Raw genomic sequence first — 57,201 nt, forward strand, 5'->3', positions numbered from 1 at the left:
TCGGCCCGCATGGAAGCCGCGGCCAACGGCGTATCGCAGCAATGGGCAAGCGCCCTCTCCCGCCAGGAGGCCGCGAGCGCCAAGCTCGCCGGCGACAACCAGCAGGCCCTGGCGGCGGCCGCCGCCACCTTCGAACAGCATTCGGCCTCGCTGCTGCGCGCGCTGGACCAGTCCCACGCCGACCTCCAGGCCACGTTGGCCTCGCGCGACGAGGAACGCCTGGCCGCGTGGAGCGGCACGCTGGCCACTATGACCGCCGCGCTCGGCCAGCACTGGGAACAGGCCGGCGAGCACACCGTGGCCCGCCAGCAGGAAATCACCGAATCGCTGGCCCAGGCCGTGCGCGACGTCACCTCCCGGACGCAAGCCCAGGCGGCCCTGCTGGAAGGCATGGCCGCCCGCATGGAAGCTGCGGCGCGCGGCGTCTCCGACCAATGGAGCAGCGCCCTCGCCCGCCAGGAGCAGGTCAGCGATAAGCTGGCCACCGGCAACCAGGCGGCGCTGGAGACCGCCGCCGCCGCGTTCGAACAGCACTCCGCCTCGCTCCTGCGCACGCTGGACGAATCGCACGCGCAGCTACAGGACGCGCTGGCCTCGCGCGACCAGGAACGCCTGGCCGCCTGGACCGGCACGCTGTCCCAGACCGCCAGCGACATCACGGCCCAGACGCAAGCGCAGGCCAGCCTGCTGGAGCACGTATCCACGCGCCTGGAAACGGCGGCCGCCAGCGTCACGCAAGCCTGGACCGACGCCCAATCCCGCCAGGAGCAGGTCAGCGCGAAGCTGGCCGGCGCCAATCAGCAGGCGCTGGAAACCGCCGCCGCGGCCTTCGGGCAGCATGCGGCCGCGCTGCTGGGCACGCTCGACCAATCGCACGCGCAACTGCAGGAAGCGCTGGCCTCGCGCGATCAGGAACGCCTGGCCGCCTGGACCGGCACGCTGTCCACGATGGCCTCCCAGCTCGGGCAGGAATGGGAACAGGCCGGCACACAGGCCGCCATCCGCCAGCTGGAAATCAGCGACACGCTGTCCCAGACCGCGCGCGATCTCACCGCCCAGTCGCAGGCGCAGGCCAGCCTGCTCGAAAGCGTATCCGCCCGCCTGGAAACGGCGGCCGGCAGCGTCACGCAGGCCTGGACCGACGCCCAGTCCCGCCAGGAGCAGGTCGGCGAACAGCTGGCCAGCAGCAACCGGCAGGCGCTGGAAACCGCCGCGGCCGCTTTCGGCCAGCACTCGGCGGCGCTGCTGCAGACGCTGGAACAATCGCACGCGGACCTGCAGGCGGCCCTGGCCTGCGGCGACGAAACCCGCCTGGCCGCCTGGACCGGCAAGCTCGGCGACATGGCCGACACGCTGCGCGTCCAATGGGAGCAGGCAGGCGCCAGCACCGCCAGCCAGCAGCAGCAGATCTGCGACACGCTGACGCTGACCGCGCAGGACATCGCGTCCCAGACGCAGGCGCACGCCAGCGAAACCATCGCTGAGATCAGCCGCCTGGTGCAGGCCGCCTCCGAAGCGCCGCGCGCCGCCGCCGAAGTCATCGGCGAACTGCGCCAGAAGCTGTCCGACAGCATGGCGCGCGACAACGACATGCTGGAAGAACGCACCCGCCTGCTCGAAACGCTGGGCACCCTGCTGGACGCCGTCAACCACACCGCTGCCGAGCAGCGCTCGGCCGTAGACGCGCTGGTCTCGTCGTCGGCCGGCCTGCTGGACCGGGTAGGCGCCCAGTTCACCGGCCTGGTCGAAAGCGAAACCGGCAAGCTGGCCGACGTAGCCGCGCAGGTCACCAGCAGCGCCGTCGAAGTCGCCAGCCTGGGCGAATCCTTCGGCGCCGCCGTGCAGCTGTTCGGCGAGTCCAACGACAAGCTGGTGGCGCACCTGCAGCGCATCGAAGGCGCGCTGGACAAATCCATCGCGCGCGGCGACGAGCAATTGGCCTACTACGTCGCGCAGGCGCGCGAAGTCGTGGACCTGAGCATGATGTCGCAGAAGCAGATCGTCGAAAACCTGCAGCAGCTGGCCAGCCAGCGTGCAGAGCCCGCGGCGGAGACGGCATGAGCGAAGACATCGACGGCGGCGTGGAGCCGGCAGTCCCGGCCTGGGCCGTCTTCGGCGACCTGATGTCGGTGCTGCTGGGCGCCTTTGTCCTGATCCTGGTCAGCGTCGTCGCCGTGCAGCTGCAGCTGTCGAACCAATTGGAAGAAGAGGTCAAGCAGCGCCAGGCAGAAACGCAGCGCCGCGAGACGCTCGAGCAGGCGCTCGCCGGCCCGCTGGCGGCCGGCCGCGTGACGCTGATCAACGGCCGCATCGGTATCAGCGGCAGCGTGCTGTTCGCCTTGAATTCGGACCAGCTGCAGCCCGAGGGCCGCGATGTCCTGAAGACGCTGATCGAACCCCTGGCCGCGTACCTGAAGACACACGACGAAATCCTGATGGTCAGCGGCTACACCGATGACCAGCAGGTGCGGGAAGGCAACCGCCGCTTCGCGGACAACTGGGACCTGTCGGCCCAGCGCGCCTTGACCGTGACGCGCGCCCTGATCGACGAAGGCGTGCCCTCCGCGTCGGTGTTCGCGGCCGCCTTCGGGTCCGAGCAGCCGGTGGCCTCGAACGCCGACGAGGAAGGCCGCGCCAGGAACCGCCGGGTCGAGATCAGTCCCATCCCCAGGCCCTCCAGCAATGCGGGACAACCACGTGAGCAGTGACGGGACCCGCGGGGACATCCTCGACGCCCGGGCCCTGCTGGACGCCTGGCGCGAGCGCGGCGCCGACCGCCTGGCGCCGGCGCGCTTCCAGCTCATCGACGCGATGGAACGCCGGGCGGCCGCCCACGGCGGCGAGGCCCGGCGGCGGCTGGACGGCAGGCTGGCGGCGCTGGTCCAGGCCTACGAGGCCGATCTGGACCGCGCTGCCGCGCAATCCGCCGCTATCGCCGCTATCGCCGCCCTGCCGGCCGTTCCCGCGCCTGCCGCCGTCCCGCGCGGGCCGCTCGGCGAGTTGGCCGACGCCCTTACCGCCCCTGCGCCCGCGGACGGCGACGCCTCCCTCGCGGCGGAGTTGCGCGCCGCCTATCCCGAGCTCCCGGTGCTGGAATACTTCCGCGGCGTGTGGTCGCGTGTCAGCGCCGACCGCCAGGTCCGGCAGTCGCAGGAGCAGGTGCACAAGAACGCCGGTCCGCTCAATTCCAACCAGCTCGTGCACCGGACGCTCTCGCTGATGCGCGAACTGTCGCCCGGCTACCTGCAGCAGTTCCTGTCCTACACGGACGCGCTGATGTGGATGGAACAGATGGCCGCCGCGGCCGCCCCGCCGCCCAAGGACGCGCCGCGCGCCAGCGCTAGGAAAACCGCGCGCGGCAAGGCCCGCTAAGGCCCGTAGCGGGCGCTACCCCCGCCGGACATACCCTGCCGGCCTGCCGGATTTGCGCCGCTCCCCGCTCAGCAGTAAGATACGTTCCATATACGAATCATATATGGATCAACCATGGGTATCGTCAAGATTTCCGAGCAGATGCACGAAAACCTGCGCGTCGCCAGCGGCGCGCTCAGCCGCTCCATCAATTCCCAGGCCGAACACTGGATGCGCATCGGCATGCTGTCCGAGCTCTATCCCGAACTGCGCCACGCGGACATCTGCCAGATGCTGATCCGCATCGAGCAGGCCGAGGGCTTCGCCATCGCCTCGCTGTCTCAGGGCTTGCCGCAAGCCGCGCAGGAGGCCGCATAAATGGCGCGCAAAGTCTCCATCAAGTCCGCCGCCGACATCGAAATGGCCCGCAAGGCCGGCGCCATGGCGGCGGAAGTGCTGCACATGATCGCCGAACACGTCCGCCCCGGCGTCACCACCGACGAGCTGGACCGCATCTGCCACGACTACATCGTGAACGTGCAGAAGGCGATACCGGCGAACGTGGGATACCACGGCTTTCCCAAGACGATCTGCGCGTCCGCCAACCACGTGATCTGCCACGGCATTCCGTCGGCCAAAGTGCTCAAGAACGGCGACATCCTCAACATCGACGTGGCCGTCATCAAGGACGGCTGGTTCGGCGACACCAGCCGCATGTACTTCGTGGGCCAGCCCAGCCCGCTGGCGCGCCGCCTGGTCGAAACGACCTACGAAGCGATGCGCGCCGGCATCATGGCCGTGAAGCCGGGCGCGACGCTCGGCGACGTGGGGCATGCGATCCAGACGGTGGCGCACCGCGAGCATTTCAGCATCGTGCGCGAGTACTGCGGCCACGGCATCGGCCAGATCTACCATGACGAGCCGCAGGTGCTGCACTATGGCCGTCCGGGCGAAGGCCTGGTGCTGGAGCCGGGCATGATGTTCACGATCGAACCGATGATCAACGCGGGCAAGCCCCAGACCAAGCAACTGCCCGACGGCTGGACCGTGGTCACCAAAGACCGCTCGCTGTCGGCGCAATGGGAGCACATGGTCGTCGTGACCGAGACCGGCTACGAGGTCCTGACGCCCTGGCCGGACGGCTTCGGCAGCTATCCCCCCATCCCCTGACGGACAGCGCGCTAAGCCCACGGCAAGGAACGGAGTGCGGGCGGGCAAGGGCACGATCATGATCGTGCCCTTGCCGTTTCCGCGGCGCCCTGCCCGCGCCCTCCGCCTCCATGCCCGCCCTGCCCTCCGCTTTCCGCCGCCTGGCCGCCTCCAACCTGGCCGCCCAGTTCTCCGAACAGATGGCGCTGGCCGCCGCGCCCCTGGTTGCGGTGCTGGCCCTGGGCGCCAGCGCGGCGCAGACGGGCTATCTGCAGACCGCCCAGACGCTTCCCTTTCTGTTGCTCTCGCTGCCCGCTGGCGTGCTGGCCGACCGCGTGTCGCGCCGGAAGCTGATGGCCGCCGCCGAAGCCGTGCGCGCGGCCAGCCTGCTGGGCCTGCTCGCGCTGCTGTGGGCGGACGGGCTGGGGCTGGGATGGCTGGCCGTGCTGGGGTTCCTGGGCGCGGTGGGCACGGTCGCCTACAACGTTGCGGCGCCGGCGCTGGTGCCCAGGCTGGTCGCCCCCGGCGAACTGGCCAGCGCCAACCGCTGGCTGGAACTGGCGCGCAGCGCGGCCTTCTCGGCGGGCCCTGCCGCGGGCGGCGCCCTGGTCGGCTGGATGGGCGCGCCGGCGGCGTATGTGCTGGCCACCACGCTATCGCTGCTGGCGGCGGTGCTGCTTGCCGGCCTGCCGCGCGACCAGCCGGGGCCCAGACCGAAACGGCACCTGCTGAGCGAACTACGGGAAGGCGCCGCCTTCGTCGCCGCGCATCCGCTGCTGCGTCCCGTGCTGGTCACCGCCGTGTTCTTCAATACCGCCTGGTTCGTGCTCCAGGCGGTCTATGTCGCCTACGCCATCGAACGGCTGGGCCTGTCCGCCGCCGGCGTCGGCGCCACGCTGGGCGTGTACGGCGGCGGCATGGTGGCGGGCGCCCTGCTGGCGCCCTGGCTGGCCCGGCGGCTGTCCTTCGGCGCGATGATCGGCGCGGGCCCGCTGAGCGCCCTGGCGGCCAGCGTCATCCTGCTGTCGACCCTGGCCCACCCCTCGGGCGCATGGGCCGCCGCCGGATTCTTCCTGTTCGGCGCCGGGCCCATCCTCTGGACGATCACGACCACCACGCTGCGCCAGGCGGTTACGCCCAATGCCCTGCTCGGCAGGGTTTCCGCCGTGATTCTCACCGCGACGTTCGGCGCCCGCCCCATCGGCGCGCTGATCGGCGCCGCCCTGGCCGCCCGTGCCGGGATCGAGGCCTGCCTGTGGGTGTCCACGGCGGGCTTCGCCGTGCAGTTCGCGGTGCTGTTCAGCTCGCCCGCGCTGCGGCTGCGCAGCCAGCCGGAAGCCGTCGCCGCGGGATCTGTTGCGGGCTGAGCGGCGGATATCTGTATCTGGCGGCGCCAGCCGCGGCCCGCTAGACTGCACCAGTTATCCGACCAGGGCGCCCGGCGCGCGCGACATGCTGAAGATTCTGGGAAAGGCCTCATCCATCAATGTGCGCAAGGTGCTGTGGGCCTGCGCCGAACTGCGCCTGCCGTTCGAGCGCGAAGACTGGGGAACGGGTTTCCGGCTCACCACGGACCCTGCCTTCCTGGCCTTGAACCCCAACGCCATGGTGCCCGTCATCCAGGACGGCGATTTCGTGCTGTGGGAGTCCAACAGCATCATCCGCTACCTCGCATCCCAGTATGGCGGCCAGCATCTGTACCCGGCCGGCCCCAGGCTGCGCGCCGGCGTGGACCAGTGGATGGACTGGCAGGCGGCCGACCTGAACCGCTCGTGGTCGTATGCCTTCATGGCGCTGGCGCGGCAATCCGCCGCCCACCGGGACGCCACCGCCATCGACGCGTCCTGCCAGGCATGGGCGCACTGCATGGGCATCCTGGACCAGCGCCTGGCGCAGACCGGCGCCTATGTCTCGGGAGCGGCGTTCTCGCTGGCCGACATCCCCGTCGGGCTGTCGGTGAACCGGTGGTTTCTCACGCCCTTCGACAAACCCCGGCTGCCGGCCGTCGCGGCCTACTACGACCGGCTGTCCGAGCGCGAAGGCTACCGCCAGCACGGCCGCAACGGCACGGTCTGACGCCCAGCTACTTCACCACGCCGCAGACCAGGCGCCCGCCTCCGCCTCCCAGGGGCTTGGGCGTATCGCTGTAGTTGTCGCCGCCTACGTGCACCATCAGCGCGTGCCCCTTCACGTCGGCCAGCTTCAGGTGCGGCGCCACGACGGCGGTCTTGGCGGAGCCGTCGGCGCCCACCACGATGAAGGGCAGATCGCCCTGGTGGCCGTCGGCCGCCATCGGGCCCTTGTGGGCCTTGGTGCCCTTGGGATCCAGGTGCCCGCCCGCCGCCCCGCCGGGCGCCATCTGGTCGTTCACCATGCCGGGGCCGCAAGCCCCTTTTTCATGCACGTGGAAACCGTGTTCGCCGGGAGGCAGGCCCTTCAGGTTCGGCGTGAACTGAAGCCCTTCCTTGGTGTCCTTGACGGAGATGGAGCCGGCGCTCTTGCCCACGCCGTCCACGGACAGGAACGACATCGACACATTTTCCGCCGATGCGGCGCCGCACGCGCCCGCCAGCGCAAGCGCCGTGACCAGCAACGATATTTTCTTCATGGAGTGCCTCCAGGATTCGTGCCCGCGGGCCGCGGGCGGCCGGTAGGACACGGACGGCCTCATTGCCGCCCATGCCCTCGAAAACAATAGCATTCGCCTCGGACCGTCCGCCAGCAATCTTCATTCCTGATACAAACGGCGCGCCATGGCAGGCAGCCGCTCGCGTCAGCCGCGAACCAGCAGCACCAGCGCGTGCAGCGCCACGCCGATCAGGCCGCCGACCAGCGTGCCGTTGAAACGGATGTATTGCAGGTCGCGCCCCACGCTCAGTTCCAGTTCGTCGACCAGATGGCGTTCGTCCCAATTCTTGACCGTGCGGGAGATGTGCTCGGTCACGCCGCTGCGCAGGCGGCCGGTCAGGCGCCGCGCCCCGCCCAGCACGTGGTTGTTGATCGCGTCGCGCAGGCCGGGATCTTCGCCCAGCTTGCGGCCCAGCGCCAGCAAGGCGCCTTCCAGATGGCGCGCCAAGGCCGAGTTCTCGTCCGATAGATCGCGCCGCAGGGCCGCGTGGATGTCGTCCCACAGCCCCTGCACGTATTCCTGCACCTTGGGGTGGTCGATCGCGCGCTGCTTCAGCGCCTCGACCTGCTCCGACAGTGCGGGATCGTCCCGCAGGCGCCGGATGTAATTCAGCACCCAGGCCTCGTAGTCGCGCCGCACGGGGTGATCCGGTTCGGACAGCACGTCGCGCAGCTCCTCCACCAGGGCCCGGGCCAGCCGGTCCGCCAGGTTGTCGGCGATGCCGTCCACCGACTTCACCACGTCCACCGCGGCGATAATGCGCGGCCATTCCTTCTTGGCGAACTTCACCAGCAGGCCCGACGCGCGCGCCTTCACGTCTTCCTCGCCCAGATAGCCGCCCAGCCTTTCCAGCGCGGCGTCCAGCAGCTCCTGGTGCCGCCCGTCGCGGGTCAGCAGGCCCAGCACCTCGCCCGCGGTGTCCGCCGCATCCCAGCGGCGCAGCGTCTTCACCACGAACGCCTGGATCACGCCGCGCACCGCCCGGTCATCCAGCAGGTCCAGCGTCTGCAGCGCCACGTTGCGGGCGCCTTCGCTCAGGAGGTGGGCCTGGCGGGGACGCGCCAGCCAGCGGCTCAAGCGCGCGGCCGGATCGAACACGCGCAGCTTCTCCATCAGTGTGTCCGGGTCCAGGAAATGGTCGCGCACGAACACCGCCAGGTTATCGCCGATGCGGTCCTTGTTGCTGGGAATGATGGCGGTGTGCGGAATGGGCAGGCCCATCGGGCGGCGGAACAGGGCCACCACCGCGAACCAGTCCGCCAGCGCGCCCACCGTGGCCGCCTCGCAGAACGCCCACACCCAGGCCCAGGCGCCCTGCCCGCCCATGGCGTGGCTGGTGATGAAGCCGCCGATCATGGCGGCCAGCAAGGCCAGCGCGGCGATCTTCATGCGCCGCAGCTGCGCGCGGCGCGCATCGGACGCCAGGGCGGAACGCGTCGCGTAGGCGGCGGGACGGGGCGTGTCTGTCATGGGGTCTCCGGCTCGGGATGGACCCAGCATAACAATACCTGCCGGGCGCCGCCCGGGCCGCGCGGCCTCAGCCCAGCGGCGGCAGCATGTTGAACAGCAGGACCATCACCAGGCCGACCACGGACACGATGGACTGCACCACCGAGATCGTCTTGGTGGCTTCGCCCATGGTCATGCCGAAGGACTCCTTCACCATCCAGAAGCCCGCGTGGTTGGCGTAATTGAAGAACAGCGAACCGCAGCCGATCGACAGCGCGAGCAGCGGCAGGTTCAGGCCCGGGTCCGCGCCCGCCAGCGGCGCCAGCAGGCCCGCGGCGCCCACGATGCCGACGGTGGCCGAACCGGTGGAAACCGACAGCAGCATGGCGATCAGCCAGCCCAGGACCAGCGGCGGCAAGGCAAACTGGTGCGTCAGGTGCACGATGGCGTCGCCCACCTTGGCGCTCGTGAGCACCTGCTGGAAGGCGCCGCCGCCCGCGATGATGAGCATGATGCCGGCGATGGGCTTGAGGCTTTTGCCCAGTGCGTCGCGCAGTTTCTCGGCATCGCCCCCGCGCAGATACACCAAGGTGACGGCCGCGAACAGGACGCCCAGCAGCATGGCCACCAGCGGGTCGCCCAGGAAGGCGGCGGCGTGCATCGCGGCGGAATCCTTGGGCAGCAGCATCTCGGCCAGCGCATGCACGAGCATCAGCAGCGCGGGCAGCAAGGCCGCCAGCACGCCCAGGCCCACGCTGGGCGCGCCGCGGCCTTCGGCCTGCTGCCGGGTCGCGGTGAACTGATCGAGCAAGGCCTCGTCCGGACGGGTCGTCATGCGCGGCGAAATGAAGGCGCCATACAGCGGGCCGCCGAAGATCATGGCGGGCAGCGCGGCGATGAAGCCGTAGATCATGGTCGGGCCGACCGTGGTCTTGAGGGTGGCGATCGCCGTCAGGGGGCCAGGGTGCGGCGGCACCATGCCGTGCATCGCCGCCAGCGCGGAAATCACCGGCACGCCCACATACACATAGGCCGACCCCTTGAAACGCTCCTGGCTTTCAAGCTTGCGCGCCACGCTGAAGATCAGCGGCAGCATCACCACCAGGCCCACCTCGAAAAACATCGGAATGCCGATGACGAACGCCACCAGCGTCATGGCCCACGGAATCAGGCGGGCCGAGGTATGGCGCAGGATGGCATTGGCCAGGCGCTCCGTGGTGCCGGAATCGGCCAGGATCTTGCCCAGCATGGCGCCGAGCGCGATCACCACGCCCACCGCGCCCAGAGTCTTGCCGGCGCCGTTGGTCAGGTTCTTGACGATGGCCGACGGTTCCATGCCGGTGGCGAAACCGACGCCGATGGACACGATCAGCAGCGCCAGCAATGGATGCATGCGGATGCGCGAGACGATGAGCGCCACCAGCACGAGGACGCTCGCCAGGGCGGTGAGCAGCAGTTGGATGTCGAACGAAGACATAGTCGGGCCTGGAAAAAGCGGGCGGGGCGTCGCCAGCCTGCGGCTGGCCGCCATGATGAAAACGGATTTTATTCCCGTGAAGCTGAACGCCCAGTCAGGAAAGGCGCCTAGCCTGCCGCCTCCAGGAGCCCCGGCCTGCCTTCGTGGCGGGCCTGGGCGCGCTCCAGGATGAATTCGATGATCATCGAAATCGCCCGCGGATGATGCCGGTTCGGCATGTACAGCATGTACATGCCGCGCCCGAAGATGCTGAGCCGCCATTGCGTCAGCGCGGCCTGCAAGTCGCCGCGGGCAAGATCCTCGTGGACGACGTAGTCCGGCACGATGCCCACGCCCAATCCGGCGCGGATCGCGTCACGCAGGAAGGCATAGTTGCGCGAAATCACGGTGGGTTCCAGCACCACGTGCTGCCGGGGCTGGCCGCCGTAATACGCGGACAGGCGCAGCGGACGGCCGATGACCGCGGCGCTGATGATCGGACGGCCCGCCAGGTCTTCCGGACGCTGGGGCAGGCCCCGGGCGGCGGCGTAGGCCTGGGACGCGCAAGCCACGTAGCGGACCTGGCCCAGCTCGCGCGCCACCAGGTTCTGCGGGGGCTCGGACATGATGCGCACCGCGATATCCACCTCGTCTCGCAGCAGGTCGTCGACGCTGTTCTCGAACAGCACGTCCAGCACGATGTCCGGATAGGCCTGCTTGAATTCCAGCAGCCAGGGCGTCATCACGAACTGGCCGTAGCCGCTGGGCACGCTCAGGCGGACCTTGCCCTGCGGCGTCTTTCCCAGCGTTTCGACCGACTCGCGGGCGGCGGCGAGTTCGTCCTGGATGCTGCGGCCATGGCGGTACAGCTTCAGTCCGATTTCAGTGGGTTCGACGCGCCGCGTCGTGCGCCGCACCAGCTGCATTCCAACGGAGCGTTCCAGCTGGCTCAGGTGGTAGCTGACGTTGGCGCGCGTCATTTTCAGGCGGCGCGCGGCCTCGCTCAGGTTGCCGGCATCCAGGATCTCCACCAGCAAGGTCAGCGATTTGGTGTCCATGCCGTGTCTCCCCCATCAGGCGCCGTTGCGAGCGATTGTCAAAATTTTTTATCCGTAGTGTCAATTATAGATGCCATTGTCAAGACATATTTACTGAGAAAGAATAAAGCCATAAGAAAAGGCGGGCCGCCCTGGCCCGCCAGGCGCCGCCGTTGCCGCCCCGGTCCCCGGGGCGCGCGCGCGGCGAACCCTGACGGAGACACTGTCCATGACAGACAGCGCAAGCACCGGCGCCGCCCTCGCGCGCCGCTATGAAGACGTACTTGTCATCACCATCGACCATCCGCCGGTCAATGCGCTGAGCGCCGCCGTGCGCGCCGACCTGGCTGCGGCCGTCCGCGACGCCCAGGCGGACCCGCAAGTGCGCGCCATCGTGCTGACCGGCGCCGGGAGGAACTTCATCGCCGGCGCCGACATCCGCGAATTCGGCAAACCGCCGCAACCGCCCATCCTGCCCAACCTCTGCAACCAAATCGAAGCCAGCGCCAAGCCCGTGGTGGCCGTGCTGCACGGCGCCGCGCTGGGCGGCGGGCTGGAAGTGGCGCTGGCCGCGCATTACCGCGTCGCGCTGCCGGGCGCCAGGCTGGGGCTGCCCGAGGTGACGCTGGGCCTGTTGCCGGGCGCGGGCGGCACGCAGCGCGCGCCGCGCCTCATGGGCGCGCAGGCCGCCCTGGACCTGATGCTGTCGGGCAAGCACCTGAGCGCCGAGGAAGCCCTCGACGCCGGGCTGGTAGACAGCCTGGCCAGCGAAAGCGATGCGCTCGATGCCGGCCTGGCCTACGCCCGCCAGTTGCTGGCCCTGCGCGGTGGTCCGCGCCGCACCCGCGACGCAACCGCCGCGCTGGCGGACAAGCCGGCCGCCCTGGCCGCGACGGATGCCGCCGCCGACCGCGTGGCGCGGACGAGCCGCGGCCTGTTTTCGCCCGCCAGGATTGTCGAGGCCGTGCGCGCCGCCATCGAACTGCCCTTCGACGAAGGCCTGGGTGTCGAACGCGCGCTGTTCCTCCAATGCCTGGACAGCCCGCAACGGGCGGGGCTGGTGCACGCCTTCTTCGCGGAGCGCGAAACCGCCAAGATCCCCGAACTGAAGCAGGCCCGGCCGCGCGGCGTGGAACGTGTCGGCATCGTCGGCGGCGGCACCATGGGCGCCGGCATCGCCGTGGCGGTGCTGGATGCCGGGCTGCCCGTGGTGATGGTGGAACAGGACGACGCCGCCCTGGAACGCGGCCGCGCCCGCGTTGCGCACGTGTATGACCTGCTCGTCGATAAAGGACGCATGCGCGCGGACGAGCGCGCCGCGCGCCTGGCGCGATTCACGGGCTCGACCCACTACGACGCGCTGGCCGACGCCGACCTGATCATCGAAGCCATCTTCGAAGACATGGACGCCAAGCTCGCCGTCTTCGCGCAGCTCGACCGCGTGGCCAAGCCGGGCGCGGTGCTGGCCACCAACACCTCGTACCTGGACGTGGACCGCATCGCGGCCGCCACGCGCGGCCCCGCCGACGTGCTGGGCCTGCACTTCTTCTCGCCCGCCAACGTCATGAAACTGCTGGAAGTCGTGGTGGGCCGGCAGACCGCGCCGGACACCGCCGCCACCGGCTTCGAATTCGCGCGCAAGCTGCGCAAGATCCCGGTGCGCGCAGGCGTGTGCGACGGCTTCATCGGCAACCGCATCCTGGCCGCGTACCGGCAGGCCGCGGACATGATGATGGAAGACGGCGCCTCGCCGTACGACATCGACGCCGCGGTGCGCGCCTTCGGCTACCCGATGGGCCCCTACCAGATGATGGACCTCGCGGGCGGCGACATCGGCTGGGCGACGCGCAAGCGCCGCGCTCCCACCCGCGACCCTGCGCTGCGCTACGTGCAGATCGCCGACCGCCTGTGCGAACGCGGCTGGTTCGGCCAGAAGACCGGCCGCGGCTATTACCTCTACCCCGACGGCGCGCGCCAGGGCCAGCAGGATCCCGACGTGCTCGCGATCATCGACGCCGAGCGCCTGCGCGCGGGGGTACGGCCGCGCCCTTACACGCAAGAGGAGATCCAGCGCCGCTATCTCGCCGCCATGATCAACGAAGCGGCCAACGTGCTGCGCCAGGGCATCGCGCTGCGCCCGTCCGACATCGACGTGGTGGCGCTGTCCGGCTATGGCTTTCCGCGCTACCGCGGCGGGCCGCTGCACTACGCGGACAGCGTGGGCCTGCCGGCCATTCTGGCCGATCTGCGCGAGTACGCGAAGGAAGACCCGGCGTTCTGGACGCCTTCGCCGCTGCTCGTCGAGCTGGCCGGCGCCGGCCGCGATTTCACCAGCCTGAACCGGGCTGCCTGATTCTCCCAACCTCCACAGGTCACTTCATGCGCGAAGCCGTTATCGTCTCTACCGCCCGCACGCCCATCACCAAGGCCGGGCGCGGCGAATTCAACCTGATCGCCGGCCCGACGCTGGCCGCGCACGCCGTGCGCGCCGCGGTCGAACGCGCCGGCGTGGATCCGGCGCTGATCGAGGACGCCATCATCGGCTGCGGCTACCCCGAGGGCGCCACCGGCCGCAATATCGGCCGCCAGGCCGTGGTCCGCGCCGGCCTGCCGCTGAGCGTGGGCGGCGCGACCGTCAACCGCTACTGCGCGTCGGGATTGCAGGCCATCGCCACCGCCGCCAGCCGCATCGTCATGGACGGCGCGCCCGCGATGATCGCGGGCGGCGTGGAATGCGTATCGCAGATCCGCACCCGCGACGACGGCGTCAGCGGCATGGATCCGTGGATCGTGGCCAATAAGCCCGAGCTGTATCTGCCCATGATCGAAACCGCCGACATCGTCGCCGCCCGCTACGGCATCAGCCGCGAGGCCCAGGACCGTTACGCGGCGCAAAGCCAGGCGCGCACCGAGGCCGCGCAGGCCGCCGGCCGCTACCGCGAAGAGCTCATCGCCGTCACCACCACCATGTCCGTCACCGACCGGGCGACCGGCGCCGTGAGCGAACGCGAGGTGACGGTGGACCAGGACACCTGCAACCGCCCCGGCACGACCTACGACGCCCTGGCCGCGCTGGCGCCGGTGCGAGGCCCCGGCCAGTTCGTCACGGCGGGCAACGCCTCGCAGCTGTCCGACGGCGCCGCGGCCTGCGTGCTGATGGAAGCCACTGAAGCGCAACGCGCCGGCATCGCGCCGCTGGGCGCGTTCCGCGGCCTGGCCGTGGCCGGCTGCGAGCCCGACGAGATGGGTATCGGGCCGGTCTACGCCGTTCCCAAACTGCTGGCCCGGCACGGCCTGAGCGTGCAGGACATCGACCTCTGGGAACTCAACGAAGCCTTTGCGTCGCAGGCCCTGTACTGCCAGGAAAAGCTGGGCATCCCGATGGACCGCCTGAACGTGGACGGCGGGGCGATCGCGCTCGGCCATCCGTTCGGCGTCACCGGCGCCCGCCTGGCCGGCCACGTGCTGATCGAAGGCCGCCGCCGCGGCGCCCGCTACGCCGTCGTGACGATGTGCGTGGGCGGCGGCATGGGCGCGGCCGGACTGTTTGAAATCTATTGAGTACGAGAGCATCCATGGATCTGAATTTCACTCCCGAAGAAGAGGCGTTCCGCGCCGAGGTGCGCGCCTTCCTGGCCGCCGAACTGCCCGAGGCCCTGGCACGCAAAGTGCGCGAGCACCGGCATCTCGCCAAGGCCGACATGGAAGCGTGGCACGCCATCCTGAACGCGCGCGGCTGGCTCGCGAGCCACTGGCCGGCGGAATACGGCGGCACGGGCTGGACGGCGGTCCAGAAGTTTATTTTCGAGAACGAATGCGCCCTGGCCCATGCGCCGCGCATCGTGCCGTTCGGACTGAGCATGCTGGGCCCGGTCCTGATCAAGTATGGCAACGAAGCGCAGAAGCGCTATTGGCTGCCGCGCATCCTGGACGGTTCCGACTGGTGGTGCCAGGGCTATTCCGAGCCCGGCGCGGGTTCGGACCTGGCTTCGCTCAAGACCGCCGCGGTGCGCGACGGCGACGACTACATCGTCAACGGCCAGAAGACCTGGACCACGCTGGGCCAGCACGCCAATATGATCTTCTGCCTGGTGCGCACCCGCAGCGAGGGCAAGCCCCAGGAGGGCATCAGCTTCCTGCTCATCGACATGGACACGCCGGGCATCGAAGTGCGCCCCATCATTACCCTGGACGGCGAGCACGAGGTCAACGAGGTGTTCTTCTCCGATGTGCGCGTGCCCGCGGCCAACCTGGTGGGCGAAGAGAACCGCGGCTGGTCCTGCGCCAAGTACCTGCTGACCTACGAGCGCACCAATATCGCCGGCGTGGGCCTGTCGACCGCCGCGCTCCAGCAGCTCAAGGCCGTGGCGGCGCGCCAGCGCAAAAACGGCAAGCCGCTGGCGCAGGACCCGGCGTTCGCGGCAAGGCTGGCGCGCGTCGAGATCGAGCTCGACAACATGCGCGTCACCAATCTGCGGGTGCTGGCGGCCGCCGCTCACGGCGGCGCGCCCGGCGCCGAGAGCTCGATGCTGAAGATCCGCGGCACCCAGATCCGCCAGGAGATCTCGGCACTGAACCGCCGCGCCATGGGCATCTACGCGCGGCCTTATGTGGCGCAAGCGCTGGAAGACGGCTACGCCGGCCCGCGCATCGGCCCGGAAGGCGCCGACAGCGCCGCCGCTCAGTACTTCAATAACCGCAAGCTGTCGATCTTCGGCGGCTCGAACGAAATCCAGAAGAACATCATCTCGAAGATGATCCTGGGACTGTAAGGAAACACCCCCATGAATTTCGACCATACCGAAGACCGGCGCATGCTGTCGGACATGTTGAAACGCTTCGGGGCCGAGCAGTACGGCTTCGCGGTGCGCGACCGCATCGCGCGTTCGCCGGAAGGCTACAGCGCGGAGTTCTGGCAACGCTATGCCGAACTCGGCGCCATTGCCGCGCTGTTCGGCGAAGCGGACGGCGGGCTGGGAGGATCGGGCTTCGATATCGCCGTCGTATTCGAGGCCCTGGGCCGGGCGCTGGTCGTCGAGCCCTTTCTCGATGCGCTGATCGCGGGCGACGCGATCGCCGCAGCCGGCACGCCGGCGCAGAAGGCCGTGCTGGCCGACCTGCTGGCCGGCGCCGCCATCGTTTCGCTGGCCCATGCCGAACCCCAGGCCGGCGACGAGCTGGCGCGGGTCGAAACACGCGCGCGGCCCGACGGCGACGGCTGGCGGCTGGACGGCTTCAAGGCCGTGGTGGCGCAGGCCGAACATGCCGGGCTGTTCGTCGTGTCGGCGCGCACGGAGGGCGACGACGCCGACCCCGAAGGCATTTCACTGTTCCTGGTGCCCGCCGGCACCCCGGGCCTGCAGGTGCAGGGCTATCCCTTGATCGACGGCGGCCGCGCCGGCGACCTGGCGCTGTCCGGCGCGAGGGTCGGCGCCGAGGCCCTGCTGGGCCGCCCCGGCGCAGGCCATGCCGTGCTGGAACGCAGCGTCGGCAAAGGCCTGCTGGCGCTGTGCGCCGAGGCCGTCGGCGCCATGGACGCCGCCCGCGACGCCACCCTGGAATACCTGCAGACGCGCAAGCAGTTCGGCGTGCCGATCGGCCGCTTCCAGGCCTTGCAGCACCGCATGGCCGATGTGCTCCTGGAGATCGAGCAGGCGCGCTCTGCCGTCATCACCGCCGCCGCGCAGCTCGGCCATGCCGACCGCGCCACGCGCGAACGCGCGCTATCGGCCGCCAAGCACACCATCGGCCGCGTGGGCACGCTGGTGGCCGAAGAATGCATCCAGCTGCATGGCGGGATCGGCATGACCTGGGAACTGCCCCTGGCCCACTATGCCAAGCGCCTGGTCATGATCGACCATCAACTGGGCGACGAGGATCACCACCTGGCCCGTTTCATCGCTCTGGCCCCACAGGAGTAACGCCATGGCTGCCGGCATTCCGCCCCCCGACGCCCTGGACCTTCCCCTGGAGGGAGTGCGCGTCCTGGACCTTTCCCGCGTGTTCGCCGGCCCGTTGTGCGGCCAGGTGCTGGCCGACTTCGGCGCCGAAGTCGTCAAGGTCGAACACCCCGTGCGCGGCGACGACACCCGCGACTGGGGCATGCGCATCGGCAAGACCGAAACCACCTACTACAACAGCATGAACCGCAACAAGCGGTCCATCACCCTGGACCTCCAGTCCCGGGAAGGCGTGGAGATCGTCTACCGCCTGCTGCCGCAGTTCGACGTGGTGATCCACAATTTCAAGAGCGGCGGCGCCGAGAAGCTGGGCCTGGGCTATCAGCAGCTCAAGGCCTTGAAGCCGGACCTGGTCTATTGCGCCATAAGCGGCTACAACAGCGCCGGCCCCGAAGCGGCGCGGCCCGGCTACGACCTGGTCATCCAGGGCGAAGCCGGCCTCATGGCGATCAACGGCGAACCGCAGCAGCAGCCGCTGAAGTTCGGCGTCGCGGCGGTGGACATGATGACCGGCATGTATGCCGCGCAGGCGGTGCTGGCGGCTCTGTTCCGGCGCGAACGCACCGGCCGCGGCCGCCTGATCGAAATGGCGCTGTACGACTGCGGCATCATGGTCACGAGCTATTACGGCCTGGACGCCCTGTTGCTGGGCCATGATCCCCGGCGCTACGGCAATGCCCATCCGTCCATCGTGCCCTACGGCATGTTCGAGGCCGCCGACGGCCCGCTGATCATCTCGGTGGGCACCAACGTCCAGTTCGACAAGTTCTGCCGCCAGGTGCTGATGCGCCCGGACATCGTCGAAGACCCCCGCTATGCCACCAACGTCGAGCGCGCGAAGAACCGCCTGGACCTGCTGCCCATGATGATCGGGCTGATCCGCGAATTCCCCCGCGACCTGCTGCTGCAGCGCCTGGCCGACTGCGGCATCCCCTGCGGCAAGGTGCTGGGCCTGCACGAAGCCCTGACCAGCCAGCGCACCCGCCAGAGCGGGCTGGTGCAGGAAATGCCGCATCCCGTGGCAGGCAGCACGCACGTCTATGCGCCGCCCTACCGCCTGGACGGCCAGCGCCTGCCGGTCCGCCATGCCCCGCCCACGCTGGGCGAAGGCACGCGCGACGTGCTGCGGGGCCTGCTGCAGATGACCGATACACAACTCGAGGCATTGCAGGCGCAAGGCGTCCTGACATTGCTCTAAACCCACCAACCCGGGATCCCAGGAGACAAACCACATGCAACGATCCATCGACCGCCGCGCCTGCCTCGCGCTGGCGCTGACCGCGGCGCTGTCCGCCGCGCTGCCTCTGCAGGCCGGCGCGCAGAATGCCTTTCCCACCAAGCCCATCACGCTGATCGTGCCCTTCCCGGCGGGCGGCTCCACCGACCGCCACCTGCGCATCGTGGCGCAGGATGCCTCCAAGTACCTGGGCCAGCCTGTCATCGTCGAAAACCGGCCGGGCGCCGGCGGCACGCTGGGCCCGGCCACCATGGCCAAGACCGCCAAGCCCGACGGCTACACGATCAGCCTGTACACGCTGGCGATGCTGCGCATGCCCTACATGCAGAAAAGCAGCTGGGATCCCATCAACGACTTCACGTTCATCCTGGGGCTGTCCGGCTACACCTTCGGCTTCACCGTGCGCGCGGACTCGCCGTACAAGACCTTCAACGAATACATCGAGGCGGCGCGCAAGGCGCCGGGCACCATCGACTACGGCTCCACCGGCGTGGGCTCGTCGCCGCACCTGCTGATCGAGGAAGTCGCCATCAACGCCAAGGTCAAGCTGAACCACGTGCCGTTCAAGGGCAACGCCGACATGCAGCAGGCGCTGCTGGGCGGCCACGTCATGGCGCAGAGCGACGCCACCGGCTGGGACCAGTTCGTGGACGCCGGCAAGATGCGCCTGCTGGTGACCTTCGGCGAAAAGCGCACGACCCGGTGGCCCGACGTGCCCACCGCGCAGGAGCTGGGCTACAAGGTCGTATCCACCTCGCCCTACGGCCTGGCCGGCCCCAAGGGCATGGACCCGGCCGTGGTCAAGACGCTGCACGACGCCTTCAAGCGCGCGCTGTTCGACCCCGCCAGCATGGAAGTCATGAAGCAGCTCAACCAGGAACCCGCCTACCGCAACAGCGAAGACTACAAAGCCTGGGCCCAGGCCACCTTCGTGAAGGAAAAAACGCTGATCGAATACCTGGGGCTCATGGCGAAGAACTGATCCGGTGCGGCGTGGGGGCACCCCTTTTCCGCCGGACCGCCCCAAGGAAAAAGAGCCCCCTCGCGGGGCAGCAAGCATGCGCAGCATGCGCAGCGTGGGGGCCACCTTTTTCCGCAGGGCCGCCCCAAGGAAAAAGAGCCCCCTCGGGGGGCAGCAAGCATGCGCAGCATGTGCGGCGTGGGGGCCACATTTGCTAGACTGGCTGCCCAACGCTCATCGCCGGCACCCCCTGCCGCCAACCCAATGCCCCAGGACGTCCAGACAGACCTCAGCGCCGACGACATCGCCAGGGAAGTGGCCGCCGCCATCGTGGCGCACAAGCTTCCTCCCGGCACCCGGCTGCGCGAAGAAGCGCTGGGGCGTGTCTATAAGGTCAGCCGGACCAAGGTCCGCGCCGCCCTGCTCATGCTGTCCAAGGACAAGCTGATCCAGATCGTCCCCGACAAGGGCGCCTTCGTCAGCAAGCCGGACGCCAGCGAGGCCCGCGAAGTCTACGCCGTGCGCCGCATCCTGGAGGCCGCCCTGGCTCGCGAGTTCATCGCGCGCGCCAAGGCGGCCGACTATCGCCGCATCGACGCCCACCTGGCCGCGGAGCGCCGCGCGCTGGAAGGCGCCGACGTGCAGGCGCGCAACCAGCTGCTCGGCCATTTCCACATCCTGCTGGCCGAGGTCGTCGGCAATTCCGTGCTGACCGGCATGCTGCGGGAACTGTCCGCGCGCAGCGCCGTGATCACCATGCTGTACCAGACCTCGCACGACGCCAGCTGTTCCTCCCAGGAACACCACGCCTTCATCGAGGCCGCCCGCGCCGGCGACGCCGACCGCGCCTGCGCCCTGATGGACGCGCATCTGGAACACGTCCAGACCTCGCTGGACTTCACGGAAGGCCGCCGCACCGACAGCGACCTGGTCAGCGCGCTGCTGCGCTAGCTCAGCCCCCCGCCCCGGCCCGCAGCAGCTGCCCCATGCGCTGCTGGATCCAGCGTTCCGTTTCGCTCAGCCTGGCGCCCTGCAGCCACAGGGTGCGCACCGGCAGCATCGGCAGCGACAAGTCCTCGCACGGCACGCGGGCCAGCGCATTGCGGTTGCCTTCGTATTCGGCGATGTTCAGCGGCAGGATGGCCCAGCCCACGCCGTCGGCCGCCATCGCCGCGATGCTGTAGCAGCTGTCGGCCCGCCACACCGTGGGGCTCAGCACCAGCTCGTCCACCCCATCCATCTGCATGACCAGTTGCCGGTGGCGGGCCAGGTCGCTGCGTCCGACCTCGGACAGCGCCGCCAGCGGATGCTCCCAGGCCACGAAAATCCCCTGCGCCACATTACCCAGGTAGCGGTGCGCGAAGGCAGGGCCCGGATCGCCCCGATCGAAGTTGAAGGCCACGCTGGCGCGGCCCTGCTCCACGTAGTCGGCGACTTCGGTCGCGGTGCCGTTCAGCTGCGTCAGTTCCAGCGCCGGAAAACGCACGGCCAGCTCCTTGAACAGCGCGCCCAGCACCAGATGCGGCAACGCTTCATCCAGGGCGATGGACAGCCGCGCATCCTGCCCGCCGGCGAACGACAAGGCGCGCTGCTCCAGTCCGCCGGCCTGCCGCAGCAGCTCCTGCGCTTCCTGCAGCATCACCTCGCCCGCCGGGGTCAGCGTGGCGTTGCGGCGCGAACGGTCGAACAGCTCCACGCCCAGGTCGGCTTCCAGCAGCCCCACCGACGTACTGACCGCGGATTGCGCCCGGCCCAGGCGCCGCGCCGCCGCCGAGAATGATCCCGCCTGCGCCGCGGCGACGAATTGGCGGAGCTGGTCCAGTGTCCATTGCATCGGGAACCTCACATGATCCATCTATTTAATAGATGGAATCAAACTTTTTCAAGCAAATTACAAGATAGATAATAGCGCCCCTGGAACCGGCGGACTACCCGTCGCCCGCCCCGCGCGGCGCGTTCCAGCCATTTAGGAGCAGAACCATGCAGCGGACTGAACCGAACGCTGTCGCCACGGCCGCCCCCGGCCGCTGGCTGGTGCTGGCCATCGTGTCCAGCGCCTTGTTGTTGATCGTGGTCGACATGACCGTCCTGTACACCGCCTTGCCCCGCCTGACGCACGAATTGAACGTCACAGCGTCGGCCAAGCTGTGGATCGTGAATATCTATGCGCTGGTCGTCTCGGGCCTGCTGCTGGGCATGGGCACGCTGGGCGACCGCCTGGGCCACAAGCGCCTCTTCATGGCGGGCCTGGCGGTGTTCGGCGTCGCGTCGCTGGCCGCCGCCTACTCGCCCGGCGCGGCCGCGCTGATCGCGGCGCGCACGCTGCTGGCGGTGGGCGCCGCCATGATGATGCCCGCCACCCTGTCCATCCTGCGCCTGACCTTCGCCGACGAACGCGAACGCGCGGTCGCCATCGGTGTGTGGGCGTCGGTCGCCTCGGGCGGGGCGGCCGTCGGGCCCGTCGTGGGCGGCGTGCTGCTGGAGCATTTCTGGTGGGGATCGGTGTTCCTCATCAACGTGCCCATCGTGCTGACCGCCCTGCCGCTTGCGTGGCGTTTCATCCCGGCCAGCCGCCCGGACGCCTCGCGCCCCTGGGACCTGATCGGCTCCCTGCAGGTGATGGCGGGCCTGATCCTCTGCGCCTACGCGCTGAAGGAACTGGGCAAGCCCGCGCCGTCGTGGCTGCATGCCGGCCTGGCCTGCGCCGCGGGCGCGTCGATGCTCGCCGTCTTCGCGCGCCGGCAGCGTGGGCGGCCCTATCCGCTGATCGACTTCGCCATCTTCCGCAACCGCGCCTTCAGCTCGGCCGTGGCGTCGGCGCTGTTCGCCGCGGCCGCCCTGCTGGGCATGGAACTGGTGTTCAGCCAGCGGCTGCAGCTGGTCATGGGCAAGTCGCCCCTGGAGGCCGCGCTCTTCATCCTGCCGCTGTCGCTGGCCGCCTTCGTTGCCGGCCCGCTGGCGGGCTGGCTGCTGGGGCGCGTCGAGAGCGCCCGCATGCTGTTCCTGTCGTTGCTGGTCTCGGGCATCGGCATGGCCGGCTACCTCCTGAGCTACGACGCCACGGTCCTGCCGCAAATGGCCAGCCTGTGCGTGCTGGGCGTGGGCATCGGCGCCACCATGACGGCCGCCTCCAGCACCATCATGCAAAGCGCCACGCCGGAGCGCGCCGGGATGGCGGCCTCGATCGAAGAAGTGTCCTATGAACTGGGCGGCGCGCTGGGCGTCACGCTGATGGGCTCCATCCTGTCGGGCGTGTACGCACGCTCGCTGGCGGTGCCCGACGGCCTGTCCGGATCCGCCGCCGCGCGCGACAGCCTGGACCAGGCGCTTCTCATCGCCAACGACGTGCCGGCGGACCTGGGCGCGGCGCTGGCGCGCCTGGCCCGGACGGCGTTCGACGCCGGGTATGCGGCCGTTCTCGCCACGGCCACGGCGCTGCTCCTGGCTACCGCGGCGTTCGTGCTGTTCAACCGCTGGCGGATGCGCACGTAACGCCGCGCCGTCCCGCCGCTCAGCCGTTGCGGAAGGCGTGGTCCATGTCCGCGATCAAGTCTTCCTCGTGCTCGAGCCCGATGGAAATCCGGATCAGCCCTTCGGACACGCCCGCCGCATCGCGCTCCGCGGCGGGAACGCCCGAATGCGTGGTGGACGCCGGATGGCAGATCAGCGATTCGGTGCCGCCCAGGCTCACCGCCGAGCGGAACAGGTGCAACGCGTTGATGAAGCGGAACGCCTTGGGCCGCCCGCCCTCCAGCACGAACGCGAACGTCGAGCCCGGCCCCGTGCACTGGCGCTTGTAGACTTCCTGGTAGGCTGGGTCGGCGATCAGTTCCGGATGGTAGATCCGCACCTTCTCGTGCGGATTGCCCGACAGCCATTGCGCCACCTTGGTCGCCGTGCGCGCCGCCTGCTTCATGCGCAGCACCACGGTTTCCATCGAGCGCGTGATCATCCAGCAAGAATGCGGATCGAGCTGCGAGCCGAACGCGCTGCGGATCGCCCTCACCTTCTTGATCAGCTCCTTGCTGCCCGTGACCGCGCCCGCCACCAGATCGCTATGGCCGCCCACGTATTTCGTGAGCGAGTACACGCACAGGTCGACGCCGTGCTCGGCGGGCTTCTGGAAGATCGGGCCCAGCAGCGTGTTGTCGCAGACCGAAATGGGGCGATAGCCGTGCCGCGCTTCGAACGCGTCCAGCTCGTTCTTCATCGCTTCGAAGTCGATCAGCGCGTTGGTCGGGTTGGCGGGCGTTTCCACATAGAACAGGCGGACCGGCCCCTTGGCCACCGCGGCCTCCAGCGCCTCGCGCATGCTGCTGGGCGACAGCCCGTCACGGATCGCATGCGAACCGATGCCCCACTCCGGAAAGATCCGGGAAATCAGGGTCTCGGTGCCGCCGTACAGCGGCACCGACTGCACCAGCTGGTCGCCCGGCCGCAGGAAAGCCAGGAACACCGCGCTGATCGCCGACATGCCGCTGGAAGTCACCGCCGCATCCTGCGAACCGTCCAAGAGCGCCAGCCGGTCTTCCACGATCTCCAGGTTCGGGTGGTTGAAGCGGCTGTACACCAGCCCCGCGGACTCGCCCTGCGGCAGAGGCTTGCGCCCCGACACCAGATCGAAGAAGGCCGCCCCGTCCTCGGCCGAGCGGAACGCGAAGGTGGAGGTCAGGAATACCGGCGGCTTGACCGCGCCCTCCGACAGGAAGGGGTCGAACCCATAGGACATCATCTGCGTTTCCGCGTGCAGCGGACGGCCGAAGATGTCCTTCTTGTGATAGCTGGAGTAACTCATGGTCTGCCTCTCTGGGTTTGCGGGCTGCCGGCAGGGACCGCCGGCACGAGCGCGTCACGCATGCGAAAACGATAGCGCCGGCGGCCCGGGTATGCATGGCAGTATGGCCGCGCGCGCAAACAATATTCTTTCCATTTCTATTGCCGGAAAGCCATAATGGGAAACAACATTTCCCATTAGAAGAACAGCATGAAAGACACTGCTTCGTTACATCAACTTGACGCGATCGATTGGAAAATCATGAAAATCCTTCAAGAAGATGGGCGGCTCAGCAACGCCGAGCTGGCCGAGCGCGTGTCGCTGTCCGCCTCCCCCTGCTGGAAACGCCTGAAGCGGCTGGAAACGTCGGGCGTGATCCGCGGCTACCAGGCCATCCTGGACCGCCGCGCGCTGGGCATGGGGGTCGTGGCCTTTGTCAGCATCTCGCTGGAGAACCATACGGAAAAAACCTGCCGCGCCTTCGAGGCCGGCGTGCTCGCCATGCCCGAGGTCCTGGCCTGCCATAACACCACCGGCCAGCACGACTATCTGCTGCATATCGTGGCGCGCGATTTCGACGCCTACTCGGAGTTCGTGCGCAATCGCCTGCGCCCCTTGCCCGGGGTGAAGGAATTGCTCAGCACGCTATCGATGCACGAAGTCAAGTCCTCGGCCAAGCTGCACCTGTGAGGCCGCCGGGGGGCTACATCGTGCCGGCCACCACGCGGTTGCGGCCCTGCCGCTTGGCTTGATAGAGGCCGCGGTCGGCCGCCTGGATCAGGTCGGTGTAGGGCTGCTCGCCCTCGGGCACGGCGGTGGCGGCGCCGATGCTGACCGTCAGCCAGGGGCCCGAACCCGCGTCCTTCTGCGGAATCTGCATGGCCTCGACGGCGCGCCGCAGCTTTTCGGCGGCCAGCCGCGCGCTGCCGGCCGGCGTGCCGGGCAGCACCAGCGCGAACTCCTCTCCCCCGAAGCGGGCCGCCAGGTCGGTGGACCGGTCGCAGCTGGCGAAAATGGTGTTGGCCACGCGCTTGAGCGCCTCGTCGCCGGCGATGTGCCCGTAGGTGTCGTTGTAGGACTTGAAGTGGTCCACGTCGATCATCAGCATGCTGATCTCGCGGGTGTTGCGGCGCGCGCGCAGCCATTCCGCGTTGAGGTATTCATCGAAATAGCGCCGGTTGCCCAGGCCCGTCAGGCCGTCGGAATTCGTCAGCCGGCGCAGCTCCATATTGCTTTCCAGCAATTGCTGCTGGCTCTGGCGCAAGGCCTGGTAGGCCTCGTCGCGCTGCACCAGCGCCAGGTAGGAACGGGAGTGGTAGCGGATGCGCGCCACCAGCTCGATCGAATCGGGCAGCTTCACCAGGTAGTCGTTGGCGCCGGCCGAGAAGGCGGCGCTCTTGATCGCCGGGTCTTCCTTGGTGGACAGCACGATGATGGGAATGTCGCGCGTCACGGGGTGGTTGCGGTATTCCTGGACCAGGCTCAGCCCGTCCACGCCGGGCAGCACCAGATCCTGCAGGATGACCGTGGGCCGGGTCTGGATCGCCACCGCCAGCGCCTTGTCGGGGTCGGAGCAGTAGTGGAAATCGATGTTCCCTTCCGTGACCAGCGCCCGTCTGATGGCCTCGCCAACCATCACCTGGTCGTCGACGAGCAACACCATGGCCGCGTGCGATTGCAGATTCGCCGCGGCCGAGCTGTCAATGGGAGGGTACATAATCAATCCTTCGTTTCTGGCAATGTCCGGCCGCTCAGGCAAAGGCCTGTATCAAGCGGGGAGCGATTTGGTCCAAGGGGCAGATCTCGACGGCCGCCTGCAGGGCCGCGGCGGCCTTGGGCATGCCGTAGACGGCGCTCGTGGCCTGATCCTGGGCAATGGTCAGGCATCCGCGTTCGCGCAGCGCGCGCAGCCCGCGCGCGCCGTCCTGGCCCATGCCGGTCAGCAACACGCCGGCCGCCTGGCCGCGCCAGTGCTGCGCCACGCTATGGAAAAAAACATCGATGGAAGGCCGGTACAGGCTTTCCTTGGGATCCTGGACATACCGCAGCGTACCATCGGCCTGCAGGCGCAGATGGTCGCCGGTGCCGGCCAGCAATATCTGGCCGGGTGCGGGCGATTCGCCTTCGCGCACCAGCCTGACCGGCAGCGCCACCTGATCGTTGAGCCAGTCGGCCATGCCCGCGGCGAACGACGCGTCCACGTGCTGCACCAGCACGATGCCCGCGGGGAAATCCGCCGGCACGCCCGCCAGCAGCTGCGCCAGGGCCGCGGGGCCGCCGGCCGAGGCGCCGATGACCAGCAGGCGCTTCGCGTCCGCCTGCGGACCGGGGCCCGCCACGGGGCTCAGGGCCGGGCGTTTGCCGTAGCGGCCGATCAGCCAGCCGATGTTGCGGATCTTGCGCAGCAGCGGCGCGGCGGCAACGCGTAGGTCGGCGCAGCCGACCACCGGCGTGTCCGTGGCGTCCAGCGCGCCGTGGCCCATCGCGTCGAAGACGCGCGAGGTATGGCGCGCGACGTCCGCCGTGACCACGACGATGGCACAGGGCGTTTCCGCCATGATGCGGCGCGTGGCCTCCACGCCGTCCATGACGGGCATGATCAGATCCATCAGCACCAGGTCCGGCCGGTCGCGGGCGCACTGGTCCACGGCCTCCTGGCCATTGGCCGCCACCCAGGCCACGGAGAGCTCCGGCTCCAGCGCGACCGCGCGCCGCAGCATCTCCACCGCCATCGGCATATCATTGACGATCCCGATTCTCACGTGTTCGCCTTTCCGATCAGGTCTTCCACGGCGTCGAGCAGCGCATCGTCATGGAAGCTGCCCTTGGCCAGATAATAGTCGGCGCCGGCATCCAGCCCACGCCGCCGATCCTCTTCGCGATCCTTGTACGACACCACCATCACCGGCACGGCCTGCAGCTTGGGATCTGCCTTGATGCACGACACGAGTTCGATGCCGTCCATGCGCGGCATATCCACGTCGGTCACGACCAGGTCGAAAACCTCGCTGCGCAGCATGTTCCAGCCATCCATGCCGTCCACCGCCACGGCGACCTCGAAACCGCGGTTCAAGAGCAGCTTGCGTTCGAGTTCGCGCACCGTCAGCGAATCGTCCACCACCAGCACGCGCTTGCGGCGGCGCGCCTGGGCAGACGCCCCCGGCCCGTCCACCCGGGTCAGCCGCCCGCCTTCCACGAGCTTCTGGACCGACACCAGCATGTCTTCCACGTCGAGGATCAGCAGCGGCGTGCCGTCGTCCATCAACGAACCCGCCATGACGTCCTGCACCTTGCCCAGGCGCGGATCCAGCGGCTGCACCACCAGCGTGCGCTCGCCCACGTAGCGATCCACGGCGATGCCGTAGAGCCGGTCGTGGCCGCCCACCAGCACCACGCAGACCGACTCCGTGAAAGGCGCGGGCTCGCCCGCGCGCAGGATCTGCCGCGCCGACACGAGCCCGATCTGCCGGTCCATGAAGCGGAAATGCTGATGCCCTTCCAATTGTTCGATGTCTTGCGCACGCACCTGCAGGGCATGGTTCACGTAGGCCAGCGGGAAGGCGTAGATCTCGTCCTGCACTTCGACCAGCAGGCTGCGCACCACGGACAGCGACAGCGGCATCTCCAGCATGAAGCGCGTGCCCTGCCCCGTCTGCTGATGGATGCGCACGGCCCCGCGCAGCTGCCGCACCATGGTCTGCACCACGTCCAGCCCGACGCCCCGGCCCGAGATCTCGGTAACCTCGCCGCGCGTGCTGAACCCGGACAGGAACAGGAATTCCAGCAGTTCGGCCTCGGTAAGCTTCGCGGCCGTCTCCGGCGCGGCCAGCTTGCGGCGCACGACTTCGGCGCGCAGCCGTTCCGGTGAAATACCGGCCCCGTCGTCGCTCAGCTCGATCAACAGCATGCCCGCCGCATGGCGCGCCGACAGCCGGATCAACCCCTCCGGCGGCTTGCCCGCCGCCACCCGGGCGGCGGGCATTTCAATGCCGTGGTCCACCGCATTGCGCAGCAGGTGCGTCAGCGGCGCGTCCAGCTTCTCCAGGATGTCGCGGTCCACCTGCGTGGACTCGCCTTCGATCTCCAGCCGCACCTGCTTGCCCAGCGAGCGGCCCAGGTCGCGGACCATACGCGCCAGGCCGCCCACGCTATCGCCGAAGGGCCGCATGCGGCAGGCCAGCGCGGTGTCGTACAGGCGTTGGGCCAGGTGGCCCATGCGCCAGCCAAATTCGTCGACCTCACTGGTGCGCTGCGAAAGCTCCTGCTGGCATTGATCGACGATGCGATAGGCATCGTCCAGCGCGGCCTGCGCGCGAGCGTCCAGCGCCTGTCCGGCCAGGGCGGCGCGCACGCCGTCCAGCGCCTGCACCGCGCCCGCCTGCATGCGGCGCAGGCGCAGCATGGACGCGCCGAACGGCGCGATCCAGTGCGATTCGACCAGCGTTTCGCTGGAGAGGCCCAGCAATTTGTTGAGCGTGTCCGCGGTCACGCGCAGCACGCGCTCGCCATCGCCCAGCCCCAGGTCCGAACTGCGCCGAGCCGGCAACGCGACGCGGGCCTCGGCGGGCGGAGGCTCGTCCGGCACCTGGACCGGCGGCGGGAAATCGAAGGGCCGGGGCGTGCCGGGCGCTGCCGGCGCGGCCTGCGGCGGATGGGCCGCGCCGCTCAGCCTGGCGACAAGGCCGTCGATCTCTCCGCTCAGTTCAACGCCCGGCGTGGCCACGCGTTGCAGCAGGTCGGTGCCCAGCAGCAAGGCGTCGATATCGGCGGCCTGCAGGCGCAGGCGCCCTTCCTTCGCCTCCACCAGGCAGTCTTCCATGGCGTGCGCGATGCGCACCGCGGGGTCCAGGTCCACGATGCGGGCGGCGCCCTTGAGCGAATGCGCCGCCCGCATGCAGGCTTCCAGCTGCGGCGCCGAGGTTGGATCCTGCTCCAGCGCCAGCAGGCCGTTGTTCAGCACCTGCACCTGGGTGCGGGTCTCGAGCTGGAACAATTCCAGGAGCGACGCGTCGCGCATCTGTTCCGGGTTCACGCCAGGCTCCGTTCCAAAGCTTGCATCAGCAAGGTGTCGTCCAATACGCCCACGGCGCGGCCGCCGCAGCGCGCCACCCCGCGCGAATACTTCAGGCTCGCGCCCTCGACCGTCGCCGGCAAGGCTTCGAGCCGGCCCAGGTCGACGGCATGAAGGCCTTCGACCTCGTCTACCGGCAGCACCACCGCCCTGCCCGCGCCGCCCAGGATCAGCATCTGCGCGGCGCCAGGACGCCCATGCACGTCCGCAGCCGCGCCATCCAGGCCCAGCAGCCGCGCCAGCGACACGCAGACGGTCAGCGTCCCGCGCACGTTGGCCACGCCCAGCATCGCAGGATCGCGCCGATGCGGCAAGCTCAGGATGCGGCGCATGCCCGTCACTTCGTCCAGCTTGCGGGTCGGCAACCCCAGCCATTCGCGCTGCACGCGGAACACCAGCAGCGAAGACAGGTTGCCCCGATCTTCGGCGATGGCGCGGCCGTCGTCGTCCTCCATCTGCGGCGGCAGGCGGTCCAGGATGCGTTTGGCCGCCACGGCGTAGACGGGACAGTTGCGGCAATGCACATGGTCCGGCAACTGCGTACAGCTCTTGTCGCCGCGGATACCGATGCGGTTCCAGCAATCGTCCACGTCGGACAGCGTGCCTGTCTGATCACTCACGTCGCGCCTCCTCGCGCGCCGCGCGCGCCTGCAGGCGGCGGGCGCCCTCGTGATCGCCGTCCGACGCGACCAGCGCGGCCAGGTGCAGCAGGGCCTCGCGGTGCGTGGGGTCCAGGTAGAGCGCCTTGCGGTAGGCGGCCTGCGCCAGGCGCGCGTCGCCCGCGGCGTCCTGCAGCAGCCCTTGCAGATACAGCGCCTCGGCGCTGGCCCCGTGGGTATCGATATGGGCGCGGCACTGCGCCATGGCGTCGCGCACCCGCCCCTGGTCCGCCAGGGCCGCGATGCGGCGCAGCGACGCCTGCGCGTCTGGCTCCATCGCCGGCCCGGCAGGCGCTGCGGCCAGCGGCAGCGGCAATCCGGGCGCGGGCGCCTGGCGCACGGGCCGCCTGGGCGGCGTCCAACTGTGCACGAAAGGCCGCGCAGCCGGCGGCGCCGGCGCTGCCGCGGGCGGCGGCAAAGCCTGCGCCCGGAAGGCGAACGACCGCGCGATCGGCACCGCCGGCAAGCGGCGCGCGGTCAGCAGGCTGGTCTCGGCCGGGCCGACGAAAAGCGCGCCGTCGTCCCGCGTGAACCGCAACAGCACCTGCACGGCGCGCTCCTGCGTGGCCGCGTCGAAGTAGATGAGCAGGTTGCGGCAGAAAACGAAGTCGTACGGGGCGGCGCCGGCCAGCAGATCGGGATCGAACAGATTGCCTGGCCGGAACCGGACCCGGCCGGCCACGTGCGCCGCCAGCTGGTGGCCATCGGCCGTTTCGGAAAAATAGCGGTCGCGATACGCCAGGCCGTCGCCCCGGAACGAATTCCGGCCGTACACGGCACGCTGCGCGAATTCGACCATGCGGATGCTGATGTCGATGGCGTCCACCTGGAAGCGCTCGGCCGGCACGCCCGCGTCCAGCAGCGCCATGACGATGGAGTAAGGCTCTTCGCCGCTGGAGCACGGCACGCTGAGTACGCGCAAGACGCGGTTCTCGGCCCCGGCGGCGAACAGGCGCTCGCGCGCCAGCGCAGCCATCGCGGCCTGCGACTCGGGATACCTGAAGAACCAGGTCTCGGGCACGATGACGGCTTCGATCAGCTGCTGCATTTCATCGGTCGAGGCCTGCACCCGCAGCAGGTAGTCGCGCTCGTCGCCGACACCGGCCGCGCCCATCCTGCGGCGCACCGCGCGCTCGACGGCAGCCTTGCCGATGGAGCCGCTGTCCAGCCCCATCCGCCGCTTGAGCAGCGCGCTGAAATCGTCGACGAGCATCATGGCCGCGCCTCGCGGGCGTCCGCGGGGAACAGCAGCGCGCGCACGGGCGCGGGCAGCAGGTCGTCCACGGTAACGGCCTGCACCATGCCCCGGGCGTCGCTCAGCACAGGCCCCAGATAGCGGGCGTCCGGGTGATCCAGGCCGCTGGGCTGGAACGCGGCCGGATCGAAATGCGCGGTTTCGGTCGCCTGTTCCAGGATCAGGCCTAGCAGGCGACCCTGTGCCTGCGGACCGCTCAGGTAGTGCACCAGGGCCAGCCGCGTGCTGGTCACGGCGGCGGCCGCGCCGCGCCCCGCCAGCGCGCTCATGTCGATGACGGGAATGGCCGTGCCCTGGCGATCCAGCATGCCCGCCACCCAGGCCGGCGCGCCGGGCACCTGCTTCAGGACGCGCAGGCCCAGCACCTCGGCGACGCCGCCCGCATCCAGCGCATAGCGGTCATCGCCGATGCGAAAGAGCAGGTACAGCCGGCGCCTGGCCGCGGAGGGAGCGCGATCCGCCATAGCCGCCGTCACACCTTGAAGCGCGACACGCCGCTGCGCAGGTCGTTGGCCACCAGCGTCAGTTCTTCGATGGCCAGCGTGGACTGGCGCAGGGACTCCACGGTCTGCTGCGCTGCGTCGCTCAGTTGCTGCAGGGCCTGGTTGATCTGCTCGGCCCCCGTGGCCTGCGCCTGCATGCCTTCGTTGACCATCTGCACGCGCGGCGCCAGCGTCTGCACCTGCTGGATGATCTGCGAAAGCTGGTCGCCCACCTGCTGCATGTCGGCCATGCCGCGGCGCACTTCCTCGGAGAACTTGTCCATGCCCATGACGCCGGCGGAGACCGATGATTGGATCTCGCGCACCATCTGTTCGATGTCGTAGGTGGCGACGGCGGTCTGGTCCGCCAGGCGGCGGATCTCGGTGGCCACGACGACGAAGCCGCGGCCGTACTCGCCCGCCTTCTCGGCTTCGATGGCGGCGTTCAGCGACAGCAGGTTGGTCTGGTCGGCCACTTTCGTGATCGTGGTCACGACCTGCGTGATGTTGCCCGCCTTCTCGTTCAGGATCGCCAGCTTGGCGTTGACCGTACCGGCCGCGCCCACCACGTTGCGCATGGTGTCTTCCATGCGCGCCAGCCCGACCTGGCCGCTGCCGGCCAGCGCCGCGGTCTGCTCGGCGGCGCCGGACACTTCGGCCATGGTGCGGACCAGTTCGCGAGAGGTAGCGGAAATTTCGCGCGACGTGACGCCGATCTCGGTGGTGGTGGCGGCCACTTCGGAAGCGGTGGCCTGCTGCTGCTTGGACGTGGCCGCGATTTCGGTAACCGAGGTCGCCACCTGCACCGCCGAGCGCTGCGTCTTGCCGACCAGCCCGGTCAGCTCGTCGACCATGCCGTTGAAGCCGGTTTCGATGGCGTTGAATTCATCCTTGCGCGCCAACTTCAGGCGGCGGGTCAGGTCGCCGCCGCCCGTGGATTCCAGTGTCTTGACGATGTCGCGCATGGGGTTGGCGATCGCGCGCATCAGCATGAGACCGCAAAGAATGGCCGCCACGATGGCCATGACCAGCGACACCAGCATGCCGACTTCCGCGCTCTCGACGGACTTCCGGATGGAAACGGCCGCCTCGTCGGCCTGCTTCTTGTTTTCGACCACCATCCTGGCGAGGATGTCCCGGCCCTTGTAAAACGCGGGCCGCAGTTCCGACGTGATGCGCGCCTGCGCCCGCTCCGGGTCCGCCAGCGCCGCGGGCGCGAGGATATCGGCGCGGATGCGCTTGTATTCCTGCAGTTCCCGTTCGAACTCCTCGAACATCACGCGGTCGTCCTCGCGCGAAACGGTGCGGCGATACTGCGCGATGTGATCCTCGAGCAGCTGATCGTTCTTGGGCAGCGCTTCCAGGGCGTCGCGGCGCTCCTGGTCCGTGTCCGTGCCGAAGGCGTCCTGCACCACCACGAAGCCGGCGAACCAGGAGGCGCGGATCGAGGTGCTGTAGTAGATGCCGGGGACGGCATCGCTGTTGATCAACTCGGCCTCGGATTCGATGACCAGCAGCCGCCGGTAATCGACCACCACCATCAGGGCCATGATGGCCAGAATGACCAGGAAGCTGGCCAGGATGCGCTGGCGGAGTGTCAGATTCTTCATGCCGGGAAACCTTTACGCAGTGTCGACTCGCCGATTCGGCCGAAATATCCAGGAACAAGATAGAGCGCGCAGCCCGTCCGCGTATTACGGGATGTGGAGTTCGTCGGCAATTATTGCAAAGGCGAGGGCTGCCAGCCACGAAAAACGCCGAAACGGCCCCTGCGGGGGGCCGTTTCGTCGGAAAAAAGCAAAGCTTGCTTACAAGGACTTGTGTTTTGGCGCGCCAATGCGTACCGGAGCCGTCGGGCGGGTTACTGCCAGAGCGCGGCCGGCGGCCGGTCCTCTACCCAGTTCCGCGCCTGCCCGTAGGCATGCGCCAACCGCAGCACGGCCAGGTCGCCCCGGGGCGGGCCGACCAATTGCATGCCCATGGGCAGCCCGGCGCCATTGAACCCCACCGGCACGCTGATCACCGGGCAGCCCGCCAGCGTCCAGGGCGTTACCGTCTCCATCCAGCGGTGGTAGGTATCCATGGGGCGGCCGGCGATCTGCTTGGGCCAGTCCAGCTTGGCGTCGAACGGAAATACCTGCGCCGACGGCACCGCCAGGTAATCCACTTCATCGAACATGCGCAGCACCGTCTGATACCAGGCGCTGCGCTCCTCGGTGGCCTCGTAGACCTGCCGCGCCGTCATGCCGTCCAGCCCTTCCACTTCCCAGATCAGCGCCGGCTTGACCAGCTTGCGCGTCTCGGGGTTCTTGACCAGGGCATGGAACTGCCCGCCCACCATCAGATGGCGATGGGCCAGCCAGATCCGCCACAGCCGGTCGCCCGCGAACGGCACCCGGTAGTCCACCGCCTCGCAGCCCACGGCCGCCAGGTCGCCCAGGGCCCGTTCGCACAGATCCAGGATGCCCGGCTCCATGGGCAGGTAGCCATTCCAGTCGCCCAGCCAGCCCACGCGCTTGCCGCGCAGGTCGGCGTCCAGCGTCTGCGCGAACTGCGCCGGATCGTCCGACAGCGACAGCGGGACGCGCGGATCATGGCCGGCCATCACGGACAGCAGCATGGCCACGTCGCGGGGCGTGCGCCCCATCGGGCCTTCGTAGGACAGCTGCTTCAGGAACACTTCGGGCGCCGGGCCGAAGGGCACGCGCCCGGCCGACGGCCGCATGCCGTAGACGTTGCAGAAGGCGGCCGGATTGCGCAGCGATCCGCCGAAATCGCTGCCATCCGCCACCGGCAGCATGCGGGCCGCCAGCGCCGCCGCCGCGCCGCCGCTGCTGCCGCCGGCGGTCCTGGACGGGTCATAGGGATTGCCGGTGGTGCCATACACCTGGTTGTAAGTATGCGACCCCAGCCCGAACTCCGGCACATTGCTGCGGCCGATGAAGAGCGCGCCGGACGCCCGCATGCGCTCGATCATGATCGAGTCGTGCGGCGTCACCAGGTCCTTGTAGACGAGCGACCCCATCGAAGTGACCATGCCGCGCACCGCCGTTAGGTCCTTGGGCGCCTGCGGCATGCCGTGAAGCCAGCCCAGCCACTGGCCCGCGTCCAGCTGAGCATCGCGCTCGGCGGCCTCGCGCATCAGTTCGTCGCTATCGCGCCGGGCGACGATGGCATTGAGCTTGGGGTTGACCCGGTCGATATGCGCCAGATAGGCGGCCATGACCTCGCGGCAGGACACCTGGCGCAGCCGGATGGCCTCGGATAGCGCGTGGGCGGGCATGGCCACGATGTCGTTCAGCGGGATGGACGCGGGGGTGGCAGTAGGCATGCTTGTCTCCTTGTGGCGCTCCGCCAGCCAGGCGGACGCAGACGAAATACTACCCAAACCCGAGGGGCCGCGCCCGTGCCGGCCCGGGAGCCGGGCTGATCACTCCACCCGCCACCAGCCCGGCAACAGGCCGCGGACCTTGGCGCGCCGGTAGCGGTCGTCGATCAGGTGCACCGTGCCGACGTCCTGCTCGGTGCGTATCACCCGGCCGGCCGCCTGCACCACCTTCTGCATCCCGGGATACAGGTAGGTGTAGTCGTAGCCGTTCTCTTCGCCGTAGCGACGGTCCATGGCGCGCTTGATGTGCTCGTTCACGGCGTTCACCTGCGGCAGCCCCAGCGTGGCGATGAAGGCGCCGATCAGGCGCCTGCCCGGCAGGTCCACGCCCTCGGAGAAGGCGCCGCCCAGGACGGCGAACCCGACGCCCTGCCCCGTTTCGGAGAACCGCGCCAGGAACCCGGCGCGGCCGGCCTCGTCCATGCCCGGCGTCTGCATCCAGATGGGCACGTCCGGATGGCGTTCGCGCATCAGGTCCGATACACGGCGCAGGTAGTCGAAGCTGCTGAGGAACCCCAGGTAGTTGCCCGGCCGTTCGGCGTACTGCCGCGCGATCAGGTCGACGATGGGCGCAAGCGAACGCTCCCGGTCGCGAAAGCGCGTGGACACATTGCCCACCACCCGCACCGCCAGCTGCTCCGCCTGGAACGGCGCGTCCACGTCGATCCAGGCCGCGGCCGGCGGCAGGCCCAGCGTGTCGCGGTAGAACTGCTGCGGACTGAAGGTGCCGGAAAACAGCACGGTGGCGTGCGCGCCCGCGTAGCGTCCCGCCAGATACGAGGCGGGGATCACGTTGCGCACGCACAGGGTCGAAGGCGGCGTCTTGGCGCCGGCGCCCGCGGCGTTCAGGGTCACGTCGAACAGCGCGTGCGGCCCGAACTGCTCGGCCAGGCGCATGAAATGCAGCGCTTCGAAGTAGAAGGCCAGCACGGGATCGTCCTGCGGCAGGGGCGACAGGCCCATGTGGTCGGTGATGGCGGCCACCGCCTTCTGTACCGCCGCAAGCACGCCGGCCGGAGCCTCGTCGTAGGCCTGGTAGGCTTGCGCCTGCTTTTTGTTCAAGGCGTTCCAGGACCGGTTCAGGCCGTCGAGCGCCTTCTTCAGCGGCTTGGGCGCCGCGTAGCGGGCGGCCGCCAGCGCCGTCTGGTCGAGTTCGCCCGTGTACATGCGGCGCGCGCGGTCCACCAGGTTGTGCGCCTCGTCCACCAGCACCGCGACCTTCCACTGGTGGGCCTGGGTCAGCCCGTGCAGCATCGCGGTGGCGTCGTAGTAGTAGTTGTAGTCGCCCACCACCACGTCGCTCCACCGCGCCATTTCCTGCGACAGGTAATAGGGGCACACCTGGTGTTCGTCGGCCGTGCGGCGCAGCGCGGCGGCGTCCAGCCGGACGTGCTGCAGCGCGGCCTCGCGGGCGGGCGGCAGGCGGTCGTAGAAGCCCTGGGCCAGCGGGCAGGATTCGCCGTGGCAGTCTTTGTCGGGATGCACGCAGGCCTTGTCGCGCGCCTGCAGGTCCAGCACCCTCAGGCACGGGGCGGCCGGCTGCGCATTGACGGTTTCCAGCGCCTCGAGCGCCAGGGCGCGGCCCGGCCCTTTGGCGGCCAGGAAGAAAATCTTGTCCAGCCCCGAGCCCGGGCACGCTTTCAGCAAGGGAAAGATCGTGCCCAGCGTCTTGCCGATGCCGGTGGGCGCCTGCGCCATCAGGCACCCGCCGTCGCGCGCCGTCCGGTACGCCGCCACGGCCAGTTCGCGCTGCCCGCTGCGGAACGCGCCGTACGGAAAAGCCAGCGCTTCCAGCGCCGCGTCGCGCGCCTGCCGGTGCGCCAGTTCGGCCGTGGCCCAGGCCAGGAAACGGCCGCACTGTTCCTGGAAGAACGCCGCCAGCGCCGCCGCGTCGTGCGTTTCCGTCAGCACGGTTTCTTCCTCGGTGACCACGTTGAAGTACACCAGCGCCACGCGCAGCTGCGTCAGCCCCCGCGCCTGGCACAGCAAATGTCCGTAGACCCGGGCCTGCGCCCAATGGGCTGCCCGGTGGTTCTCGCGCACACCGTCCAGCCGGCCGCGATACGTCTTGATCTCTTCGAGCTGGTTCGCCGCGGGGTCGTAGCCGTCGGCGCGGCCACGCACCAGCAGGTTCTCGTGCTGGCCGGACAGCGCCACCTCGGTTTCATAGCCCGGCCCGCGCCGGCCTGCCACCGCCACATGCCCCGCCATCCCCTCCAACCCGCTCGGCGCCGGCGTAAAACGCGAATCCAGGTCGCCGGCGCGCGCCGTGAACTCGCACAGCGCCCGTACCGCCACGGTGTATTTCATCTTGGGCCCGTTCCAGGATGGATACTCCGCTTCAGAAGGCCGCTGGCGCGCATCGTGTGGCGGACCGCCGTCATTCCGTGTCCTCCCGCCAGCTCACGTGGCAAACGCTGACCGGCATCCCGTGCGCAACGCAGTATTCGAGCCAACGGATCTGGTTGTCCTGCAGCTTGTCGCCCGGCCCCTTGACCTCGATCAGTTCGTAGCGCCGCTCGCCCGGCCAGAAGCGGACGAGGTCCGGCAGGCCCGACCGGTTAGCCTTGACGTCGCGCAGCAGCCGCGCGAAAAACAGCTTCAGGTGCGCCGCGGGCAGGCAATCCAGGGCCTGCGCCAGCAGCGGCTCGGACAGCGCCCCCCAGAACACGAACGGCGACTGCACGCCGCGCTTGCCGGCGTAGCGCGCCAGGATCGTGTCGCGGTAGCCGGGGGTATCGAGCTGCGCCAGGCATTCGGCGAAGCGCGCTTCGCGCCGCAAGTGGAAGTCGGGGGAATCCAGATCGGCGGGCCCGCGCTGGAACGGATGGAAAAACGCGCCGGGCACGGGTTCGAACACCGCCGGCCAGCACAACAGACCGAACAGCGAATTGATGAGCGCGTTCTCGACGTAGTGCACAGGCGCGTCGTCGCGGTGCAGGTGGTCGCGCGCCACGAATTCGACCGACGCGGGCTGCATGGGCCGAGGCAGGCACAGGTCCGTGCGCGCCATCGCGGGCAGCCGCCGGCGCGCGGGGGCCGCCTGCCCCGCCCCGCGCAGCAGGCGCGGCATCATCCGCGCCAGCCGCTGGCTTTCCTCTTCGCTTTCCGGTGCGGCCTGCGCCTGCGCCGCCAGCGCCAGCGCGTCGCCGAACCGCGCCATGCGTTCATACACGCGGATGCGCCGATGGCGCGCGCCCGGATAGGCGCACAACGCGTACACCCGCTGCGCGGCCTCCCAATCCTGGGTGCGCTCGCAGGCCTGGCCGATACGTAGCAGCACCTTGCCGCGCCGCTTCTCCAGCCAGGCATTGCCGCTGGCGCAGGCGTCGACCGCCGGCAACAGCGCATCGACCGCCGCCCCGTCCTCCAGGGCCTGGCGGCACGCGTGCAGCGCCAGGTAGCGGTCGACGTCGGCGCGGGCCTGGAACGCGCGCGACGCCGCATCGAACGGCACGGTCTCGTACTGGAACACGCCCAAGTCCGCCAGCACGAACTCCGACCAGTCCTGGCGCAGATTGCCGAAGAACATGAGGCGGAACCGCTCGCACTGGTCCGCCGCCATGACACGCCACACCGGTTCCCCTGCCTGCGGGTGCCACGCCGCGTAGGGCTGCGCCTGCGGGTGGCACGGCCGCAGCACTTCCAGCAGCTCGGTCTTGCGGACGCCGGGTTTGACCGGCGTGCCGGGGAACAACGCCACGAGCTCGGCCTTGGTATGCAGGCCGAAGAGCTCGTCCAGCGTCATGGGCGCGTCGGCATCCAGCCAACCCAGTGCCGCCAGCGGCGCGGCCGCCTCGCGGGTGCCTGGGATTTCCTCGTAGGCCAGCCGGGTGGCGCGGAACCACGGCCCGCGCCGCATCAGCATCCGCACCATCAGCGCCCGCGACGCCTGCGGCAAGGCCTGGAAATCCGCCAGGAAGCGGAGTTCGGCGTCGTCCAGCAGGTCGGCGTAGCGCTCGGCGATCCACGCCAGCGCGCGCTCGAAATTGTGCAGGTAGTAGTAGCGGTGCGGAGGAAACATCGGCGCGGCCGGATAACTGGGTATTTATCCAGTAATCATAGCAGGCCGGCCGGCTTGCCGCCGTCCGGAACATGGCGGACGATGTCAAAGCCCTCGTCTTCGGATGGCTCCACGAAATACGCCGTGATCGCGTCGTACTGCGCATCGGTGGTGGTGAACGGATGCGTGCCCGAGGCATTGCGCGCGCGCAGCCGCGCCTTGCATACCGCATCGGGCACGTCCAGGTAGTGCAGCCGATGGGCGCAACCGGCCTGCGCCGCCACCTCGCGCAGCCATTCGCGGCTACGCCGGGTGTTGGCCGGGAAGTCCAGCACCACCGACAGGCCTGCCCCGGCGAGCGAGGCGACGTGTTCGCCGATCGCGTTGCGCAGCCGGGCGGCGCAGCGGCCATAGTCCGTCACGTCCAGGATCTCGCCGGGATATAGCGCCGCCAGCCAGCGGTCTTCGCTGAGCAGCAGCGTCGCGGGCCGGGACGCCAGTTCGGCGGCCAGCGTGGATTTGCCGGCGCCGATCTTGCCGCACAGAAAGTGCAGGGTTGGCGCCGCAGCGCAGGAGGTGGAAGGGGATGATGGCATTGGGGCTCCTGGGAACGAAGACCAGAAGGCGGGAGACCAAACAAAAAACCCGCCTCTGGCGGGTTTGTCTGGCAATGTGCTGACGCGCGCTAACCCACCCTGCTTGCGATGGCGGGAATAATTCGGGCGAACGAAGATTGCGGGCGCGTCATGAAAAAAATGATGCGCCCGACCGGCGCGCCTGTCAAATCGCCGCGGCCGGCCGCGCCGGAAAACCTAGGTCTCCCGGCGCGGACCAGGCTGGCGTCAGCGGGCCGGCTGCGGCGCGGCGCCGACTTCCTCGCGCACCTTGGCCACGTCGGCGGCGCTGACCGCCGCTGCCTTGTTGCCCCAGCTGGACCGCACGAAGGTCACCACGTCGGCGACTTCCTTGTCGGTCATGCGCCAGTCGAAGCCCGGCATCGCATACGCGGTCGGCGCCGCCGACGTCCCCGGCATCTGCGCCCCCTTGAGCACGATGTGGATCAGGGAGGCGGGATCCGCCGAGTTCACGGTGGAGCTGAGCGCGAGCTGCGGGAACGTTTCCGAGTAGCCCTTGCCCGTGCTGCGGTGGCAGGCCGCGCAGTTGTTGAGGAAGGCCATCGCCCCGTCGCTCTGGTCCTTGCCGGCGCGCAGCGCCTGCGCCGCGGAATCGTCATAGGCGAGCGGCTTGGTCGCGTCCTTGTTCACCGGCGGCAGGCTCTTCAGGTACACGGCGATGGCGTTCACGTCGGCGTCGGACAGGTGCTGCGTGCTGTCGCCCACCACCTGCGCCATACCGCCGAAGGCCGCGGAATGGCCGTTGCGGCCGGACTTCAGGAAGGCCGCGATGTCCTCCTTGCTCCAGCTGCCCAGGCCGTCGGTCATGTCGCCCCGCAGGTTCTTGGCGAGCCAGCCTTCGACCACGCCGCCCGACAGGAAGGCCGAGCCGTCCGCCTCGGTCAGCGCCTTTTCCTGCAAGGCGAAGCCGCGCGGCGTATGGCAGGTGCTGCAATGGCCCAGGCCTTCCACCAGGTACTGGCCACGCAGCAACGCGTCGCGGTCGGCGCCCTTCAGGTCGCTCGCGGCGGGCCCGCTCACGGCGTCCGGCGCGAACATCCAGCGCCACACGCCCAGCGGCCAGCGCATCGACAGCGGCCAGGTGATGTCGGTGTCCTTGTTGGCCTGCTTCACCGGCGGGACGCCATGCATGAAGTAGGCATACAAAGCCTTCACATCGTCGGGAGTGACCTTCGCGTAGGCCGTGTACGGCATGGCCGGATACAGCGAATGCCCGTCCTTGGCCACGCCGTGGCGCACCGCCCGGTCGAAATCCTCGTACGAGTACTCGCCGATGCCGGTTTCCTTGTCCGGCGTGATGTTGGTGGAGTAGATCGTGCCCAGCGGCGACTCGATGCCCAGCCCGCCCGCGAACGGCTTGCCGTCCTTCGCGGTGTGGCAGGCAATGCAGTCGCCGGCGCGCGACAGGTACTCGCCCTGCTTGATCAGCTGCGCGTCGGCAGCGGCCGCGGCGGGCGTGCCATCCGCCGCCCACGCCGAGCCCGCAACCAGGGCGGAGATTGCCGCAACAATGGTCTGCTTAATCATTGTTCCGTCTCCTTACGCCTGGACCAGCGGGCCGGGGTTCTTCAGGTACTGGTCGCGTATCGCCTGCGCGGACCAGAAGGCCAGCGCCCCGACCAGGCCCGTCGGGTTGTAGCCCATGTTCTGCGGGAACACGCAGGCCCCCATCACGAACACGTTGGGCACGTCCCAGCTCTGCAGGTACTTGTTGACCACGCTTTCCTTCGGATTGGACCCCATAATGGCCCCGCCCGTGTTGTGCGTGCTCTGGTAGACCCGGGTGTCGTAGCGCGCGCCCTTCTTGCGCACCCCCACGGCGTACTTTTCGGGCTTCATGGCCTTGGCCACTTCTTCCATGCGCTTGCCCATGTAGCCCAGCATGTCGAACTCGTTGTCATGCCAATCGAAAGTCATGCGCAAGAGCGGCTGGCCGAAGGTGTCCTTGTAGGTCGGGTCCAACGACAGATAGGCGTCGCGGTACGACATCACCGAACCGGAAATGCCTATGGACATGTGGCGCTGGTAGGCATCCTGCACCCCGGCCTTCCAGCCCGTGCCCCAGCTGGGCGTACCCGGCATGGTGGGCGTCTGCTTGATGGGACGGCCGCCGTAGCGCACGTGGCGGATGCTGGCGCCGCCCAGGAATCCCAGCGGGCCGTGGTCGAACTGGTCGCCGTTCAGGTCGTCCATGCCCACGCCGCCCGCGCCCGTGCCCACGAAGGGATTGAGCTGGGTGCCCTTGGGCAGCAGCACGCTGACCGCGCCGTTCATCTGGTACGCGTAATTCTTGCCGACCACGCCTTCGTTGGTCTTGGGGTCGTAAGGCTTGCCGATGCCCGACAGCAGCAGCAGGCGCACGTTGTGCATCTGGTAGGCCGACAGGATCACCAGGTCGGCGGGCTGATCCACCTCGCGGCCTTGCGCATCGATATAGGTCACGCCCACGGCCTTCTTGCCCGTCGAATCCAGGTTGACCTTGATCACGTGCGATTGCGTGCGCAGCTCGAAGTTGGGCTTCTTCAGCAGCACCGGCAGAATGGTCGTCTGCGGCGATGCCTTCGAATACATATAGCAGCCGTAGTTCTCGCAGAAGCCGCAGAAATTACAGGGCCCCAGGCGCACGCCATACGGATTGGTGTAGGGGCCGGACGCGTTGGCCGCGGGCGCCGGGTACGGATGGAAGCCGACCTCGCGCGCGGCCTTGTCGAACAGCTGAGCGCCATAGGTGGTGGTCAGGGGCGGCAGCGGGAATTCCTTGCTGCGCTTGCCTTCCAGCGGGTTGCCGCCTTCCACGATCTGGCCGTTCAGGTTGCCGGCCTTGCCCGAGGTGCCGCAGACGTACTCGAACTTGCTGAAGTACGGTTCCAGTTCGTCGTAGGTCACGCCGAAATCCTGGATGGTCATGCCTTCGGGAATGAAGTCCTTGCCGTAGCGCGTCTCGTAGCGCGTGCGCAGTTCCAGTTCTTCGGGCAGCACGCGGTAGTGCATGCCGTTCCAGTGGAAGCCCGCCCCGCCCACGCCGGTGCCCAGCAGGAACGAACCGTTCTGGCGGTACGGCACGGCCACGTCGTCCACGCCGTGGCGGATGGTCACGGTTTCCTTGGACAGGTCCTGGAACAGCTTGCCGCGCACGGAGTACGCCAGCTCGTCGATCACCTTGGGGTACTCGGCGTCCTTGGGCGTGTCCTGCATGCCGCCGCGCTCCAGCGCAAGCACGTGCAGGCCGGCCTCGGTCAGTTCCTGGCCCAGGATCGCGCCGGTCCAGCCGAACCCGACCAGCACCGCATCAACTTTCTCTTTTTTGATCGCCATGGCTCAGCCCTTCTCCCCAGAGATCGAAACGGGACCGTAGGGGTACTTCACGTTGGGCTGGTCCGCCCAGTCCATGTAATCGGCGCGCGCCCCCGGGAAACCCACCATCTTCCAACCCACCATGTCCTTGTTGCCGCCATACATCGGATCGGCGAAGAACCCTTCCTTGGTGTTGGAAAGCAGGAAGCTGAAGAACGTCCTGGACGGAACGGTCTCGAACACGATCTTGCCGCCCTGCAGGTCCTTGAGGATCTGCTCCTGCAGCGGCTTGTCGAGGTCGGCGTAGACCTTGCCGTGCGTTTTCATGCACCAGGCGTCGCAGGCTTCGATGCCGTTGCGGTAGACCTGGCGCGGATTCTGGTTCAGCTGGTAGCCCAGTTCCGGCACCACGTCGGGATGGAACGGCCCCTGCATGTACCAGAGCTTGCCGTGGCCGAACGGGGTCTCCATCTGGCGGTCGATGAACTCCGGCACGCCGGCTTCGATGGCGCCGGGGCCATACTCATCGGCGGGAATCAGGTGGTCGACCGCCGCGACGATGAAGGCCCACTCGGCCTTCGTGAAATAGGTGGGTTCATAAGGCTTGGCCGCTTGCGCCGTAGCGTTTTCCGACCCGCTGGTACAGCCGGTGGCCATTGCGCCCACCGCCAACGTCGACGCCGGCACGATGGCCAACGCCTGCAGGAACCGCCTGCGCGGCTTTGCGTCTTCTGTCATAGACATCTCCGTGATTACTTCCAGTTGTCCTAGCGCGCTAGCGAACATGAACCTGGAAACACGAACCGCCGAGCTAGTGACAACACGCTCTTCGCTTACAGAAAATCGACTTTTCTCGTGAAAGGGGACACAAGAAAAGGTGCCGACATTATGCGCTCTTTCGACCATCTGATACGCTCATACGACCATATCAGTTCGATTTTCTTGACATGGAAATGTCTTTTGCTTTAAGGACTACGTAAGAAGCCCGCCAATGCGGGCTTTTTCTGACAAGGCGATGAACGATTCCGACCATGAATGACAAGACCAAGACCTGGCGCAGCACCACGACGACGCGCAGCTGGACCGCCACCAAGGGCACCGCGTCCGAGCAGCGCGAAGACATCGCAACCCTGCTGGACGGCGCGACGGTCAGCGAAACCTGGAGCTACGCCGGCATCGAAGACGGCGAACCCTTCAAGGTCGACATCAAGGATGGGGCCGTCACGCTCAACGGCCGCGAATACGACAGTCTGGATGCGGTGCCGCGCGCGCAGCGCGAACGCATCGAAGCGCTGCGCGCCGGCCAGGGCGGCGGTGACGTATGGCAACTGCTGCGCCAGGCGGGAATCGACGTGAATGAACTGGCGCCGGACCTGCGAGAAGGCGGAGCCAAGCCCGGGTTCTCGATCGAAACCGAAGGCGCCGCTTCCGCACAGGCCCCTGCCGCGCCATCGCATCGCGCCAGCGCGGCGCCCGAGGCCTCGCTGTCCCCGGGCGCCGTGCCTGCCGGTGGCGGCGGCCTGCGCCGCACGCTGCTGATCGGCATCGCGGTCGGCCTGGGCTGGTGGGTGGGCCGGGCGCTGAACCTGTTCTAGGCCTGCGCAGGCCCGCCTTCGGGCCCGGCCTGTTTCACGTATTCGCGGGCGATTTCCGCGGCCACCTCGGCCAGCGCCCGCGCCCATTGCGCCTCTGCGTCGGGATGCATGAGCTCGATGGGAAAAGTCCAGGCCAGGCTGCCTACCAGCGCGCCGTCGTCGAGCAGGATGGGGACCGCCACGCCGCCCAGGCCCGGCGCGATCTGTTCGTGGCTGATGGCGAAACCGGCCTTCCGGATGCCCGCCAGCGTGCGGCGGAATTCGCTCCAATCCTGGCCCAGCCCCGCGGCCGCGATCTCGTGGGCGCTGCGCAGATAGACTTGGCGGATCCGGTGATGCGGCAGCGAGGCCAGCAACGCCAGCGAGCCCGATCCCTGGAACAAGGGAAACGGCTGCCCCCGCCCGCGCAGGATCACCATGCGGCGGCCCGCGTGCTCCAGCATGTCGGGTCCTTCCTTGTAGATGCAGAGCACCTTGTCGTCATACAGGTTCTGCAGCAGGTAGGCGCTGTCTTCGCGCCGCCGCCCCTTCAGCACCGCCCTGCCCGCCAGATAGAGCGGGTCGCTCAGGGCCAGCAGGCGTTCCAGTTCAATGATGCGCGGCCCCAATCCGTACATGCCGCCCGCCATTGACGCGAGCAGTCCCGCGTCGCACAGCTCCTTTAGGTAGCGGTACGCCATCGAGCGCGAATAGCCCAGCCGCGCGCTGACGTCGTCGCTCGTCAGCCTGGGGCTTTCCAGAGTGAACAGGTCCAGGACATCGAAGGCGCGGGCAAGGCTGGAAGACATAGGCGGCAGTAGCGGTCGGGCGTCAGGGATGAACCCCGCGAGTGTAGCCGACCTCCATAAAATTTTAATCAAATCCTACTATTTAGAATTTTGACAAAAATTTATTATACGGGATATCATTAAAAACAAGCTGTTCCACGCCGCCCCCCGCAACCTTTGCAGGCCCCGCGCATGCCCAACAAGCCCCTGACCGGACGCGTTCCCCCTGAAGCCATCCGCCTGATGGCGTTGCCGCGCCTGCCGGCCGGCGTACTGCGGCGCTATGCCGCCTTGGATGACCTGGCGGGCGCGGTGTCCGACGCCATGGACAAGCTGGGCCTGTACGGCGCCGTTCCCGCGAGCGTGCTGGCGCCGACCCTGCCCGGCCGCCGCGTGATCGGCCAGGCGGTGACCGTACGCAATATCGAGCGCGAAGACACGCCCACCGCGGCCGCGCAAGGCGGCGTCGGCAAGATGGGCGAACACGAGGCCTACAACCTGGCCGAGCCCGGCGACGTGGCGGTCATCCAGGGGTTGCCGGGCATCTCCAATCTCGGCGGCCAGTCCGCCTCCGTCGCCAGCCGCAAGGGCTGCGCGGGCGCCATCGTGGATGGCGGGCACCGCGACCCCGCCGCATCCCGCGAACTGGGCTTTCCCATCTGGTCGCGCGGCCCCACCCCCATCACCGGCAAATGGCGGCTGCGCACGGTTGAAATCAACGGTCCGGTGCGCATCGCCGGCATCGGCGTGCAGGCGGGCGACCTGGTCGTCGCCGACGAGGCCGGCGTGGTCTTCGTTCCCTATGCCCACGCCGAGGCAGTGCTCGAAGAAGCCGAGCGCATACACGCCGGCGACACGCGCCAAAAAGCCGACATCGCGCGCGGCGTCGACCTCGCCACCCTGGCCGCCACCCGCTACAAGTAGCCCCTCGTTCCTTCCCTTACCCGAGCCCCGCCTATGACTCCCGACATCCAATGCGTCGTCCAGAGCGCCGACATCCTCGGCGAAGTGCCGCTATGGTGCGACCGCAGCCGCCGCCTGTGGTGGATCGACGTGCGCCGTCCCGCGCTGCAGTCCTATGATCCCGCCACCGGCCGGCACACGGCGCAGCGCCTGCCCGAAACGCTGCTGGTCGGCGCCATCGCGCTGCGCGAGGCGGGCGGTTTCGTGCTGGCGACCAACCGCGGCCTCTACGTCTACGATCCGGCCGGCGGCCAGGCGCCCGAACTCATCGTCAACCCGGAGGCCGACAAGCCCGAGAATCGCCTGAACGACGGCAAGTGCGACCGCCGCGGCCGCTTCTGGGTGGGCAGCATGCAGGACCAGAAGCGCGAGCCCAAGGGCACGCTGTATCGCCTGGACGCGGACCGCCAGTGCCACGCCATGCTCGACGGCTTCGTGCTCCCCAACGCGCTGTCCTGGAGTCCCGACGACCGCAGCATGTATTTCGCCGACACGCACAACCAGGTGATCTGGGCATTCGACTTCGACATCGACGACGGCGCCATCTCGAACCGCCGGGTCTTCAAGGACTGGACCCAGCAGCCGGGCCGTCCCGACGGCGCGGCGGTGGACACGGACGGCTGCGTCTGGAACTGCATGGTCGCCACCGGCCAGCTGGTCCGCCTGACGCCGGACGGCCGGGTGGATCGCGTCATCCAGCTGCCCGTCACCAACCCCACCTGCCCCGCCTTCGGCGGCGACGGGCTGGACACGCTGTACATCACCAGCCACTCGCAGCGCCTCGCGCCGGGACAGCTCGCCGCGGAACCATACGCGGGCGGCCTGTTCGCGCTGGACGTCGGCGCACAAGGACTGCCCGAACCGCGCTACCGCGGCTGAACCCGGAAAGCCCGGCGGACAACGGCGCGGCACAGACCGCGCGCCCGCCACCCGCCGCAGACGCGGCAGAGGAGACAGACATGCCCAGACTCATCATCGCGGCCGCAATCGCCGCCGCGCTTGCAGCCGGATCCGTCCACGCCGCGGGCGTGCTCAAGATCGTCGTCCCATTCGCTCCCGGCGGCCCCGTGGACCAGGTCGCGCGGCTGGTCGCGCCCGACCTGGCCGCCGAACTGGGCGAGACCGTGGTCGTGGAGAACCGCGGCGGAGCCGGCGGCACCATCGGCGCCAACTACGTGGCCAAGTCCCGACCCGACGGGCAGACGCTGCTGGTCGCCACGCTCGGCTACGTCATGACCGCCGGCACCACGCCGGGGCTACCCTACGATCCGCGCAAGGACCTGACGCCCGTCTACCTGTTCGGGCAGGTGCAGAGCCTGCTGGTGGTGCGCAACTCGCTCGGCGCCTCGACGCCGGCCGAGCTCGTCGCGCTTGCCAAGTCCGGCAAGCCGCTCAGCTATGCGTCCAGCGGCGTGGGATCCACCATGCATATCGGCGGCGAACTCTTCAACCTGGCGACCGGCGCGCACGCCACGCACGTGCCGTATCGCGGCGCCGCTCCGGCGCTGGTGGACCTCATGGCCGGCCGGGTCGACATGCTCAACGCCGACGTGCCCGTGCTGCAGCCCTATGTGAAAGACGGCCGGGTCAAGGCCGTTGTCATCTACGACACAGAGCGCTCGCGCTATCTGCCCGGCGTGGAAAGCGCGCGCGAGGCCGGCCTGCCCGAACTGCAGATGAGCAATTGGTACGGCGTGCTGGCGCCCGCGGGCACGCCCGCCGACACGCGCAAACGTCTGGAGGCCGCGCTCGCCAAAGTCGTCGCCGCCCCGGCGCTGGCGCAACGGCTGGCCGACGCCGGCCTGAGCGGACCGCTCGACGCGGCGGCGTTCCAGGCCAAGCTCAACGCCGACCTGGACCGCTGGGTGCCCTTCATCCACAAGGCCGGCATCCGCACCGAATAGCCGCGAGGAGACCCCGCCATGCATCCGCCTGACCGCCCCTGCCGCCTGCTGGCGATCGGCCCGCTGCCCCCGGGGCTGCATGCCAGCCTGCGCGAACGCTACCAGCTCGTGGCGCTTTGGGAACAGCCGGACCCCGGCGCCTATCTGCGCGAGCACCGCGGCCGCTTCGATGGCGGCGTCACCATGTCGCGCCACGGCTGCACCGACGCCATGTTCGCCTGCTTCCCGGGCGGCGTGCTGGGCTGCTTCGGCGTCGGCTACGAAAGCGTGGACCTGGAAGCCGCCCGCCGCCATCGCGTGCAGGTCAGCACCACGCCAGACGTGCTGAACGATTGCGTGGCCGACCTGGCTTTCGCCCTGGTGCTGGCGGTGGCACGCCAGATCCCGGCCGCCGACCGCCACGTGCAGGCGGGGCGCTGGCCCACGGCCGCCTACCCGCTCGCCACGCGCGTCAGCGGCAAGCGGCTGGGCATCGTGGGGCTGGGCCGCATCGGCCAGGCCATCGCCCGGCGCGCCTCGGGCTTCGACATGGCACTGCGCTATCACGGCCGCGCGCCCAAGCCCGGCGCCGGCCTGGAATTCGAGCCCGATCTCGGCGCGCTCGCGCGCTGGTCGGACTTCCTGGTGCTGTCCTGCCCGGGCGGCGCCGCTACCCGGCGCCTGGTGTCGGCCGGCGTGCTGGATGCGCTTGGCCCAGAGGGCTACCTGATCAATATCTCGCGCGGCAGCGTCGTGGACGAGGCGGCGCTGGCGCAGGCCATCGCCCAAGGCCGCATCGCGGGCGCCGGCCTGGACGTCTACGCCGACGAACCCAAGGTGCCCGCCGCGCTGCTCGGGCGCGACAACGTCGTCACGCTGCCGCACATCGCCGCATCCACCCGCGAAACGCGCCATGCCATGGAGCGTTTGGTGCTGGACAACCTGCATGCCTATTTTGAAACCGGCGCCGTGCTGACGCCGCCCGCCTAGGGCCTATCCGATGATCATCGAACACCGCATCTACACATTGCCGCACGGGGGCATGGACGCCTACCTGGCGCGCTACCGCGAATTCGCATTGCCGCTGCAGATGAAGCACCTGGGCCGCCTGCTGGGATTCTTCGTCAGCGACATCGGCACCCTGAACCAGGTGCTGCACATCTGGGCCTACGACAGCATGGCCGACCGCGAAACGCGCCGCGCCGCGCTCGAGGCCGATCCCGAGTGGCAGGAATTCAAGCGCGGCAACCGCGGCACCTTCGCGGCGCAGCAGGTCTCCATCTGGCGTGCCGCGCCCTTCAGCCCGCGCCTGGTCTGAACGCATCCGGAGCCCCTGCATGCAAACGCCCAGCGCCCGCGAACTGGCCCGCAACCCGCTGCTGCGCCGGCTCGCCGACGGCGGGCTGGCGGCCTCGCTCATCGTGCGCCTGTGCGACGGCCCCGAGATCGGCCGCATCGCGGCCACCGCCGGCTTCGACGCGCTCTACGTGGACCTGGAGCATTCGTCCTTGCCGCTGCTCTCGGCCAGCCGCATCTGCAACGCCGCGCGGGATGCGGGCGTCACGCCGCTGGCGCGCGTGCCCGCCATCGACGCCGCGCTGATCGGCCGCGTCCTGGACGGCGGCGCGATGGGCATCATCGCGCCGCAGGTCGACAGCGCCGAGGACGCGGCGCGCGCCGTCGCCTGCTGCCGTTACCCGCCGCTGGGCAGGCGATCGGTGGCCGGCGGCCTGCCCGCCCTGCATTACCGTGACTACCCGCAGGCCGAAGTGCAGCAGGCCCTGGACGGCGGCGTGCTGGTGGCGGCCATGATCGAAAGCGCCGCGGCGCTGGAGGCCGTGGAAGCGATCGCGGCGGTGGAAGGGCTGCACATGCTGTTCATCGGCGCGCACGACCTGGCGGCGTCGCTGGGCGTGCCGGGCCAATGGGAGCATCCGGCGCTGCGCAACGCCCTGGCGCGCATCCGCCTCGCCTGCCGCGGGGCGGGCAAGGCGCTGGGCCTGGGCGGCCTGGCGGGCCAGCCCGCGCTACTGCGCGAGCTGGCCGCCGGACCGGGCGGATGCTTCGTGTCGATGGGCACGGATCTGTCCTGCCTGCTCGGCGCCGCCAGGCAGCGCGCCACGTTCGCGCACGCCCTCAGGCAAGGCTAGGCGCGGCGCCAAACGCATTAACAACGCTAATAGGACCCTCTGTTTATTTAATTGGTCCTGCCCTCCCCCGGACACTACAGTGTCACCGATCCATGGGAGGGAACACGTGTCGCAGCACCAAACACCCACACGCCGGACGCTGGATATCCTGGCAACCTTGATCGCATTTCCCACGGTCAGCCGGGATTCCAACCTGGGCCTAATCGAATGGGTGCGCGACCACCTGCGCAGGCAGGGCATCGGCGCGCGCCTCAGCTACGACGCCACCGGCGCCAAGGCCAACCTGTTCGCCACCATCGGGCCCGACCTGCCCGGCGGCATCGTGTTTTCGGGGCACACCGACGTCGTGCCGGTCGACGGACAGGATTGGAGTAGCGATCCCTTCAAGGCCCGCATCGCTGACGGACGCCTCTACGGCCGCGGCGCCTGCGACATGAAAGGCTTCCTCGCGGCCGTGCTCGCCTGCGTCGACCGCCTTGCCGCGGCGGAACTGCAGCGCCCCGTCCACCTGGCCTTCACCTACGACGAAGAGGTTGGCTGCAAAGGGGTCAGGACGCTCCTGGCCGATTTGCAGGCCGCGCGGATCTCGCCCGCGGCCTGTATCGTGGGCGAGCCCACCGACATGCAGGTCGTGACCGCGCACAAAGGCAGCCGCAACTACCGCTGCTGCGTCCGCGGCAAGGAGGCGCACGCATCCCGCACCCAGGACGGCGTCAACGCGATCGAGTACGCCGCGCGCCTCATCGGCCATATCCAGGACCTCGCCGACCAGTACGCCGAGGCGCCTCGAAGGAACAGCGCGTTCGATACGCCCTACGACACCCTGCAGACCGCGCTCGTCAACGGCGGGCTGGCGCGCAACATCGTTCCGCGCGACTGCGAATTCATCTTCGGCTACCGCTACCTGCCCGACAGCGACCCAGACCGCATCGTCGGCAGCGTGCAGGACTATGCCCGCGACCACATCCTGCCGCGCATGCGGCGCAAATTCGCCGCGGCCGACATCCTGTTCGAAAAGCAATCCGACAACCCTGCCCTGCGTCCTGGGCCCAACGCCGCCATCGCACGCTTCGTCATGGGGCTGTCCGGCGCGGGCTGCGCCGGCCCCCACGTCAGCTACATGACAGAAGGCGGGCTGTACCAGCAGGCCGGCGTTGCATCCGTCATCTGCGGGCCCGGCAGCATCGAACAGGCCCACCGGCCCGACGAATACGTGGAGCTGGGCCAGCTTGCCCGCTGCGAAGCCATGATTGCCGCGCTTGGCGAACACGCCGCCGAATTCCAGACCGATACGGAAACGACAGGAGAAGCCCGATGATCCCTCACGCGACACGCGCCCCGCGCCGCACGGCGGCCGCCATGGCCGCCGCGCTGCTGCTCCCCTTGTGCGCGCCGGGCGCGCACGCGGAAGCGCCCGCACCGCTCAACGACTATCCGCGGCAAGCCATTACGCTGGTCTCGCCCTTTCCTCCCGGCGGCGGCAACGACGGCGTCGCCCGGCTGCTGGCCAACGAGCTGGGGCGCATCACCGGCCAATCCGTCGTGGTGGAAAACCGGTCCGGCGCGGGCGGCAACATGGGAACCGCCGCCGTCGCCCGCGCCAAGCCCGACGGCTATACCCTCGTGCTTTCACAGAACAGCGTCATGGCGGTGAATCCCGCGATCTACAAGAACACCGGCTTCGACGCGCTGAAGGACTTCGCCCCGGTATCGCAGATCACCTCGGCCCCGCTCGCGCTCGTCGTCAGGAACGAAAGCCCGTACCGCACACTGGCGGACTACCTGAACGACGCCAAGGCGCGCCCCGGCGCCGTCACCTACGCCACGCCCGGCAACGGCACCCTGTCCCACCTGACCGGCGTGCTGCTGGCGCGACAGAAAGACCTGTCGCTCGTGCACGTGCCGTACCGCGGCGCAGGCCCCGCCGTCAACGATCTGCTGGGCGGCACCGTGGACATGCTCATCACCTCGCCGCCCTCCGTCGAATCCCTGGTCACCGGCGGCAAGCTGCGTGTGCTGGGCGTCACGCACGAAAGCCGCATCGGCGCGTTCGAAAAAGCGCCTACGCTGGCGGGGCAAGGCATCAAGGACGTCTCCATCGAAGGCTGGTACGGCGTCTTCGCCCCCGCCGGCACGCCGCCCGAACGCATCGCCTACCTCGCGTCGGCAATCAGCCAGGCGGCCCGCACCCCCGCCGTCCTCGACAAGATCCGCCAGGACGGCGCCGAAGTCGTCGCAAGCGACCCCGCCACCTTCGCGCGCAAGCTCCACGAGGAAACGACCTACTGGGCCGGCGTCGTCAAGAGCGCGAAACTCGCGGTCGACTGACCGCTCCGCGCCTCACTGCCGCAGCTGGTCGTCCTGCTCGATGGTGTCGAGCAGGACGCGCCTGAGCGCGCTGGTCAGATGGCTGCGCGCCTCGCTCTCGAACAGGCCCACGGCCCGATGCGCCGTCGGGTCGTCGAAATAGGTCACGCGCAGTCGCGGGTCGTCCTCCCAGCGGGCGGCCCGCGTGAGCGGCACGATGGTAATGCCGACGTCCTGCTGCACCAGCTCCACCATCGTCCGCAACGAATTGATTTCCAGGAACTCGCCGAACCGCAGGCGGTTCCTGCGCACGAAGGCGTCGATCAACGCCCCCGTATGCGTACTGCGCGAAGGCCGCAGGAACAGGCGGCGCTTCATCAGGCCGCCGATATCCGCCCGGCCGGCCGACTGGCGGTTCGCGATGAACACGAAAGGTTCGGTATAGAGCGGCGTCCATTGCGTGCCGGCAGGCAGCTTGTGGGCGTTCTTCACCGCGAGCGCCGCGTCCAGCTCGCCCGCGCGCACCCTCAGGGACAAGTCGCCGGAAAAGTTGATCGCGGGCTGCACTTTCAGTTTCGGGTGCGCTTCCCGCAGGATCAGGACGGCGCGCGCCAGGAACGCCATGGACGTCGCCACCGCGCCCACGTTGATGGATCCCACCACTTCGTGGTCGCCATCGGGGCCATCGCGCAGATCGTCGTACAGCGCCAGCAGCTGCTCCGCCCGCGGCAGCAGCCGGTGCCCGCTCTCGCTCAATGACACGATCTTTCCGCTGCGGTCGAACAGCGTCAGGCCCAGATCGTCTTCCAGCGCGCGCATCTGCAGGCTGACCGCGGCCGGCGTCAGCGATACACGCTCCGATGCCGCAGCGAAAGATCCGCTGCGCGCGACAGCGACGAAGGTGCGGAAGAAACGTATCGAACTCATCGGGCAGTCACCCTATTAGAAAGTAAACCTTTATATACCCCAAAGTAATTTTAGTTTTACTTCTTTATGACAGGACGTCAAAGTTACGCCGTTCCGCAACCGCGCCAGCGAACGCGGTCCCCGTCAACAGAATCGTCCCCTCCGCGCCGCCGCGGCAGGCGCCTGGACGTGAGCCATGAGCCCCATATGCTTCGCTTCGCACTAACGCGCATAGGAATGGCCATACCCACACTGCTGATCGTGTCGGTCGCCGTTTTCGTGCTTATCCGCCTGATCCCGGGAGACCCGGCCCAGTTGCTGCTGGGCGACCTGGCCGACCCCGCCAGCCTGGAGGACCTGCGCCAGCGCATGGGACTGGACCAGCCCTGGCCCACCCAATTCATGCTGTGGTTCAACAACCTGCTGCATGGCGACCTGGGGAATTCGATCACGACCGGCCAGGCCGTTCTGGCCCTGGTCTGGGACCGCTTCCTCGTCAGCGCCCCCATCGTGCTGGCCGCCGTGGCCGCCGCCACGCTGGTCGCCGTGCCGGCCGGCATCATCGCCGCCTGGCGCCAGAACCGGCCCACCGACATCGCGCTGGTCGGCGTGGCCACGCTGCTCGTGTCCATTCCCACCTTCTGGCTGGGCCTCCTGCTGCTGTTGCTGCTGGGGCTGAAGCTGGAATGGCTGCCGGTCGTCGGCTACGTGTCGGTCTCCGAGGATGCGGTCGCGGGCCTGCTGTACCTGGCCATGCCCATCCTGACGCTGTTCCTGCACGAGATCGGCGTGCTCATGCGCATGGCGCGGGCCAGCGCGCTGGAAGTGCTGCGCCTGGACTACGTCACCCATGCCCGCGCCAAGGGCCTGAGCGAAAGCGCCGTGCTGGCCCATCACGTCTTCAAGAACTCCTTCGGCCCCACCTGGACGCTCATCGGCCTGGTGCTGGGCAACCTGCTGGGCGGCATCGCCGTGGTCGAGACCGTGTTCACCATCCCCGGCCTGGGCCGCCTGCTGGTCGATTCGATCTTCGCGCGCGACTACCCGGTCATCCAGGGCTGCCTGCTGTTCGTCGCCGTCATCTACGTGCTGGTCAATCTGTTCGTCGACCTGCTCTATCCCGCTTTCGATCCCCGTGTAGGCGCGGAGTAACCCCATATGGAACTGACTGCCATCAAACCCGCGAAAACCCGGCGCCGCCGCCTTCCCGCCAATGCGGCGGTAGGCGGAGCCATCATCGCCATCGTCCTGGCCGCTGCCCTGCTGGGCGCGGTATGGACCCCGCGCGACCCGCTGGGCATCAGCTTCGCGTCCCGGCTCAAGCCGCCCAGCGCGCAGTTCTGGCTGGGCACCGACGAGTTCGGCCGCGACGTGCTCAGCCGCCTGATGGTAGGCGCGTCGACCAGCGTTTGGATCAGCCTGCTGACGGTGTCGTTCGCCGTCGTGCTGGGCACGGCGATCGGCGTGCTGACCGGTTTCGTGCGCGGCTGGACCGACCGCATCATCATGGCCTTCAACAACGCCCTGCTGGCCTTCCCCGGCCTGCTGCTGGCGCTGGGGCTGCTTGCCGTGGTCGGGGCCAACAAGTACGGCATCATCCTGGCGCTGGGCCTGGCGTACACCCCGTCCGTGACGCGCATCGTGCGCGGCACGGTGCTGTCCCTGCGCGAGCGCGAATTCATCGAGTCCTCGCGCGTGCTGGGCAATTCGGAGTGGTACACGATGGCGCGCCACGTGCTGCCGAACTGCGTCGCGCCGCTGACCGTGCTTGCGACCTCGATGTTCGGCTGGGTCATCCTGGCGGAAAGCGCCCTGTCCTTCCTGGGCCTGGGCGTGCCGCCGCCCGCGCCGACGTGGGGCAACATGCTGGCCTCAGCCCGCCCGTTCATGGCGCAGGCGACCTATCTCAGCATCTTCCCGGGGATCTGCATTTCGCTCACCCTGCTGGGCATCAATCTGCTGGGCGACGCCGTGCGCGACCGCCTCGACCCTCGCATGCGCACGGGTGAATGACATGACGACCAAGAACCAGAACGCCGCCGCAACGCTGGTGGATGTGAACGGCCTGACGCTGACGGTGGGCGCCGGCGGCAGGGAAATCGTCAAGCGGGTCAGCTTCTCCATCAAGCCCGGGGAACTCGTCGGCATCGTCGGCGAATCCGGCAGCGGCAAGACCCAGGCGGCGCGCGCGTTGCTGGGCCTTACACCCCCGCCGTTGGTGCGTTCGGCCGGCACGATCACCTTCGAAGGCGTATCGCTGACGGATGCCCGCCCGGCCGCCTTGCGCAAGCTGCGCGGCGCGCGCATCGGCATGGTGTTCCAGGAGCCCATGACCTCGCTCAACCCGTCCATGAAGATCGGCCGCCAGCTCGATGAAGGATTGGCGCTGCACCGCAAGGAACTGCCCCCTGCCCTGCGCAAGCAGATGATCCTGGCCATGCTGGCGCGGGTCGGCCTGCGCGATCCGGCCTCCGCCCTGGAGGCCTGGCCGCACGAGTTTTCCGGCGGCATGCGCCAGCGCATGATGCTTGCGGCCGTGATGCTGCTGGAGCCCGCCCTGCTGGTCGCCGACGAACCCACCACCGCGCTGGACGCCGTGGTCCAGCGCGACGTGCTGGAACTGATGCTGGAACTGACGCGCGACCGGAACACGGCGGTGCTGATGATCAGCCACGACCTGCCGATGGTGGCGCAGTACACCGAGCGCATGATCGTCATGCGCCACGGGGAAATCGTCGAAAGCGGCACCACCCGGCAGATTCTGGACCGCCCCGCGCACCCGTACACCCGCCAGCTGCTGGCCGCCATGCCCCACCGGGAGCCGGCCCGGTCGATCCCGCCGGAAGCGCCCATTGTCGACGTGCGGGGGCTGCTCGTCGACTACGCGGGCCGCCAGCGCCTGTTCGGCCGCACGGCCGCCAAACGCGCGCTGCACGGCATAGACCTGCAGATCCGTCCGCGCGAAGTCGTGGCGGTGGTCGGCGGGTCGGGCTCCGGCAAAACCACGCTGGGCCGCGCCATCGCCGGGCTGCTGGCTCCCACGGACGGCGGCATCTACTTCCGGGGCAGGCCCATCGCACAGGCGGGCGCCGCCTGGAACGACTATCGCCTCAATTGCCAGATGGTGTTCCAGGACCCGTACTCGTCGTTGAACCCGCGCATGACCGTCGGCGAACTCACCGCCGAAGGCCTGCGCCAGGTGATCGGCATGTCGGGCGCCCAGAAGATGGCCCGCGTCGACGCCGTGCTGGGCGAGGTGGGCCTGGGCCCCGAGTACGCCCGGCGCTATCCCCATGAATTGTCCGGAGGGCAGCGCCAGCGCGTGGCGATCGCCCGCGCCATCGTCCGCCGGCCCGCTTTCGTGATCGCCGACGAGCCTGTCTCGGCGCTCGACGTCACGGTGCGCGCCCAGGTGCTCAAACTCTTCGCCGAGCTGCAACAGCGCCATGGCTTCTCCTGCCTGTTCATCAGCCACGACCTGGGCGTGGTCGAACAGGTCGCGGACCGCGTGGTCGTAATGCAGGACGGCAAGATCGTCGAGCAGGGCCCGCGCGACCAGATCTTCGACGCCCCCCAACACCCCTACACCCGCAAGCTGCTCTCTGCCATTCCCGCCCTCGAGCCCAACGAGAACGGCGGCGTGCGCCTGAAGTGGCGATTCGATCAATGACCCCCGGCGACCCGGGACCATAGGAACAAACATGGAAGCAGAAGCATTCTTCCCACTGGTGGAAGTATCCGGCACGCCTTATGAGCGGGGATTGCAGCACGGCCGCCTGGTGCCCGCGCGCGTCAAGCGCAGCGCCGACATCTATGCCCGGGCGCTGCAGCAGCTCCAGT

The 57,201-nt window shown here is 68.9% G+C and carries 51 protein-coding genes (2 of these 51 running past the window's edge); 29 read left to right on the forward strand and 22 right to left on the reverse strand.

What is annotated here, in order from left to right; genetic code table 11:
- From AGI3411_RS15505 to AGI3411_RS15535, 7 genes are all read left to right on the forward strand, one after another.
- Nucleotides 1-2,061, forward strand: partial view of a DUF802 domain-containing protein gene (locus AGI3411_RS15505; RefSeq protein WP_129528261.1) — the 3' portion only. It extends 1,542 nt beyond the left edge of the window; 2,061 of the gene's 3,603 nt are visible here — the last part of the coding sequence; its start codon lies off the left edge, out of view; the stop codon is at nt 2,059-2,061.
- Nucleotides 2,058-2,708: an OmpA family protein gene (locus AGI3411_RS15510; protein ID WP_129528262.1), complete on the forward strand. Its 651-nt coding sequence runs from the start codon at nt 2,058-2,060 to the stop codon at nt 2,706-2,708. Before AGI3411_RS15505 ends, AGI3411_RS15510 begins: the two co-directional genes overlap by 4 nt.
- Nucleotides 2,698-3,372: a DUF2894 domain-containing protein gene (locus AGI3411_RS15515; protein WP_244240366.1), complete on the forward strand. Its 675-nt coding sequence runs from the start codon at nt 2,698-2,700 to the stop codon at nt 3,370-3,372. Before AGI3411_RS15510 ends, AGI3411_RS15515 begins: the two co-directional genes overlap by 11 nt.
- Before the next feature lie 114 nt (nt 3,373-3,486).
- Complete coding sequence (locus tag AGI3411_RS15520; RefSeq protein ID WP_129528264.1) at nt 3,487-3,729, forward strand: ParD-like family protein; 243 nt, start codon at nt 3,487-3,489, stop codon at nt 3,727-3,729.
- Nucleotides 3,730-4,521 carry a type I methionyl aminopeptidase gene (gene map, locus AGI3411_RS15525; RefSeq protein ID WP_129528265.1) on the forward strand — a complete coding sequence of 264 codons (792 nt, stop codon included), beginning with the start codon at nt 3,730-3,732 and terminating at the stop codon, nt 4,519-4,521.
- Nucleotides 4,522-4,631: 110 nt separating this feature from the next.
- A complete protein-coding gene (locus AGI3411_RS15530; RefSeq protein ID WP_129528266.1) occupies nt 4,632-5,867 on the forward strand; it encodes an MFS transporter in 1,236 nt (411 codons plus the stop codon).
- An 85-nt stretch (nt 5,868-5,952) separates the two neighbouring features.
- A complete protein-coding gene (locus AGI3411_RS15535; RefSeq protein ID WP_129528267.1) occupies nt 5,953-6,576 on the forward strand; it encodes a glutathione S-transferase family protein in 624 nt (207 codons plus the stop codon).
- A 7-nt stretch (nt 6,577-6,583) separates the two neighbouring features.
- On the opposite strand, the gene sodC is transcribed toward AGI3411_RS15535, so the two are convergent.
- From sodC to AGI3411_RS15555, 4 genes are all read right to left on the reverse strand, one after another.
- Nucleotides 6,584-7,108 carry a superoxide dismutase family protein gene (sodC, locus tag AGI3411_RS15540; protein ID WP_129528268.1) on the reverse strand — a complete coding sequence of 175 codons (525 nt, stop codon included), beginning with the start codon at nt 7,106-7,108 and terminating at the stop codon, nt 6,584-6,586.
- Between the two features lie 165 nt (nt 7,109-7,273).
- A complete protein-coding gene (locus AGI3411_RS15545; protein ID WP_129528269.1) occupies nt 7,274-8,599 on the reverse strand; it encodes a DUF445 domain-containing protein in 1,326 nt (441 codons plus the stop codon).
- Between the two features lie 67 nt (nt 8,600-8,666).
- Nucleotides 8,667-10,055, reverse strand: a complete 1,389-nt coding sequence (locus AGI3411_RS15550; RefSeq protein WP_129528270.1) for a GntP family permease — start codon at nt 10,053-10,055, stop codon at nt 8,667-8,669.
- A 107-nt stretch (nt 10,056-10,162) separates the two neighbouring features.
- Entirely contained in the window at nt 10,163-11,092 is a 930-nt protein-coding gene (locus AGI3411_RS15555) for a LysR family transcriptional regulator (protein ID WP_129528271.1), read from the reverse strand.
- A gap of 208 nt (nt 11,093-11,300) precedes the next feature.
- Here AGI3411_RS15555 and AGI3411_RS15560 point away from each other — a divergent pair, with 208 nt between their 5' ends.
- The 7 genes from AGI3411_RS15560 to AGI3411_RS15590 all read left to right on the forward strand — a co-directional run bounded on the left by AGI3411_RS15560 (nt 11,301) and on the right by AGI3411_RS15590 (nt 20,180).
- Complete coding sequence (locus tag AGI3411_RS15560; RefSeq protein WP_129528272.1) at nt 11,301-13,424, forward strand: 3-hydroxyacyl-CoA dehydrogenase NAD-binding domain-containing protein; 2,124 nt, start codon at nt 11,301-11,303, stop codon at nt 13,422-13,424.
- A 26-nt stretch (nt 13,425-13,450) separates the two neighbouring features.
- Nucleotides 13,451-14,632 (forward strand): acetyl-CoA C-acyltransferase, encoded by a 1,182-nt coding sequence (locus AGI3411_RS15565; protein ID WP_129528273.1) that lies wholly within the window; start codon nt 13,451-13,453, stop codon nt 14,630-14,632.
- Between the two features lie 14 nt (nt 14,633-14,646).
- Nucleotides 14,647-15,843 carry an acyl-CoA dehydrogenase family protein gene (locus tag AGI3411_RS15570; RefSeq protein ID WP_129528274.1) on the forward strand — a complete coding sequence of 399 codons (1,197 nt, stop codon included), beginning with the start codon at nt 14,647-14,649 and terminating at the stop codon, nt 15,841-15,843.
- A gap of 12 nt (nt 15,844-15,855) precedes the next feature.
- A complete protein-coding gene (locus AGI3411_RS15575) occupies nt 15,856-16,992 on the forward strand; it encodes an acyl-CoA dehydrogenase family protein (RefSeq protein ID WP_129528275.1) in 1,137 nt (378 codons plus the stop codon).
- A gap of 4 nt (nt 16,993-16,996) precedes the next feature.
- The gene (locus AGI3411_RS15580) at nt 16,997-18,229 is read left to right on the forward strand and encodes a CaiB/BaiF CoA transferase family protein (protein WP_129528276.1); all 1,233 of its coding nucleotides are present in this window, start codon (nt 16,997-16,999) and stop codon (nt 18,227-18,229) included.
- A gap of 34 nt (nt 18,230-18,263) precedes the next feature.
- Nucleotides 18,264-19,250 (forward strand): tripartite tricarboxylate transporter substrate binding protein, encoded by a 987-nt coding sequence (locus AGI3411_RS15585; RefSeq protein WP_129528277.1) that lies wholly within the window; start codon nt 18,264-18,266, stop codon nt 19,248-19,250.
- Between the two features lie 243 nt (nt 19,251-19,493).
- Nucleotides 19,494-20,180: a GntR family transcriptional regulator gene (locus AGI3411_RS15590; RefSeq protein WP_129528278.1), complete on the forward strand. Its 687-nt coding sequence runs from the start codon at nt 19,494-19,496 to the stop codon at nt 20,178-20,180.
- Between the two features lies 1 nt (nt 20,181).
- On the opposite strand, the gene AGI3411_RS15595 is transcribed toward AGI3411_RS15590, so the two are convergent.
- Entirely contained in the window at nt 20,182-21,063 is an 882-nt protein-coding gene (locus tag AGI3411_RS15595; RefSeq protein WP_129528279.1) for a LysR family transcriptional regulator, read from the reverse strand.
- 146 nt (nt 21,064-21,209) lie between these two features.
- Between AGI3411_RS15595 and AGI3411_RS15600 the strand changes: the two genes are divergently transcribed.
- Nucleotides 21,210-22,721, forward strand: coding sequence for an MFS transporter (locus AGI3411_RS15600; protein WP_129528280.1), 1,512 nt, complete (start codon nt 21,210-21,212; stop codon nt 22,719-22,721).
- A gap of 19 nt (nt 22,722-22,740) precedes the next feature.
- On the opposite strand, the gene AGI3411_RS15605 is transcribed toward AGI3411_RS15600, so the two are convergent.
- Nucleotides 22,741-24,024, reverse strand: coding sequence for a cystathionine gamma-synthase family protein (locus tag AGI3411_RS15605; RefSeq protein WP_129528281.1), 1,284 nt, complete (start codon nt 24,022-24,024; stop codon nt 22,741-22,743).
- Between the two features lie 189 nt (nt 24,025-24,213).
- Between AGI3411_RS15605 and AGI3411_RS15610 the strand changes: the two genes are divergently transcribed.
- Nucleotides 24,214-24,693: an Lrp/AsnC family transcriptional regulator gene (locus AGI3411_RS15610; RefSeq protein WP_129528282.1), complete on the forward strand. Its 480-nt coding sequence runs from the start codon at nt 24,214-24,216 to the stop codon at nt 24,691-24,693.
- 13 nt (nt 24,694-24,706) lie between these two features.
- Here AGI3411_RS15610 and AGI3411_RS15615 read toward each other — a convergent pair whose 3' ends face one another.
- From AGI3411_RS15615 to AGI3411_RS15680, 14 genes are all read right to left on the reverse strand, one after another.
- On the reverse strand, nt 24,707-25,720 hold the full coding sequence (locus tag AGI3411_RS15615) for a response regulator (protein WP_129528283.1): 1,014 nt from the start codon (nt 25,718-25,720) through the stop codon (nt 24,707-24,709).
- Nucleotides 25,721-25,754: 34 nt separating this feature from the next.
- Nucleotides 25,755-26,765, reverse strand: a complete 1,011-nt coding sequence (gene cheB, locus AGI3411_RS15620; protein WP_129528284.1) for a chemotaxis response regulator protein-glutamate methylesterase — start codon at nt 26,763-26,765, stop codon at nt 25,755-25,757.
- Nucleotides 26,762-29,035 carry a hybrid sensor histidine kinase/response regulator gene (locus AGI3411_RS15625; protein WP_129528285.1) on the reverse strand — a complete coding sequence of 758 codons (2,274 nt, stop codon included), beginning with the start codon at nt 29,033-29,035 and terminating at the stop codon, nt 26,762-26,764. Before AGI3411_RS15625 ends, cheB begins: the two co-directional genes overlap by 4 nt.
- Nucleotides 29,032-29,694 carry a chemotaxis protein CheW gene (locus AGI3411_RS15630; protein WP_129528286.1) on the reverse strand — a complete coding sequence of 221 codons (663 nt, stop codon included), beginning with the start codon at nt 29,692-29,694 and terminating at the stop codon, nt 29,032-29,034. Before AGI3411_RS15630 ends, AGI3411_RS15625 begins: the two co-directional genes overlap by 4 nt.
- Entirely contained in the window at nt 29,687-30,949 is a 1,263-nt protein-coding gene (locus tag AGI3411_RS15635) for a CheR family methyltransferase (RefSeq protein WP_129528287.1), read from the reverse strand. The genes AGI3411_RS15630 and AGI3411_RS15635 overlap by 8 nt, the downstream gene beginning before the upstream one ends.
- A complete protein-coding gene (locus tag AGI3411_RS15640) occupies nt 30,946-31,452 on the reverse strand; it encodes a chemotaxis protein CheW (protein WP_129528288.1) in 507 nt (168 codons plus the stop codon). The genes AGI3411_RS15635 and AGI3411_RS15640 overlap by 4 nt, the downstream gene beginning before the upstream one ends.
- A gap of 8 nt (nt 31,453-31,460) precedes the next feature.
- Complete coding sequence (locus tag AGI3411_RS15645) at nt 31,461-33,080, reverse strand: methyl-accepting chemotaxis protein (protein WP_129528289.1); 1,620 nt, start codon at nt 33,078-33,080, stop codon at nt 31,461-31,463.
- A 251-nt stretch (nt 33,081-33,331) separates the two neighbouring features.
- The gene (locus AGI3411_RS15650; RefSeq protein ID WP_165359189.1) at nt 33,332-34,777 is read right to left on the reverse strand and encodes an amidase; all 1,446 of its coding nucleotides are present in this window, start codon (nt 34,775-34,777) and stop codon (nt 33,332-33,334) included.
- Between the two features lie 123 nt (nt 34,778-34,900).
- Nucleotides 34,901-37,168, reverse strand: a complete 2,268-nt coding sequence (locus AGI3411_RS15655; RefSeq protein WP_129528291.1) for an ATP-dependent DNA helicase — start codon at nt 37,166-37,168, stop codon at nt 34,901-34,903.
- Between the two features lie 70 nt (nt 37,169-37,238).
- Entirely contained in the window at nt 37,239-38,882 is a 1,644-nt protein-coding gene (locus AGI3411_RS15660) for a VRR-NUC domain-containing protein (protein ID WP_129528292.1), read from the reverse strand.
- 35 nt (nt 38,883-38,917) lie between these two features.
- On the reverse strand, nt 38,918-39,457 hold the full coding sequence (locus tag AGI3411_RS15665; RefSeq protein WP_129528293.1) for a P-loop nucleotide/nucleoside kinase family protein: 540 nt from the start codon (nt 39,455-39,457) through the stop codon (nt 38,918-38,920).
- Nucleotides 39,458-39,703: 246 nt separating this feature from the next.
- A complete protein-coding gene (locus AGI3411_RS15670) occupies nt 39,704-41,023 on the reverse strand; it encodes a c-type cytochrome (RefSeq protein ID WP_129528294.1) in 1,320 nt (439 codons plus the stop codon).
- Between the two features lie 12 nt (nt 41,024-41,035).
- Nucleotides 41,036-42,811 (reverse strand): GMC family oxidoreductase, encoded by a 1,776-nt coding sequence (locus AGI3411_RS15675; RefSeq protein WP_129528295.1) that lies wholly within the window; start codon nt 42,809-42,811, stop codon nt 41,036-41,038.
- Between the two features lie 3 nt (nt 42,812-42,814).
- Nucleotides 42,815-43,528 (reverse strand): gluconate 2-dehydrogenase subunit 3 family protein, encoded by a 714-nt coding sequence (locus AGI3411_RS15680; RefSeq protein ID WP_129528296.1) that lies wholly within the window; start codon nt 43,526-43,528, stop codon nt 42,815-42,817.
- Between the two features lie 293 nt (nt 43,529-43,821).
- Between AGI3411_RS15680 and AGI3411_RS15685 the strand changes: the two genes are divergently transcribed.
- Nucleotides 43,822-44,385, forward strand: coding sequence for a hypothetical protein (locus AGI3411_RS15685; RefSeq protein WP_129528297.1), 564 nt, complete (start codon nt 43,822-43,824; stop codon nt 44,383-44,385).
- Here the strand turns inward: AGI3411_RS15685 and AGI3411_RS15690 are convergent.
- Entirely contained in the window at nt 44,382-45,173 is a 792-nt protein-coding gene (locus tag AGI3411_RS15690) for an IclR family transcriptional regulator (protein ID WP_129528298.1), read from the reverse strand. The two genes, AGI3411_RS15685 and AGI3411_RS15690, sit on opposite strands and share 4 nt — an antisense overlap.
- A gap of 171 nt (nt 45,174-45,344) precedes the next feature.
- On the opposite strand from AGI3411_RS15690, the gene AGI3411_RS15695 reads away from it, so the two are divergent.
- From AGI3411_RS15695 to AGI3411_RS15730, 8 genes are all read left to right on the forward strand, one after another.
- Nucleotides 45,345-46,076 carry an RraA family protein gene (locus AGI3411_RS15695; protein WP_129528299.1) on the forward strand — a complete coding sequence of 244 codons (732 nt, stop codon included), beginning with the start codon at nt 45,345-45,347 and terminating at the stop codon, nt 46,074-46,076.
- Nucleotides 46,077-46,109: 33 nt separating this feature from the next.
- Complete coding sequence (locus AGI3411_RS15700) at nt 46,110-46,994, forward strand: SMP-30/gluconolactonase/LRE family protein (protein ID WP_129528300.1); 885 nt, start codon at nt 46,110-46,112, stop codon at nt 46,992-46,994.
- 80 nt (nt 46,995-47,074) lie between these two features.
- A complete protein-coding gene (locus AGI3411_RS15705) occupies nt 47,075-48,019 on the forward strand; it encodes a Bug family tripartite tricarboxylate transporter substrate binding protein (RefSeq protein WP_129528301.1) in 945 nt (314 codons plus the stop codon).
- A gap of 18 nt (nt 48,020-48,037) precedes the next feature.
- Nucleotides 48,038-48,988, forward strand: a complete 951-nt coding sequence (locus AGI3411_RS15710; protein ID WP_129528302.1) for a 2-hydroxyacid dehydrogenase — start codon at nt 48,038-48,040, stop codon at nt 48,986-48,988.
- Between the two features lie 10 nt (nt 48,989-48,998).
- Nucleotides 48,999-49,316, forward strand: a complete 318-nt coding sequence (locus AGI3411_RS15715) for an NIPSNAP family protein (protein WP_129528303.1) — start codon at nt 48,999-49,001, stop codon at nt 49,314-49,316.
- 19 nt (nt 49,317-49,335) lie between these two features.
- The gene (locus AGI3411_RS15720; RefSeq protein WP_129528304.1) at nt 49,336-50,148 is read left to right on the forward strand and encodes an HpcH/HpaI aldolase family protein; all 813 of its coding nucleotides are present in this window, start codon (nt 49,336-49,338) and stop codon (nt 50,146-50,148) included.
- Between the two features lie 106 nt (nt 50,149-50,254).
- Nucleotides 50,255-51,466, forward strand: a complete 1,212-nt coding sequence (argE, locus tag AGI3411_RS15725; protein WP_129528305.1) for an acetylornithine deacetylase — start codon at nt 50,255-50,257, stop codon at nt 51,464-51,466.
- Complete coding sequence (locus AGI3411_RS15730; RefSeq protein ID WP_129528306.1) at nt 51,463-52,476, forward strand: Bug family tripartite tricarboxylate transporter substrate binding protein; 1,014 nt, start codon at nt 51,463-51,465, stop codon at nt 52,474-52,476. Before argE ends, AGI3411_RS15730 begins: the two co-directional genes overlap by 4 nt.
- Before the next feature lie 12 nt (nt 52,477-52,488).
- On the opposite strand, the gene AGI3411_RS15735 is transcribed toward AGI3411_RS15730, so the two are convergent.
- On the reverse strand, nt 52,489-53,382 hold the full coding sequence (locus AGI3411_RS15735) for a LysR substrate-binding domain-containing protein (protein WP_129528307.1): 894 nt from the start codon (nt 53,380-53,382) through the stop codon (nt 52,489-52,491).
- A gap of 186 nt (nt 53,383-53,568) precedes the next feature.
- Between AGI3411_RS15735 and AGI3411_RS15740 the strand changes: the two genes are divergently transcribed.
- The 4 genes in view from AGI3411_RS15740 to AGI3411_RS15755 are tightly spaced (at most 31 nt apart) and all read left to right on the forward strand, a layout consistent with a single transcriptional unit that may run on beyond the window.
- Entirely contained in the window at nt 53,569-54,513 is a 945-nt protein-coding gene (locus AGI3411_RS15740) for an ABC transporter permease (RefSeq protein ID WP_129528308.1), read from the forward strand.
- A 6-nt stretch (nt 54,514-54,519) separates the two neighbouring features.
- Entirely contained in the window at nt 54,520-55,374 is an 855-nt protein-coding gene (locus AGI3411_RS15745) for an ABC transporter permease (RefSeq protein ID WP_129528309.1), read from the forward strand.
- Between the two features lies 1 nt (nt 55,375).
- Complete coding sequence (locus tag AGI3411_RS15750; protein ID WP_129528310.1) at nt 55,376-57,031, forward strand: ABC transporter ATP-binding protein; 1,656 nt, start codon at nt 55,376-55,378, stop codon at nt 57,029-57,031.
- A gap of 31 nt (nt 57,032-57,062) precedes the next feature.
- Nucleotides 57,063-57,201, forward strand: the beginning of a protein-coding gene (locus tag AGI3411_RS15755) for a C45 family autoproteolytic acyltransferase/hydrolase (protein WP_129528311.1). The gene runs 992 nt beyond the window's last position; the window shows 139 of its 1,131 coding nt (coding positions 1-139); its start codon is at nt 57,063-57,065; its stop codon lies beyond the right edge, outside the window.

It is taken from the genome of Achromobacter agilis, assembly GCF_900496965.1.
GTDB lineage: Bacteria > Pseudomonadota > Gammaproteobacteria > Burkholderiales > Burkholderiaceae_B > Achromobacter > Achromobacter agilis.

Bases quoted from the DNA above. Each gene is read 5' to 3' on its own strand.
- AGI3411_RS15520 (WP_129528264.1), top strand. From the start codon at position 3,487: ATGGGTATCGTCAAGATTTCCGAGCAGATGCACGAAAACCTGCGCGTC.
- AGI3411_RS15605 (WP_129528281.1), bottom strand. From the start codon at position 24,024: ATGAGTTACTCCAGCTATCACAAGAAGGACATCTTCGGCCGTCCGCTG.
- AGI3411_RS15615 (WP_129528283.1), bottom strand. From the start codon at position 25,720: ATGTACCCTCCCATTGACAGCTCGGCCGCGGCGAATCTGCAATCGCAC.
- AGI3411_RS15750 (WP_129528310.1), top strand. From the start codon at position 55,376: ATGACGACCAAGAACCAGAACGCCGCCGCAACGCTGGTGGATGTGAAC.
- AGI3411_RS15715 (WP_129528303.1), top strand. From the start codon at position 48,999: ATGATCATCGAACACCGCATCTACACATTGCCGCACGGGGGCATGGAC.
- AGI3411_RS15575 (WP_129528275.1), top strand. From the start codon at position 15,856: ATGAATTTCGACCATACCGAAGACCGGCGCATGCTGTCGGACATGTTG.
- AGI3411_RS15695 (WP_129528299.1), top strand. From the start codon at position 45,345: ATGCCCAACAAGCCCCTGACCGGACGCGTTCCCCCTGAAGCCATCCGC.
- AGI3411_RS15510 (WP_129528262.1), top strand. From the start codon at position 2,058: ATGAGCGAAGACATCGACGGCGGCGTGGAGCCGGCAGTCCCGGCCTGG.
- AGI3411_RS15545 (WP_129528269.1), bottom strand. From the start codon at position 8,599: ATGACAGACACGCCCCGTCCCGCCGCCTACGCGACGCGTTCCGCCCTG.
- AGI3411_RS15535 (WP_129528267.1), top strand. From the start codon at position 5,953: ATGCTGAAGATTCTGGGAAAGGCCTCATCCATCAATGTGCGCAAGGTG.
- AGI3411_RS15640 (WP_129528288.1), bottom strand. From the start codon at position 31,452: ATGGCGGATCGCGCTCCCTCCGCGGCCAGGCGCCGGCTGTACCTGCTC.
- AGI3411_RS15665 (WP_129528293.1), bottom strand. From the start codon at position 39,457: ATGCCATCATCCCCTTCCACCTCCTGCGCTGCGGCGCCAACCCTGCAC.
- AGI3411_RS15645 (WP_129528289.1), bottom strand. From the start codon at position 33,080: ATGAAGAATCTGACACTCCGCCAGCGCATCCTGGCCAGCTTCCTGGTC.
- map (WP_129528265.1), top strand. From the start codon at position 3,730: ATGGCGCGCAAAGTCTCCATCAAGTCCGCCGCCGACATCGAAATGGCC.
- AGI3411_RS15730 (WP_129528306.1), top strand. From the start codon at position 51,463: ATGATCCCTCACGCGACACGCGCCCCGCGCCGCACGGCGGCCGCCATG.
- AGI3411_RS15720 (WP_129528304.1), top strand. From the start codon at position 49,336: ATGCAAACGCCCAGCGCCCGCGAACTGGCCCGCAACCCGCTGCTGCGC.
- AGI3411_RS15585 (WP_129528277.1), top strand. From the start codon at position 18,264: ATGCAACGATCCATCGACCGCCGCGCCTGCCTCGCGCTGGCGCTGACC.
- AGI3411_RS15560 (WP_129528272.1), top strand. From the start codon at position 11,301: ATGACAGACAGCGCAAGCACCGGCGCCGCCCTCGCGCGCCGCTATGAA.
- AGI3411_RS15660 (WP_129528292.1), bottom strand. From the start codon at position 38,882: ATGTTTCCTCCGCACCGCTACTACTACCTGCACAATTTCGAGCGCGCG.
- AGI3411_RS15740 (WP_129528308.1), top strand. From the start codon at position 53,569: ATGCTTCGCTTCGCACTAACGCGCATAGGAATGGCCATACCCACACTG.
- AGI3411_RS15680 (WP_129528296.1), bottom strand. From the start codon at position 43,528: ATGACAGAAGACGCAAAGCCGCGCAGGCGGTTCCTGCAGGCGTTGGCC.
- AGI3411_RS15610 (WP_129528282.1), top strand. From the start codon at position 24,214: ATGAAAGACACTGCTTCGTTACATCAACTTGACGCGATCGATTGGAAA.
- AGI3411_RS15570 (WP_129528274.1), top strand. From the start codon at position 14,647: ATGGATCTGAATTTCACTCCCGAAGAAGAGGCGTTCCGCGCCGAGGTG.
- AGI3411_RS15745 (WP_129528309.1), top strand. From the start codon at position 54,520: ATGGAACTGACTGCCATCAAACCCGCGAAAACCCGGCGCCGCCGCCTT.
- AGI3411_RS15675 (WP_129528295.1), bottom strand. From the start codon at position 42,811: ATGGCGATCAAAAAAGAGAAAGTTGATGCGGTGCTGGTCGGGTTCGGC.
- AGI3411_RS15530 (WP_129528266.1), top strand. From the start codon at position 4,632: ATGCCCGCCCTGCCCTCCGCTTTCCGCCGCCTGGCCGCCTCCAACCTG.
- AGI3411_RS15670 (WP_129528294.1), bottom strand. From the start codon at position 41,023: ATGATTAAGCAGACCATTGTTGCGGCAATCTCCGCCCTGGTTGCGGGC.
- AGI3411_RS15555 (WP_129528271.1), bottom strand. From the start codon at position 11,092: ATGGACACCAAATCGCTGACCTTGCTGGTGGAGATCCTGGATGCCGGC.
- AGI3411_RS15635 (WP_129528287.1), bottom strand. From the start codon at position 30,949: ATGATGCTCGTCGACGATTTCAGCGCGCTGCTCAAGCGGCGGATGGGG.
- AGI3411_RS15705 (WP_129528301.1), top strand. From the start codon at position 47,075: ATGCCCAGACTCATCATCGCGGCCGCAATCGCCGCCGCGCTTGCAGCC.
- AGI3411_RS15565 (WP_129528273.1), top strand. From the start codon at position 13,451: ATGCGCGAAGCCGTTATCGTCTCTACCGCCCGCACGCCCATCACCAAG.
- AGI3411_RS15655 (WP_129528291.1), bottom strand. From the start codon at position 37,168: ATGAAATACACCGTGGCGGTACGGGCGCTGTGCGAGTTCACGGCGCGC.
- AGI3411_RS15710 (WP_129528302.1), top strand. From the start codon at position 48,038: ATGCATCCGCCTGACCGCCCCTGCCGCCTGCTGGCGATCGGCCCGCTG.
- AGI3411_RS15700 (WP_129528300.1), top strand. From the start codon at position 46,110: ATGACTCCCGACATCCAATGCGTCGTCCAGAGCGCCGACATCCTCGGC.
- sodC (WP_129528268.1), bottom strand. From the start codon at position 7,108: ATGAAGAAAATATCGTTGCTGGTCACGGCGCTTGCGCTGGCGGGCGCG.
- AGI3411_RS15690 (WP_129528298.1), bottom strand. From the start codon at position 45,173: ATGTCTTCCAGCCTTGCCCGCGCCTTCGATGTCCTGGACCTGTTCACT.
- AGI3411_RS15590 (WP_129528278.1), top strand. From the start codon at position 19,494: ATGCCCCAGGACGTCCAGACAGACCTCAGCGCCGACGACATCGCCAGG.
- AGI3411_RS15595 (WP_129528279.1), bottom strand. From the start codon at position 21,063: ATGCAATGGACACTGGACCAGCTCCGCCAATTCGTCGCCGCGGCGCAG.
- AGI3411_RS15735 (WP_129528307.1), bottom strand. From the start codon at position 53,382: ATGAGTTCGATACGTTTCTTCCGCACCTTCGTCGCTGTCGCGCGCAGC.
- AGI3411_RS15685 (WP_129528297.1), top strand. From the start codon at position 43,822: ATGAATGACAAGACCAAGACCTGGCGCAGCACCACGACGACGCGCAGC.
- AGI3411_RS15550 (WP_129528270.1), bottom strand. From the start codon at position 10,055: ATGTCTTCGTTCGACATCCAACTGCTGCTCACCGCCCTGGCGAGCGTC.
- AGI3411_RS15600 (WP_129528280.1), top strand. From the start codon at position 21,210: ATGCAGCGGACTGAACCGAACGCTGTCGCCACGGCCGCCCCCGGCCGC.
- AGI3411_RS15580 (WP_129528276.1), top strand. From the start codon at position 16,997: ATGGCTGCCGGCATTCCGCCCCCCGACGCCCTGGACCTTCCCCTGGAG.